The organism is Marinobacter sp. 2_MG-2023 (genome assembly GCF_030546935.1).
Classification (GTDB): Bacteria; Pseudomonadota; Gammaproteobacteria; order Pseudomonadales; family Oleiphilaceae; genus Marinobacter.
Window position 1 is genome coordinate 170954 of sequence record NZ_JAUOPH010000005.1, and the last position, 57532, is coordinate 228485.

Below are 57532 nucleotides of genomic sequence, written 5' to 3' on the forward strand. Positions count from 1 at the left end.
TGGCTCTGGGCTCGGCTCGGGCATTGGCTGAGTCGGGGCATCAGGCGTTGGTTCAGGCTGAGTCGGAGCATCAGGCGTTGGTTCAGGCTGGGGTGTGGGTTCTGGCTCCGGTTTAGGCTGCGGCGCAGGTTCGGGGGTCGGCTCGGGTTGAGGTGCCGGTTCTGGAGCGGGCTCTGGTTGGGGCGAAGTGATGTGGCCGGTCGACCCCAGCGTCTCCTCCAGGCTCGCGATTGCGTCAGCAAGAACATTGTCCCGGACACCTGCATCTGCCAGTTGCGACTGCAAATATTCAGCCTGAAGCATGCCTGCCAGCGCCAACAGTTCAACGCTCAGCTCGAGATCATCTCCGGCGCTAAGCGGTAAGTCTCCACTTGCATCGGCGCTCTCCCTGGCGGTTTCAAGCACATCACCCAGCGTGCGCCAGCGGTCACCGTCGACGAGGCTAAGAAACGCGATATTCAGCAACGCGGTCTTCAGGTCCGACGCTTGAACGCTTCCTAAATCAGATGCTGCGAGATCTACAGGCCTTCTGGACAGAGCGCCATCGTCAAGCCCGAAGCGTTCTTCCTGGTCGCTGAGCAGTTCGATAAATAGATTCAAGCCGCCATCGGAAAATTTGAGGAATTTTTCGAATGCCAGAGTTGCCAGTGGGGTCAAAGCCACAGCTCTACTGCTATCGGAAGGATCCACAAGCGACTTCAAAACCAGATTGTTGCCCGGCCAGAACCACTCGCCAAAGCCGACGGTGACGCCGGATGGCGTGTTGCATGCGGGTTGTGCGTCACAGCGCATGCGAGTTTGGGTATCTGACTGCAATATGACTTTCAGCGACCGCGCTGAATAGTCTTCAGGTACTGAAATTCGGAATCCGCCGTTCTGGTTGGTTCTGACGGTTTCCCCTATCTGCTCCCAACCGCTGTCCACGACGTCAGCCTCGTGGCGCCAGATCGATACCAGCCCGCCTTCAATGGCGCCCTTGACGGCATAGCCTTCTACCCAGAGCTTTTGGTTCTCGCTTTCTCCAGAGGAAGCGCCGTTGCCAGGAGTACTCACCGATACGTCGGGAGTCTCAGCTTTTGAAGTTGATGAATCACCCCCGCCGCAGGCTGAAAGAAGAGAGCTTAGCGCTATGGCGAAGAAACCGAGCCGTGTGCGTGTTTGGAAGGTATTCATTGCAACTCCAGAGAAAGTGGACGATGCAATGCTAGCGCTCAGAGGTGTTAAATGGTGTTAATTTTGACGCCGTTTGGTTACTTGCTGCGTCAATTTACCGTCGTATGCTGGTAGAGGGCGTGCGAGTAGCTGCTCTGTAATTTTTGCTGATGAACAACAACAGTTGTGCAACTGCTATTTATCAAGGCGGTAACGGTTTGAGTAGAGATTGTAACCAACCCTGTACGGTTGATGGGAATAGCATTAACGTTAACCCTGGGCGCTGTCAGAATTGACTGAAAGCTCGACTTGTTCGCCGATTAATTGAGAATGGCTGCTCTTTGGCATGGAGTTAGCTATGTGTTTTCTCCCGTAACTGATGGAAAAACTATGCGTTCGGGCAGCATTATATTGGTTGCGGTTTTATTGCTCGTAACATCAGGGTTTGCGCCAGCGGCAAAATCAAAAGAGCTGGTGTTCCTCAATTGGCCGAATTATATGGATCCGGGCATTCTCGCTGAGTTTGAACGGCGCACTGGTATTTCAGTAAGGCAAAGTTATTTTGACTCAGATACTGCCCGCGGCGAGTTACTCCTTGAGTCGGAAGGGAAGGGCTACGATGTAGCGCTCATCAACGGTGCTTCTATCCGTATTCTGGCCAAGCGCGGTTGGCTTGAGCGCATTGATGAATCGAGCATCCCTAATCTGAAACACATCGATCCACGTTGGCGTTCCGCGTTTGTGCAGGCTGAAGACTTTGGCGTGCCTTATTTCTGGGGCACGCTCGGTATTGTTTACCGCAAGGATCTGGTGCCCTTTAAGGTTTCAAGCTGGATGGACCTGTTGCGCCCGGCTGAGGAGCTGCATGGCAAAGTCAGCATGATTGGTGACGGTGCGGATATGATCGGCGCTGCTTTAAAGGCGCTCAGATATTCGCTCAACAGCATCGACGAGAAGGAGTTGAAAGAGGCCGAGGCGTTGTTGCAAGCGCAGGCTCCCGCGGTCAAGACCTATCGATATCTTTCCCTGGACGAGGATTCGGCACTGCTGTCCGGCCAGATTGTCATGAGCATGATGTACAACGGTGATACCCGAATGCTGCAGCAGCATAGTGATGATATTGCGTTTGTATTGCCCAAAGAAGGTGGCAATATCTGGACGGATTACTTGAGCATACTCAGTGCCTCCTCCCGCAAAACCGAGGCAAAGCTCTTCATCAATTTCCTCAATGAGCCAGAGATAGCCGCGCGGCTGGCGCGTTATGTCTACTATGCCACCCCTAACCGAGCCGCTGAAGCATTGCTGCCGGCGGAATTCAAGAGCGACCCCATTATTTATCCGACTGGCGAAGCGCTAGAGAATTCTGAAGCCTATCGGCGTTTGCCTCCTCGGGTGCAAAAAAATCGAGCTGCAATTTTCTCGCGTATTGTTTATTAGTCATCGCTCCCTTAATGGGTGGGCCTGTAACTATGACCAACCACAAAGTCTTTTCAGGCAAGTTCAGGAACCCCTGGATTGCGCTCATCCTGATTGTGCTCAGTTTGCCACTGCAAGCAGCCGAGCCAAGGGAGTTGGCACTCCTCAGTTGGCAGGGATACATGGATCCGGAGATTGTTGAGGAGTTCAGGCAGCGCACAGGCATTTCAGTGAAACAAACCTATTTCGAATCGGATGCTGCCCGGGATGAAGTGCTCCTGGAGACGGGCGGGCGAGGCTACGATATAGCGCTGATCAACGGCGCTTCGATCCGGATTCTGGCAAAACGTGGGTGGCTTGAGCCGATTAATGAAACGGACATCCCCAATTTGAAGCATGTGGATCCGCATTGGCGCGCCCTTCACGACAAAGCGGAGACGTATAGCGTGCCCTATTTCTGGGGTACCCTGGGGATTGCTTACCGCAAGGATCTGGTGCCTTTTGCTGTTTCAAGCTGGATGGATCTGTTGCGGCCGGAAAAAGAAATACAGGGCCGGGTGGCGATGATCAGTGATGCAAGGGACCTTATCACTGTTGCCTTGAAGGCTCTGGGTTATTCCATTAACAGTACTGATGCAAAGGAACTTGCGGCAGCCGAAGCACTACTACAGGCGCAGGCCCCGGCCGTCAAAACCTACAAGTACGTGTCCAGGGGCAAAAACTCTGCTCTGGTGAACGGCCAGGTTGTCATGAGTATGATATACAATGGCGGTGCCCTGGAGGTTCAGGAATATCATGATGAGATTGCGTTTGTCCTCCCGAAAGAGGGCAGCAGTATCTGGGTCGACTATCTGAGTGTGCTCAGCGCCTCTGCTAACAAGGCGGCCGCAAAACAGTTCATCAATTTTCTCAACGAGCCAGAGATTGCTGCGCAACTGGCGCAATTCGTCTGCTTTGCTACGCCGAACCTGGCCGCTGAAGCACTGTTGCCTGAAGATTTCAGAAACGACCCGGTTATCTATCCGAGTGAGGAAGCCCTGGAGAATTCGGAAACCTATCGGCGTTTGCCTGCCCGGACTGAAAAACTCCGCGCAACCATATTTTCACGCCTCGTCGACTGAGACTGATTTACTCTATGCGTCTTCATGCCAAGGTTCTGTTAGTTGTTGTGCCTTTAGCCGTGATCCCGCTATTGATCCTGGGATGGTTGGCCTATGACCAGCTGCGTTCAACGGCGATAGAGCGCAGCTCCAGCCAGATGACAACAATAATGGACCAGGTGGTGCGTAGCTTTCAGGTGCATCAGGACGTTGCCAAAGCGAATGCCAAACTGTTCGCGGACGCCTCACTCATGCGCGCTTATGCGCTGACGGAAGACGAGGAAGAGCGATACGTACTCATGCTTCCTTCTCTTCTCAAGCTGTTTTCCAGTTACCTGCGTGCCTATCCCGACTACACCGAGATCCGCTTTTTGCTGCCGGATGGTTACGAAGACGCACGTGCGACCCTGGTGCCCCTGCCAAATGCGACGGAAGAAGAAGGTGATACACCTTTTTTCCAGGAGCTGAGTGGTTTCAAAGGTGAAACATATGTCCAGGTTACGCCCGTTCCTGACAGCCACTCAATGTCGCTGCAGGTCGCGCGCCCCATTCGATTGATTGATCTGACTACCCAGGATCCGCTAAATGGCACCCCAGCGCTACGCGGCTATCTGGTAGTGACTATGGGGCTCGGTTTTCTGCAGGACCAGGTGAGCGCCAGCCGGATTGGCGAAAACGGCCATACGCTTGTGGTCGACAAAACCGGCAGGATTGTTTTCCACCGGGATTCTTCCCGGCTGGGCCAGGAGTTGCCTTCACCCTTGTTGAATAAGATTTTCAGCATAGGAACCGGTGAGCAGCTTATACCTGCGTCTTTTCAAAACGAGGACATTTTGTTGGCGACCCGGCGCCTGAACGAAGACCTGCTGTTGATCGGGGTTTTGCCCGAGGAAGAATTGCTTGCAGAAAGCCAGCGCCTGGGGGATATCGTTGTCTGGATCATATGTAGCACCGTATTTCTGATGGTTGTTGCGCTGTTGATGGCCATGAACTTTCTCATGGTTCGACCATTGAGGCAGTTAATGGGTGCCATTCGTGAGATTAGCCACGGAAACCTGGCGCCAAAGATCGCTCTGTCCACAAAAGATGAATTTGGTTTGCTGGGGCTGAGTTTTCAGGAAATGGCCGGCAATCTTGAAAAATCACGCATCAAAATCGAGCGGCTGGCCTACCACGACAGCCTTACCGGTTTGCCTAATCGTTTTCGCGCCCATGAAAACTTGCGCCACATGATTGCTTTGGCCAGCAGAGAAAGCAGCAAAATGGCTGTTCTGTTTCTTGATCTGGATAACTTCAAGCGGGTTAACGACACCTTGGGACACCAGGTGGGTGATGAGCTTCTCAAAGAAATGGCAAACCGCCTTACCTCGGTATTGCGCGCTGAGGACGTTGTTCAGTTGGAACCCTCAGAAAACACGGATGATATTCTCGCCCGCCTCGGCGGCGACGAGTTCATTATTCTGTTGCCCAGGGTCAAGGGTTCCCCGGATGCAGCCAAGGTAGCCTTGCGTATCCTCGAAATCATGACGGTGCCATTCCAGCTGGGTGAGAACGAGATCTATAGTGGAAGCAGTATTGGCATTTCTCTGTTTCCCGATGACGGAACGGACGTGGACGATTTGATAAAGCGTGCCGATGCCGCGATGTATCAGGCCAAGGAGCAAGGGCGTAACAATTTCCAGTTCTATTCGGCCTCATATAATCGTGCGGCGTTTGAGCATATCTCACTGGAAGGCAGGTTGAGACGCGCAATAGAGAACGACGAACTGGAGCTTTACTATCAACCGCTGATACAGGCCCGAACCGGTAAAATCGTCGGGCTGGAGGCGCTTCTGCGTTGGAACGACCCGCTGGAAGGGATTATTCCCCCGGACAAGTTTATTCCGATCGCCGAGGATAGCGGTCTGATTCTTCCGATTGGTGAGTGGGTTTTGCGGGAGGCCGGTTATCAGTTGAGCGTCTGGCAGGCTGCCGGTTTCACCGATGCTTGTGTTTCTGTCAATGTCTCCGCGATACAGCTTCAGCGCCAAAACCTTGGTGCGATTGTATCTAAGGTATTGAAAGATAATGGGCTCAAGCCCGCTCAGCTGGAGCTGGAAATCACCGAAACGGCTCTCATGAAAATCAAATCGGAGGTGATCAGCGACCTGGATGCAATGCGGCAAAAAGGAGTGACTATTTCACTGGATGATTTTGGTACCGGCTACTCCTCTTTGAGCCTTCTACAGGAATTGCCGATAGGAAAACTAAAAATCGATAAAAGTTTCGTGCGGGATATGCTGGTTGATCCCAAGGATGCCGCTCTGGTTTCAGCCGTGCTGTTTATAGCCAAAAGTCTTGGGCTTCGTTCAACCGCCGAGGGTGTTGAAACGCCAGAGCAGGCCGCGCATCTGGCTGGTGAAGGGTGTGATCAGCTTCAGGGATATTTGTTCTGCCGCCCATTACCGGTCGCTGACATGACCAGGTTCTTGAAGTCCCGAAAGGCCATCGGTCTGCCTGTATCGGAGGGCTATAGATAACAGTCGGCAGCACAGAAAACGCCGCCCGGCGTTTTCTGTGCGTGTCACAAAACGGTAGAGAAAGAGACACAGCGCCGTCACTTCAGACCGCTACTTTCGAGTAAAGTAGCGGGAACACGGTCTATGACTTCTGCCATCACTATTTACGCCCTGGCAACAACTATCAGCCTTTACCTGATTTACAGAATCCTGGTAAGACTACAGTTGTCGCGGGCGAAACATCCTTCTCTTCGGGGGCACAGCAACTGGTCTCGTCGTGTTGCCCGTCTGGTACCTTTCTTCAGTTACGATGAGGCTGGTTTTTTTGCCAGTGACGGCGCGCCCGCGCAGGTAATCCAGCAGCGTCGAAAGGCACTTCGGGATCTGCAAACTAGAGCAGAGCAGCAATCCCCTGAAACCCTGGCGCACTGTCGTAAAATCGAGAACAGCATTTCGGATGTGCGCTTTACCAGCCGTTACCGGGTGCCTTTTCCTTATAGCCAGCAACTGCCTGAGTGTTTCAGGTCAGGCTCAATGGCGGATGAAACCCGTGGCTCCCAGATCAAGGACCTCGACGGCAACTGGCGCTATGACTTGTCTGGCTCCTACGGCGTCAATGTGTTCGGCTACGACTTTTACAAGCAGTGTATGGCGGAGGGGATTGAACAAACCCGGGAGCTTGGGCCGGTTCTGGGCGCTTACCATCCGCTGATTACGGAAAATGTCGAGATGATTCGACAGATATCCGGGCTTGATGAAGTGTCTTTTCACATGTCCGGGACCGAAGCGGTCATGCAAGCCGTGCGCCTGGCTCGATACCACACCGGCAAGACCCACCTGGTTCGCTTTTGCGGTGCCTACCACGGTTGGTGGGACGGAGTTCAGCCAGGTATCGGCAACACGCGCAAAGCCCGGGATGTTTATACACTTGCCGATATGAGTGAGCAGACTCTGTACATACTGCGCACCCGCAATGACATCGCCTGTGTACTGATCAACCCCTTGCAGGCTTTCCACCCTAACAGTGATGCGCCTTCGGATACCGCCCTGGTTGCCAGCGACCGCAGTAATGGCTTTGATAAACAAGGTTACTCTGACTGGCTTGCCCAGGTGCGGGAGGTTTGCAGCCAGCGAGGCATTGTTTTGATTTTTGACGAGGTGTTTACCGGCTTTCGGTTGGCCTATCGCGGTGCCCAGGAATTCTATGGCATACAGGCGGATCTGGTTACCTATGGCAAAACCCTGGGCGGAGGCCTGCCGATTGGTGTGGTAGCGGGCACCCATTCACTGATGCGGCGCTTTAAAGAAGATCAGCCTGTTAATGTCTCGTTTGCCCGCGGCACCTTCAATTCGCATCCCTACGTTATGGGTGCGATGAATGTGTTTCTTAAACGAATTCAAAAAGTGGATATTCAGCTGCAATATCAGGATTCCGAAAGTCTCTGGAATGGCCGTGTCGCCAGACTTAACCAGCGCCTGGATACTGAAGCGCTGCCTCTGCGGATTACCAACATTCATTCCATATTGTCAGTGCTCTACACCAGGCCCAGCCGGTACAACTGGATGTTCCAGTTCTATTTGCGACAGGCGGGGCTGGAACTCAGTTGGACCGGAACCGGCCGGCTGATTATGAGCTACAGCTTTACCGACGAGGATTTCGACGAGGTGATCGAGAGGTTCGTTTCCGCCGCTCATCAGATGCAAGCTGGCGGCTGGTGGTGGCAAAGCCCGACACTGACGAACAAAGCGATCAAGCGCCAGTTTCTGGTTGATATGCTTGTAGCTCGGTTTCCGTTTCTGGCCGGCCGGCTATTCGGGCCACTTGTAACGCGCCAGCACGCGCCTCAGTCCGGCCCCTTGTCGGAACAGAGAGATTGCTCCGGGAAGGCGGGTTGAGTGTGAAGATGTGGTGGTTAGATGAGTAAAACAACAGCCAGTCTGAGCGCCGGCGAAAAGCTGAACTTCCTGTTGACCAACCGCATTCCCCGGCGCTGGTTAACATTGTTCATGGGATGGTTCAGCCGGATCGAAAGCCCGATACTGGCGCGCATCTCCATCGCAGTCTGGCAGTGTTTTGCCGACGACCTCAGGTTGCAGGATGCCAGAACCCCGCGTTTCCGAAGTCTGATGGAGTGTTTTACGCGTCAGCTCAAACCCGGGCTTCGCCCCCTCGACATGCACCCGGGTGTTGTTTGCAGTCCTTGTGACGCCATCGTTGGGGCCTGCGGACGCATTGAAGGCAATCGTGTGTTTCAGGCCAAGGGTTTTCCCTACTCACTGGACGAACTGATACCGGATGCAGCGCAGGCAGCGCGTTATCGCAATGGTCAGTTTGTCACTCTGCGCCTCAAATCCAGTATGTATCATCGTTTCCATGCGCCGGTGGACTGCCATGTTTCACAGGTAGATTACGTTTCTGGCGACACCTGGAACGTTAACCCGATTGCTTTGAAACGGGTGGAAAAACTCTTCTGCAAAAACGAACGGGCCGTTCTCGAGCTACGCCTGGATGACCCCAGATACAGCCTGACGCTGGTGCCGGTTGCCGCCATTCTTGTGGCGAGTATGAAGTTTCATTTTCTGGCCGAGCCACTGGATCTGAAATACCGGGGAGCTAATCGGATTACCTGTGACGCGGAATTCGTCAAAGGGCAGGAGATAGGGTACTTCCAACACGGTTCGACGATCCTTGTCTTTGCTTCAGAGCAGTACCAGCGCATCGCCGGAATCGATGAAGGCCACTGCATAAAAGTTGGAGAAGCATTGCTTACAGGGCACCCATTGCCAGGCCGGGCGTGATTCCGGTCTATCCACAAAAACCGATACAGCTTTTGATACCTGAGGAAACCGATATGACCTTTCTTGAGGAATTACAAAAACAACGATGGGATGACCACCGTTACTACCATCACAACCGGATTAACCAGTCTCTGCACTTGCTGAGTGCCTGTTGTTTTGTGGTCAGCTATGGCTTGGTATTTTTCCATCCGGCGGCTGCGGCCCTGATCGGTTGGTTGCTGGCGATGGTGCTGCGCCAGACCGGGCACTTCTTCTTCGAGCCCAAGACCTATGATGAGGTAAACCAGGCGAGCCACGACTACAAAGAAAGTGTGAAAGTCGGCTATAACCTGAGTCGAAAAGTCGTGCTGCTGTCGATCTGGGCTGCAACGCCTCTGGCGCTGTTGTTGAGCCCGGATTTGTTTGGTGTGCTTACTCCGGCAACGGATCTGGCTGGATTTATCAGTAACACCGCTTTGGTATGGCTGTTCATCGGTATAGGCGCGGTATTGTTCAGAACCCTGCACCTGTTCAGGCTGATGGGCCCCCAGTCGGGGCTGGTCTGGATGACCAAAATCCTTACGGACCCGTTTCACGATATTAAAATCTACCAGAAGGCGCCTCGCTACCTCCTCAAAGGTGAAATGTACGACAACATGGAAGACTGGTACGACGAGCTACCCATCGAAAACAACGTGTGAGTGCATGACGATATGAGAGCCACTGTACTGTGGCTCATGCTGTCGGCGATTATTTGATCTTGGGTGGCGTGTCCGAAATCTCTTTGGCTTTGGTTCGCCACTTAAGCCGTATTTCAACTTCCTGCTTGTCGCCTTCGTCGCTTGCGCGCACAGACACCTGAAGCAAGTTTTTAGGAGACAGAACCAGGTCGCCTTCGCTCTCCTGGAATTCCAGCTGCCCCTTCTTGATCGCTCGCCCCAGGGCTTCCAGCAGTTCCTTTGTAGACTGGCGATCCAGCAGTGAGTCGTGGCTGAACTTTGTTTTTGATTTCATCTATCGGGCTTCCTGGAGTCGTCCGTTGCGGCCGGGCTTGAACACTTTTGCACGAGGGTAGTCGCAGCTAATGCCGACAACGCCGCGCTTTTTGTCAATCAGGGTCGCCCCGGCGCCGAAACCGTCGAGCCCCTCTCGCTGCCTGGAGTGAGCGTCAAGGGTAATATCGGCTTCTATGTGTATTAGCCCTTTTTTGAGCGTGATTCGCTGGCCAGCGCATTGGTTTATATGCCCCTGCACCAGTACAAAAATGCCTGCCTTTGTGGTTGCTTTGGTGCCCCGTTTGGTGAGGGGGAGGTCTGCATTCCGGTATTTCGTTCTGAAGGTATTGGCAAGAGGGCTGTAGTAAAAATTAAACAGGTTCTGACTTCTCAGATTTTTCTTGAATGCCCGGTTGGCATACTTGATCCCCCGCTTGGCGAGTAGCTGGGCCATGCGGTCATCCAGGCCTGCATGCAGGAACAGAAACGAGCCGCGCTGTTTCACCAGACACATTTTTCTGAAAAACCAATTGAACTCGCCAGAGCGCTTCAGAAACAGGGAGCGACAAACCATTGCGGCGGCATAAACCTGTTGAAGTGTCAGGCCGGCTGCCGCGCAGTGTTGCTCGAACTTGTGGGTTTTGGTTTCCATCTTCGATGTTTCCCGGTCGATTCCCGCGGCGGTCAGAAACCCGGCGGCGTAGAAAGGGAAACTCTCAAACCAGTCTTCATCAGGGAATAATGCTCTGCGGCACTCATCCTCCGAGGGTACCCCTTTCTGCCATTTGGAGTTTGCGAGGTATTGCTCAAAGACTTCTTTGAACAGAGGAACGACTTTTTTCCCCATCCGGACGAAGAAATGTTGGCTTCCGACGTCATTATCACGTTCTAGCGAAAGCAAGCCCATGAGTAATCGGAGGTCATGGTTTCCTGCGAGAAGCGTGACATCTGCTTTGAGCCGGTAGAGGTGAGCGAGGCTTCGCAACAGTGCCAGGTTGCTTGGGCCCTTATCGAGACAGTCGCCGCCCACGACGATCTCTGCCGACTCACCAAACTTGGTCAGCACATATTCACAGTGGTGGTTGCCATGTCGTTTAATTACGCCAGCTGCGAGCAGTGAGGCTTCGAAAGCGTCGGCATCGGCGTGTGCATCAGAAATGAACACCACCGGTTTTTTCGGCCAGCGGAAGCTGTTTTTTTTGGAACGCTTCACGAAGGTGTTGAGAGCATTGGCATCATTGATGGAGGCCTTGTCTTCCGGCCAGGACTCCCAGTCAGACGGCAGGCGATTCAGAACATCGGTGTGATGCTTTTTGTCGCTTATTTTGGGAATGAACTTTGGGTTGGCCATGAAGTGTGCCTCTAATCAATGGGGTCTATAACCTGACGGTTTTTCCAGTTCCCATATAAGCGGGTCCAGCTTTGTTCGCGTTTGCCAATAACGACGGGTTGACCGTAAAACATACTCAGCCGCCCAATATCGCAGAGGTTTATAACATTCATATGAAAGCTGGCGTGGCGGATAGAGGCGCCGTGGCCCACAACCAACTGTATCAGGTTGTCCCCCTGGTCTAATGGAAGCGCGTTCAGGTGGGCGGCCACGCGCTCCCCGGCTTCCTTGAGGGACTCAGCCCCATCAAAAGGAAGTTTGAAATCACGGTCGGATTTCCAGCCATCAGGAAGAGGGTCGAAGCGAGGATCCAGCTTAACGATTCTCTCAATCTCACCAACACTGAGGTTGGCCACAGCGCCGACACTTCGTTCACAGAGTGCTGAAAAACTGACGACGATGGGGGGTGCCGAGAAGAAGTTTGTCAGTTCCTGTCGGTATATTTCGGCAGTTTGCCAGGCTCTCAGCGATGTTGAACAGTGAATCTCGGCCTGGAGCCGGTAACCGGCATTGGACAGCCAGTCGCCAAAACGTTGCGCCTGCTGCCGGACCTCCTCGGCACCTATATCTGTGAGAGGGTAGGGTTGAAGAGCGCTTGGCGTGTCGGCCAGTTGCTCATACTCACCGTGTCTGATCAGGGCGAGTGCAGCCATTAAAGAACGCCTTTTTCATGAAGCAGAGCAATGGCTCGCTCAAAATCGACTTTCCCAGCAAGTCGCCATATCTGCACACCCCTGAGGTTTTCCACATAAATATCTGCGGACCGACTTTGCTCAGGCGGAAAGCGGCCATCGGCTTGCTGGAAAAAGGGCCCCGGGCTTTTGCGCAGGCCTTCAAGTGCTTCGGGGTTTGCCCTGATATCCACGGTGCTCAAGGCCGTTGGCTCGGAAGCGCCAAGAGTCCAGTCCAGCAATACAAGGTTCTTCAGGCGTCCCGAAAGTGCGGCTTTATCTTCTCCGTATGCCTGGGGAATCAGCACGTCGTATTTTTGCTCGATATCCCATAGCTGGCCTTGGGGCATGCCCTCAAATCGCTTCCGTTCGCTCTCTGGCAGAATGGATTGCAAACGTTGTGAGTTGATCAGGGTGCCCGGATTTACCCGCGGGTGTTTGGCGAGTCCGAGAATGCGTACCTGGTCACCTGCTACCTTGAACAGAATGCGGTCATTGGAAAGAAAGCGTGTGTTGTCGGCTTCCAAGGCTTTAAGCATCAGCGTTGATTTTCCGCCCCCGGAACTGGCCGCAATTGCGGTAACGCTGCCATCGATATTAAAGGCTGAGGCATGGCCCAGCAGGTACCCCTGCCGCTGCTGATAATTGAGAAACTGATTGTTAATAAAGTTAATAACCTGGGATATATGTTCGCGGAGATCCCCGAAAATGATGGGATCGGTCAGCGCCTGGAACATGACCATGCCGGTACGTACTTTATGAATCCAGCGGCCACCAGGGACATCGGCATAGGCTTCTTTCAGACCTAGGGAGCTGGCTTTGATGCGTTCGACGGGCGTCCAATGAATCTTGCTGGTGTCCATGGACTTGTTGACTAGATAGACGCGCTGCTGTGTTGTGGGCGTTTCTGTCCCTGTCTCGGTCAGGCCGGAGAAGTAGTCCCTGAGTAGGTTTAAAACTCCACTGTCATCGGACAGTATCTTGAATGCCATACCATGGAAGGCCAGCGCCAGTTCTGATGTGCACCCACGCTTGGCCAGGGCAATCTGGTTGTCGTCAAAAAAATCGTTCATCTGTTTTGCTCTAACTCGTTTAAGACATGACGACACAGCTTCTGGGCCGCGTCAATGCCGCATCCTTTGAGCGCTCCACTGAACCCACCGAAGGCAGATACTTCGAAAACCACCGGGCCCTGGTCAGTCAACGCAATATCGACGGTGGTAAAGTCCAGGCTGAAACAGGACTGGGCTTTGCGGCCAAGTTCGATCAGGTCCGGCCCGGCCTCGAAGTGCTGGTATTTTCCGCCACTGTTAATGGTGGTATTCCAGGCATTGGCGTCGCCAACCCGGGCATAGGTACACAGGTACTCTCCGCCCAGGAAGACCATGCCCAGGTCCTGCCCGCCGAGGTGAACAAATTTTTGCAGGTAGAAGAGGCCATGTTCACTTTTGAAGTCATTCAGTTTTTGCGTGTTTGCCTGCGGCCCGTCTGCCGCCTCCAGAACCAGCATGCCGCGGGCTTTCGTAGAATACAGCGGTTTCAGGATAGCTTTGCCGAACTCATCGATAGCGGCCAGCGCAGCCTCAGTGCTTTCCGTCACTCGTGTCGGGGGTAAGGGAACGCCCCCATCGGCCAAGGCCGCCGTGCCCTCCAGGCGATTGATCAGGCGTCCTACCTCCCCGGGGCTACTGAAGCAGCGGACGCCATCTGCTTCCAGTGTACTGAGCATGCGTATACGGTCGTCTGCCGCCGGTGAGTAGATTTCACTTATCTTCTTGATGATTACGCCATCGAGTTCGTTCAGCACTCTATCCCGGTAGCGCAACCGCCCTGTTTCCAATTCCAGTACCACCTCGGACATGTCGACTACGCAGCGGAACCCGGTTAATTCCTCCAGGTGATCAGCCAATACTTCGGTTGACCATTTGCCGGGAGTTCCGATGACGGCAATCCGCTTATTAGTCACTAAAAATTTCCTCCAGAGGCAGTTTGTATCTTTCAAGTTTTTCGGAGTTCAGCAAGGTGACGGCTTCGAGCAGGTAAGCTGCTCGAAAGGCCAGCTTCTTTGCGAAACCTTTGTCATAAATGAATCTTGTGGATGTCGCAAATGAACGCGCTAACGCAATAGCCAACCGAACATCAAAGAACCTATCCTCATTCGCTTTCGCGAACCTGCGTGCAAATTGATAAAGCTGTTTGATCAGGCTCATCATTTCCGCTCTGGCATTGGAGTCCATGATCGGCAAGCGATAGATTGACACCATCAGGACTGAGATGTCCTGCACATAGTCAGAGTAGGACGCGCGGTGCAGGTCAATAAAGTAGATGCGGTCCTGTAGTTCATCATAGAGCAGGTTGTCCACATTGAAGTCACCATGAATCAATACGCAAAACGGGGGCGCGACCTGCTTCTCCAGGCTTTCCACCTGATCTATCAATTGCGTGAAGTCCGGCCGAGTCAGGCCACATAGTGTTTGTTCGTCGTTAAAAAGGGTCGGATGGGTTTGGCGTGTCTCGGGCATCCGTTGACTCAGTTGTCGCATATATCCAGGCTCTGCCCGCTCTCGCGTCCATGAGCTTTTCCAGATTTTCCTGAGTGTCTTGTTGAGCCTGGCCAAAAGCAGGCTGGCGCTATCCCACTGACTGTTCAGTAGAAGCGATTCCAGCGTTCTGCCGGGGAGATGCTCTATCACCATCGACCCCATTTCGTCCTCATGCTCTACATGATGGGAGATTACCGAGGGTGCGACTTTGGGATAGACTTTTTTCCACTGATCGACCCCGGATATCTCCTCAAGAACTTTGTGGGCTTGCCCTTCTTTATAAACCGCCATGACTTCGCTGGATGTGCCATATTCGGCTTTTAGCGCGGCTATGGTGCTGCCACTGCGTGTCAGTGCCAGGCGCTCAACGCCGAAGGTTGCATTGTCTGTAGTGAAGGCGTGGGCCGCATTTTTAAGCTGCTTGTAGTTTTGCAGCCGAACCGCAGGCCCGAAGTTAGCCGCGAGCAGCGCATCTGCTATTTCCGCAAGAAGATGGATCATCCGGCCAATTTGAAAGTGCACGACCTGGGTCAGCGGGTTATCGGGTGCTGAGGCGCTATCTTTCTGGCTGCTTTTCTCCTGCAAGCCAACCGTCAACTTTGACGCTCTGCGCCCCAGTTTCAAGCCTTGGCGAGTATTGGCGTCGGCGGGATTGATCATGACCAGTGCCAGGGATTTGCGAATTCGTCGAATCAGCTTCGCGTCGCTTTCGAACTGTTTTTCAGGTGTTCCTTTCAAGCCTTCGATCTGAGTGAACTCACAGCATGCCTGCCCGAGTTGGTCGAGAAGTCGGGCAAGGCGCTCAAGCGCTTTCGATTGCTGGAAGCCCCGGCTACCAATTTGGCCTCGCTGCGAACCCATGGCGCCAGCCAGCTCGACTTTTTCCTGCAATGTTTTTCTGTAACCCTTTCGGTTAATCAGCCGCTGTGCTGTGGCCTCGTTTGGCCGGGTTAAATAGACTTCGACTAACTCACAGTGATTTTCTACTTCAAATCGCAGAAAATAGAGGTGCTCAAGAATTGACGCGTTGATAGGTCGTCTCACCCTGTGTAAGAACATTTAATGGCGACGAGTTTATCAACCGCTACGCCCTTTGGATTGCACCTTTTAAGGTTCCACCGATAAGTATGGCAAAAAAACGTTTCATCAGTGTTACGCATAGCTTGCCACGAGGCCTGGCCAAGGGTCATGACCTGCGCCTGGCGCGGTACCTTAAAACGCCGGAACTTGGGCCCAAGATTCTCTTCTTCAGCGGCGGAACAGCGCTGAGGAATTTTTCCAGGGTGTTGGCAGATTACACCCACAACTCTATTCACCTTGTTACACCCTTTGACTCGGGGGGCAGTTCCGCAGAACTGCGCAAAGCCTTCTCGATGCCTTCCGTTGGCGATTTACGAGCTCGCCTTCTATCCCTGGCGGATGACTCTGTTACAGGTCACCCGGACATAGCGGCACTCTTTGTCCACCGGCTGGGGAAGGAGAAGAACAAAGTGGCACTGGAGCAGAGTCTGAAGGCTTTGGTTGATGGCAGGCACCCGTTGCTTAAGGCAATTGCAGATCCCATGCGCTCGTTGATCCAAAGCTATCTGGCAGAGTTCTATCATGAGAAGCCCGAGAACTTCGATCTTTCGGGAGCCAGTATCGGTAACTTGATACTCACTGGCGGATATCTCTTCCACAATCGTTCACTAGACCCAATCGCTTTCCTGTTCGGCCAGTTGATTAAAACACGAGGCACCGTCCGCACCACGACGGACGCGGACCTGCAATTGCAAGTCTTGCTGGAAAACGGGCGAACGATTACCGGGCAAAATCGCTTCACGGGTAAAGAAACCGCAGAGATTGATTCGCCGATCAAGTCGATAAAGTTATGGGGTGAGACGGATGATGTTGGAGCCCTGGATGCCTCCAGCGTCTGTAAAGAGACACGAAAACTGATCGACTCTGCCGAGCTTCTGGTTTTCCCTCCGGGCAGTTTTTATAGCAGCATCATTGCAAATCTTCTCCCTAAAGGGGTTTCCCGGGCTTTGAACAAAAACCCGGCACCCAGAGTTTATGTGCCCAGTCTGGGTGTAGATCTGGAAACGATTGGTATGACTCTGGTGGATCAGGTTCGGGTGCTGGCTGAACATTTGCCTAACAAGGCCTCCGTGAGCAGGTCCCAGAGGCCTTCGATAGACTTTATGTTGTTCGACTCTCAGTTAACGAGTGTTTCCAATGAACAGTTGGACGAGATAGCGCAGAAATTCGGGGTTCAGATTATCGACGTAGACCTCGCAAACGACGATTCCGACACCCATCGCTACGATGACGTCAAGCTGGCTGAGGCTTTGCTTGCACTGACGTGATTCTCGTGTCTCTTTGATTCCATTTACGGTCATGCCTGCCGCTTTTCTGATACTTTCGGGCTCAAAGCTCACCCTGTCTGTGTAACCTGATTACGGCTATAATTTTGGTTCCTCTACCATTGGATTGTTACATTCAGATATAGGGAGATGTGCGTTTGTTGCCTGGTTATTGTCGTTTGGCAAGTCAGCGCTTTGTCTTTGTTTGGCTTTTGCTGGCGACGGTTTCGGGCTGGAGTGCAGAACGACCGCTGGTGCTGGATGAGCGCATATCGCAGCCGTTGGACGGCTTCGTTTCTCTATTGCGGGATCCAGGCGGTCAGCTGACATTCGAGCAAGTGCGCAATGGCACCGAACCCTTCGGATCGATAGTGCCAGGCGGTCTTCATCACGGCTACACTGCTGATGTGTTCTGGATGCGGATTGAAGTGGAGTCCCGCTCGAGCCGACGCCTGGACCGAATGCTTGAGTTTACCTATGCCTATCTGGATGACATAACCCTCTATCGGGTGAGTGCCAATGGCACGGTTGAACAGATGCGCTCAGGCCGCACACTCGCACCAGCGGATCGCGTGGTAGCGCATCGCAAGCCTGTTTTCCCACTTTCGTTCGAGCCCGGGGAGAGGGCGACGCTTTACCTGCGGGTAGCTACACACGCCAGCATGACCCTCAATGCCCGGTTGGCGCCGACCTTTGAATTCTATGAAGACAGTGATCGGGAATATGTCTGGCTGGCCTTGTACTTCGGAATGCTGGTGGCGCTCGGGCTCTATAATTTTCTGTTGTTTCTTGGTACCCGTCAGCGCTCTTTCCTCTTGTATTCCTTGTTTGTGTTCAGCTTCGGTGTTGCCGCCTCCAGCATGAACGGTTTGGGGCCTTTGCTACTCTGGCCGGGGCTGGTCGGGGAGTGGGGTAACCGCATTCTTCCAACCGGATATACCTTGTCCGCTACCCTGGCGGTTATGTTTGCCCGGCGCTTTCTGAATATGGGCAGGATTGCCCCGCGCTGGGATCAGGGGCTGTCGATCATGGCGATCTGCTGGTGGTGCGCAACCCTGGTGACACTGCTGGTGCCGGTGCAGTATGCCCTCAAAATTATGTCCATGATGGGAGTGTTGACCACGGTGTCTTTGATTGCCACCGGGGTTGCCGGTGTACGTCACCGAATACCTGCAGCCCGGATTTTCCTGCTGGCCTGGTTGCTCCTGTTGGTGGGCGCCGCGTTGCTATCGGTGCGCAACCTGGGCTGGATACCGTCCAATTTTTTCACCGTTTATGGCCTTCAGGTCGGTTCTGCCGTTGAGATGATCCTGCTGTCTTTTGGTCTGGCAGCCCGATTTAACGAACTCAAACGCCAAAAAGAAGTGGCCCAGCGCGAGTTGGTGCTGTCGCTACAGCGGCAGGAACGGGAGCTGGAACACCGGGTGGCCCAACGTACCTCGGAGTTGGAAGCTGCCAAGGCCGAGCTAGAGCGTCAGGTAGTAAAGGATCCTCTCACCGGGCTCGACAACCGCTATGGCCTGATGACTCATCTGGAAGAGGTTTTGCAGCGAGCGCAGCGACGAGATGAGCTTCTGGCGGTAATTCTTATCGACCTGGACGGATTTAAACCGGTGAACGACCAGTACGGCCATGAAGCGGGCGACGAATTGCTGAAGGCCATTGCCCGTCTATTGCAGAAGGAGGCTAGGGAAACGGACTGTGTGGCACGCATCGGAGGCGATGAGTTTGTGGTGGTTACCGAAAATATCGCCTCAGAGGGCAGTGTGATGGAAGTCGGTGAGCGATTACGCAAAGCCATTACACAGCCAGTGGCCCTGCCTTCGGGAAAGTCCGTGTCGATTGGCGCCAGCGTGGGTATTACCATTGGTCGGGGTGGAGAGCAGGCTGGCAGTGACCTGATCCGTAGGGCAGATGATGCTATGTACCGGGTTAAAAGGGCCGGTAAGAACGATGTTTACCTGCTGGTTTGAGTGCTTTGTCGCCCTCCAGCATCCGTATCTAGATAGCGTTGTGCAGCTAGCGTTCATCTATCGCTCTGCCGGGTAGCACTTAACAAAACCCGGGTCCGGATATTGCCGGGCCTGGGTTTTTAATTGATGAGGTACAACACAAGCGCCCAGCGCGCTACAAATTGGTGCTTTGTCATAATGGAGTCACTTTGCGATTCTAGTGTATCTGGTTTTGTTTAGCTGAGGAGCGAGAGAATGCAAGAACAGTTGGTCGGGGAAGACAGCGTGCCTCTCTACATGAGAGTGCGAGATCAACTGGCGATCCGGATAGAAGAAGGATCGCTAACGCCAAATACCCGTTTGCCTTCTGAGCGGATCCTCGCTGATGAGCAGGGTACCACACGTGTAACGGCCCGGCTGGCGCTGGCCCAGCTTGAGGCGGAAGGCCGGATATTCCGTTCTAACCGGCGAGGCTGGTTTGTTTCGCCACCAAGACTGATATACAAGCCTACCCAGGATTACAGTTTCTCCGAAAACGTCATCTCACAGGGGCGCGTTCCTGCTACTGAAACCCTGGATGTTACACCCACCGAAATCAATGCCTGGCTTGCGACCAGAACCGGCCTGGCAGTCGGCGATCCAATTGTGTGGCTCCGCAGGCGACGGCAGATTGATGGTCGCCCTGTATTGGTTGAGAACATTTACCTCAACCCGAAACGCCTGCCCGCCATTGAAACCTACGATTTCAATCGCTCGCTTTGGAAACTGCTGCGAGAACAATACGATGTAGAGTTGCAGGGGAAGCATATTGAAATGTACCCGACAGCACTGGTTGGCCCGCAGGCGAGCGCGCTTGGCGTGACGATAGGCACTGCGGGGCTCTACGTCACCCGTTGCAGTCACGACGCTGAAGGTGGCTTTGTGGAATTTGACGAGGAGTTCTGGCTACACGACGCATTGAGTATTCAGGTCGAGGTTTACTGAGCACTCACCACGACGATTCCATACTGTCATCGGCCTTTCATAAAACAGTCACAGTTTCTTGTCAAACTGGTATATACCAGTAAAGCAAGGAACAATCATGTCCACAACCAACCATCCGGATGTTGTGATTATCGGTGGCGGCATCCTTGGGTGTGCCATAGCCCGGTATCTGAGCCAGACCCCCAACCTTGACATTGTCGTTGTCGAACGCCACGGGCTTGGCGAACAAACCACCAGCCATGCAGCGGCATTGCTGACCCGGGTTCGCCCCCACCGGGTGCTGACGGATATGGCGATGGAAACGTTCCGGGCGATTGACGAGCTGGGAAGCTACCTTGGCGAGCAGTTACCCCTGAAAAGAGTGGGTAGTCTGCAAGTGTCTGCAAAACCGGAAGGTCGAAGGCAGATCGAGCTAACATCGCAAAGGGCAGAGGATGCCGGAGTCTTGGCGGAACGTCTCAGCGCGAATGAAGGCATGCGGCTGGCCCCCTGGCTTGAGCTGACGCCTGACACTTCAGCTTTATGGCTGCCGGATGATGGCTACATTGACCCCTACACGCTCTGCCAGGCCTATGCTGCCGAGGCCAGGCGCAAAGGCACCCGTTTTCTTCTGAAGCGTGAGGTCAGCGAACTCCTGCAACAAGGTTCGACGGTTACCGGAGTGCGCCTCACCGATGGTGAGACGATCTCTGCCGGAACAGTCATTGACGCAGCTGGCCCCTGGAGTACGGCGCTGGCGATGCAGGCGGGGATCCACCTTGGCATGGCGCCCGTTCGCAGCCATTACTGGATATCGTCGCCGCACCCAAAAATTTCCACCCATGGCCCGATGACTATTCTGCCTGACAGTGGCGCCTACGCTCGCCCGGAAGTGGGCGGGTTGTTGTTCGGGTTGCGAGATACGCAATCGGTCGTGGTTCACCCCAAAGCGCTACCGGACAACCTCCAGGGCTTTCGTTTCGATACCGACCCGACTGGCGAGCTTGCTCTTGAAAGCGGCTATGAAGCGCTTCGATGTCAGCTTTCTGTGTTGGACGAGCTACGGCTGGCCCATTACGTCAGCAATGTGTCCAGCTACACACCGGATGGTTTTGCCCTGCTGGGCCCCATGCCGGGTATTGACGGTTTCATCGCCGCCACCGGCTGTTCCGGCGGGGGAGTCGGCATGTCCGGAGGTATCGGCCGGCTCATTGCTGAACTGGCCACCAACCAGAGCCCATTTGTGCCCCCCGAGCCGTTCCGCCTGGATCGCTTCGGCGATATCGATTCCTACAGTCCTGATTTCATCCGCCGCTGTGCCGAGGCTCGCGCCCGGAAACGCACTGGTTAATCTCAAAGGAGAGCCCCATGACCCCAAAAGAGCCCTATCTACTCACTCCTGGTCCATTGACCACCAGTCTCACAGTTAAACAGGCCATGTTGCATGATTGGGGGTCCTGGGATGGCGACTTCAATGGTGTAACAGCCGAAATTTGTGAGCGGCTGCTTGACGTATCTGGTGGCAGCACCAGCCATGTCTGCGTGCCTATGCAGGGCAGTGGAACCTTTGCTGTGGAGGCCACACTCGGAACAGTGATTCCGCCAGCCAGTACAACACTGGTGCTGATGAACGGTGCCTATGGAAAACGGATCGGCAAAATTCTCGACATGCTGGGGCGCCCATATATAGCCATTGATAAGGGCGATTACCATCCGCCTCGCGGTGACGAGGTTGCAGTTGCGTTAAAAGAGAACCCTGAAGTTGAGCAGGTGGTGGTCGTTCACTGTGAAACCAGCTCCGGCATCCTCAATCCGATCCAGGAAATCGCCGAGGTATGTCGCCACGCAGGAAAACGGCTGATCATCGACAGCATGAGTGCCTTTGGGGCGTTGCCAGTGAATGTCGCAGAGCTGCCCTGCGCAGCTTTGGTGTCCTCTGCCAACAAATGCTTTGAGGGTGTGCCGGGTTTTGGTTTCGCGATTGTCGAACGGGAGCTCTTGTCGGCTTCAGCCGGCCAGTGCCATAGCTTGTCTCTGGACCTTCATGATCAGTGGCGGTACATGGAAAAAACCGGCCAGTGGCGTTACACCCCGCCCACCCATGTGGTCGCAGCCTTTCTCCAGGCCATGCGTGAACATGAAGCCGAAGGCGGCGTGACCGGTCGCCTGGATCGCTACAGCCGCAATCGGGACCGCCTGGTTGCCGGCCTCCGTGAACTCGGTTTTGAGACTTTGCTCGCGGATGAGTGGTTGTCTCCAATCATAACTACCTTTTTAGCTCCGAACAGTCCGGAATTTGAATTTCGTCGCTTTTACGACGCGATCAAAGCCCGGGGGTTTCTCATCTACCCCGGCAAACTCACCGTTGCTGACAGTTTTCGGGTGGGCTGTATTGGCCAACTCCATGATGAACAGATGGATGCGGTCGTGACTGCCATCGCTGAGGCCTGCCGTGAACTTGGCCTTCAGGTACCTGTTCCGGCCCCAGTTGCCGCTCCTGACAACCTCGAAACCGTCTGAACCCCGAAAGGAGAGTTTTATGTATACCTACACCCGTCGTTATACCGGGCCGCTTCAGGCGGTGATTATGGATCTGGCTGGCACCTGCGTGGACTTTGGCTCACTGGCGCCTATCCAGGCGTTTCTGAAACTGTTTGAAGCTGAAGGTATCGATCTGTCTGAAGCGGAAGCCCGTGAGCCTATGGGCACAGAAAAGCGAGAACATATTTGTCGCCTTCTGGCGATGCCCCGAATACGTACACAGTGGAGCAGTGTTTTCGGAAAGACGCCGGACACGGCTGATATCGATCGACTTTACGGCGCCTTCCTGCCGCTTCAGACGGCAGCCATTGCCGAGCGCTCCCAGCTGATTCCAGGGGCTATTGAACTTCAGGATTGGTTGCGGGATCGGGGCATCAAGCTTGGTGTGAATACAGGTTATAGCCGCGAAATGGTGAATGTAATGCTGCCAGAGTTGGTTGCCCAGGGCTTCGAGCCGGAGAGTGTTGTTGTCGCTACTGAGGTGCCTCAGGGCAGGCCCGCCCCTCATATGAGCATGAAGAATGCGATTGAACTGGGTGTTCGTGCCGTGCAGGGCTGCGTAAAGGTTGATGACACCGCTACGGGCATTGAGGAGGGCTTGAACGCAGGCATGTGGACGGTGGCGGTGGTGGCGTCAGGGAATGCGGTAGGCCTCAGTGAGGAGCAGCTGTCTTCCCTCAAAGACACTGATAGAGCAGACGTCGTGGCTCGTGGGCATCGTGTTATGGCGACGTCTGGGGCTCACTATGTGATCGACTCCATAGCAGATCTACCGAACGTGCTCGTCGACATTGGTTGTCGTTTGCAAGCGGGTGAGTGTCCGTAAGCAATGTCCATGGATACGTCATATTGCTGTCACGTCTTTGCAATCAAATAGACCTATGGTGGTTGAGGACATAGAAACTGGTATAGACCAGTAAAGTGCGCTTTAACCTGAGCCTGCAAAAGGAGAGTTACGTGAAACACCTTAAGAAAGCCCTTGCCCTGACCACGTTGGCTATAGCCGTCAACGCTAATGCACAGACTGAACTGACCGTATACACCGCGGTTGAAGCAGAGGATCTTGCGAAGTACGCCGAGCGCTTCAATGAGGACCATCCGGACATCAAGATTAACTGGGTTCGCGACTCTACGGGTGTTGTTACTGCTCGCTTGCTGGCGGAAAAGCAGAATTCGCGGGCAGATGTGGTCTGGGGGTTGGCAGGCACAAGCCTGTTACTGCTGAAGAATGAGGGAATGCTGGTTCCATACGCACCGAAAGGGCTTGAGGAATTGTCTCCGAAGTTCCGTGACAGCGATGAGACACCGTCCTGGGTAGGCATGGATGCGTGGATGGCTGCGATCTGTGTGAACACCATTGAAGCAGAGAGAAATAATCTGCCAATGCCTGCCAGCTGGCAGGATCTGGCTAAGCCGGTGTATCAGGGGCACGTGGTTATGCCGAACCCTAACTCATCTGGTACCGGCTTTCTGGATGTCTCTGCCTGGCTCCAGTTGATGGGAGAAGACAAAGGCTGGACGTTCATGGATGGGCTTCACGAGAACATCAGCCGCTATACGCACTCAGGTTCCAAGCCTTGCAAGATGGCGGCCTCTGGTGAAACCACCATTGGGGTTTCATTTGCCTTCCGTGGTGCCCGCCTGAAGGAACAAGGTGCTCCTCTGGAACTGGTTTTCCCGACAGAAGGCCTGGGTTGGGAAGTAGAAGCGACGGCGATTGTGGATGGCACGGATAAAATGGAAGCGGCGCAAACGCTTGTAGATTGGTCCATCACCCGTCAGGCCATGGAAATGTATAACGAGGGCTATGCCATTGTGGGCATGCCAGGCGTAGCACAGCCGGTCGAGCATTTCCCGGAAAATGCAGGTGAGCTGATCATCGACAACGACTTTGGTTGGGCGGCCAGTAACCGCGAGGCCATTTTGTCCGAGTGGGCGCGTCGTTACGACGGTAAATCTGAAGCGAAGTGAGTTGACGGACCGGCATTGGGCCGGATAAGTCGAGGCGGTGCCCGGTTTCGGGCACCTGGCCGGATGATTCAAAAGCAGGGGGTAACATGAGCCAGAAAACCCAGGGGAGTCGTCTCGAAATTCAGGGAGTCGACAAGTTCTTCGGTGATTTTTGTGCACTGAAAAACATCGATCTCACCATCGAGCCAGGCGAACTGGTGTGTTTTCTTGGGCCATCAGGGTGTGGAAAGACCACCCTGCTTCGCATCATTGCGGGGCTTGAGTGCCAGAGTGGGGGGCTACTCCATCAAGGTGACACGGACATTTCCCTGAAACCGCCCAGAGATCGTGATTTCGGCATTGTGTTTCAGTCTTACGCGCTGTTCCCGAATATGACGGTCGCCGACAACATAGCCTATGGCCTGCGCAGCATCGGCATGCCAAAGGCCAGGGTCCGGAGTCGGGTGGACGAACTGCTGAACCTGGTTGGGCTTGAAGACCATGTCCGTAAGTATCCAGCTCAGTTGTCCGGTGGCCAGCAGCAACGTGTTGCCCTGGCGCGGGCACTGGCGCCTTCGCCGGGGTTGTTGCTGCTTGATGAGCCCTTGTCGGCACTGGACGCCAAAGTGCGCCATCATCTGCGTAGTGAGATTCGTAACCTTCAAAAGCAGCTGGGTGTCACTACGATCATGGTGACCCACGATCAGGAAGAGGCGCTGGCAATGGCTGACCGTGTTGTGGTCATGAACAACGGCGTTATCGAGCAGGTAGGAACCCCGCTGGAGATCTATCAGCAACCCGCGTCAGCGTTCGTTGCATCCTTTATCGGCGCGATGAATTTCATTGACAGCTCGCCATTAAATGGACAGCGGGTGAAGGTCGGGAATCGTGAGCTGGAACTGGTCCGGCCGTTGCCTTCCGCTGAAGGCGCGGTTCGGCTGGCTATCCGGCCGGAGGATGTTCACCTGTTGCCCTGCGGAGACGGAGAGTGGGAGGGAGAGGTCCGGGCACTGGATTATCTGGGAGCGTTCATCCGTACTCATATTCGCCTGAACGACGTTGAACTGGATCTGGTTGTGGATGTGGACCCACGTTCCGCGCGTCGTCTTGGGCTGTGCGTTGGCGGTGGTATCTGCCTCAACCTGCCTTCCGACGCCCTGCATTGTTTCGCAGCCTGAGAGCTGCGGAGTTCCGAATGCCTGAGTATGACCCTGGTAAGCATTCCATGATTGATTCTCAAGTACTTTCGACACCGGCGACACGCAACTGGCCCGCCCTGGTTGAGTTACGCCGGAAGTTTGCCGGCCGCTGGGTGTTCTCTCTGTTACTGGTAACCGGTTGTGCCATTCTGACACTGCTTGTACTTGCCCCCCTGTACACCCTGCTTTCAAAGAGTGTCGAGAACAGGGCCGGTGAGTTTGTCGGGCTGGAAAACTTTGCCCACTACCTGAGTTCCGGTGGTATCGAATCCGCGTTTTTCAATTCCTTGTGGGTGGCTGGGCTCAGTACCCTGGTTGTGGTCTTCCTGGCCTTTATGGCGGCCTGGGCATTGACCCGCACACGCTTGCCATTCACCGGGTGGATTCGGGGTGTGTTGGTGTTACCGATTCTGGCGCCATCGCTGTTGCCCGCAATCAGCCTGGTATACCTGTTTGGTAATCAGGGCGTGCTAAAAGACTGGCTCTTTGGGGCTGAGATCTATGGCCCCATTGGCATCATTATGGGCTCCTGTTTCTGGACATTTCCCCACGCCCTGATGATTCTGTTGACGGCTATGGACAATGCCGATGGGCGTCACTACGAAGCCGCTACTGCATTGAAGGCCGGCCCCTGGCGAACCTTCTGGACAGTAACGGTGCCCGGAGCCCGCTATGGACTGGTGAGCGCTGCTTTCGTTGTCTTTACGTTGGTGATCACGGATTTCGGCGTACCCAAGGTTATCGGCGGGCAGTTTGATGTACTTGCTACGGATATCTACAAGCAGGTGATCGGACAGCAGAAATTCGAGATGGGCGCTGTGGTCAGTGTGCTGTTGCTATTGCCAGCCATGCTGGCCTTCATTGCTGATCGCTATGTACAACGCAAACAGTCGGCAAGCTTCACCGCGAGATCAGTGCCTTACAAACCCAGCCAGGATCGCAAGCGCGACGCCGTTGGCGCACTGATGCTGACACCGACGCTGGTGTTCATTTTTGCCATCATCGGCATGGCCATCTATGCCTCGTTCGTTACCTTCTGGCCATACAATCTGGACTTGAGTCTGAACAACTACCAGTTCGGCCGCATGGACGGAGGTGGGTGGGGGGCCTACGGCAACAGCCTGCAGATGGCCCTGGGCACCATGGTGATTGGAACCATACTGGTCTTTTTCAACGCCTGGCTGATGGAGCGAACACCGCAGCCCCGCTTTCTGACCGGCCTATTCCAGTTCCTGTCGCTTCTACCTTTGGCCGTTCCCGGGTTGGTGCTGGGGTTATCCTACATCTTCTTCTTCAATCATCCGGACAACCCGATAAACGGGATCTATGGCACTCTGTTCATCCTGATGCTGTGTACGATCACGCACTTCTACGCGGTCTCCCATCTCACAGCCGTTACGGCGTTGAAGCAACTGGACCAGGAATTCGAGGCGGTAGGGGAGTCTCTTAATGCGTCCCGGTGGAGGGTGCTGTTCACCGTTACCTTGCCCCTGTGCCTGCCCGCGATCCTGGATGTCGCGTTGTATCTGTTCGTGAATGCGATGACCACGGTCTCAGCGGTTGTGTTCCTTTACGGCCATGACTCCCAGTTGGCGTCGGTAGCGGTGCTGAACATGGACGAGGCCGGAGACATTGCCCCGGCCGCAGCAATGGCCATCCTGATTACAGCTACCTGCGCGGTAGCAAAACTTATCCAGGGGCTACTGCGTTTCTGGGTGGACCGTTCAACGCGGCCATGGCGACAGGGCACGGAATGACCGAGCAGCCTGAAATTTAATGACTTCCACAGCTATAGTCATCGTTCTTGTGTCCGCTCTGGCACACGCCGGCTGGAACCTGTTTGGCAAGAAGGTCAGCCCCAGCGGAGCGTTCTTCTGGTATAGCACACTCTGGGGAGCGCTCCTGACCCTGCCGGTTTTGCTGTATTACTTTCCTCTGGTGCAGAAACTGGGCTCGGGTATCTGGTGGTTGGTTATTGCGACCGGCTTTTTTCAGGCTACCTACCTCAGCGCTCTAGCGGCGGCCTATCGCCATGGCGAACTGTCGGTGGTTTACCCTCTGGCACGGTCTTCGCCTCTGCTTATCCTGCTGGTCGGGACCCTTTTCTTGGGAACAGCCGAAACCATCACCATCGCGGCTGCGGTCGGTATCCTGCTGATTGTGGCTGGTTGCATTGTCCTGCCAATGCAACGGCTCCGGGATTTTCGTCTGGCCAACTATCGCAATCTTGCCACACTGTTTGCTCTCCTGGCGGCTGCCAGTACTGCCGGATATTCAATCATCGACGATACTGCGACGGAAAGAATGCGGAATTTGCTCGACGGAGCTGCGCTGGACGCTGAGGTGGCCCTGGTGTTCGTGATCCTCCAGGCATGGTCAGCACTGGTATGGCTCAGTATCGGCTTGAGTCTTCAGAAAACCGAACGTCGCCTCCTTAAACAATTGGTAGCGAACTGGCGCAGTACTATAGCGGCGGGGGTACTTATCCTGGGCACCTACGCGCTGGTTGTTTGGGCCATGGCCTATGCAGAGGATGTCAGTTACGTGGTGGCGTTCAGGCAGGTCAGCATTCCTATCGGAGTTGTGCTGGGGTGGTATTTTCTTGAGGAACCCTTGCACCCGCCCAAAATTTTAGGTGTGTTGACCATTCTCGCAGGCTTGTTGATGGTGGTGCTGGGATGATGGCTTGATCTGCCTCTTTGCGGGAAAGGCAAAGCTCTGCTCTTGCAAGGTTGAGGTGGCGAAGGGTCATGATTGCGCCACTTCATCGATAAAAATGAGCCAACCCTGTTGCAGGGCGTAGTCCTCCAGAATCGGGTCCGGATTCACTGCTACGGGATAGTCCACAGCGTTTAAAAGGGGAAGATCGTTGTGGGAGTCTGAGTAGAACCAGACTTTCTCGGGGCTGGCTTGTCGGGCTGTAATCCACTCCTCCAGAGCAGACACTTTACCGTCTCTGAAAGGGCGCCGGGATCCTATGGTGCCTTTGAGACTGTCGTTCTGCCATTCCACTTGAACACCTATGCCGTCATCAATGCCGAGGTGTCGTGCAATGGGTGATACCAGGTGCTCTCCCGTTGCGGAGATAATTAACACATCATGCCCCTGGGCCTTGTGCCAGGCCACCCGCTCCTGGCCTGTTGTTAGTATGCGTGGAGGGATCACCTCGGTGACGAACTGGTCAATAAGCTCCTGCACCTGATTGCGCTGCCAACCCCGTATCGGGGCCAGGCTGAACTCCATGTAATCCTGCAGATCCATGTGGCCATTGTTATAGGCCTGCATGAAGACTCTGCCCCTGGCTTCGGAATCGGGACTGGCATCGATATTTTCTGCGCGGAGAAACTCAGTAAACAGCTGTGAACTGTCCCCCCGAATCAGGGTTTCATCGAGGTCAAAAATGGCAAGCATGTCGCACTCCTTTGGTATACACCAGATTGTGCTACAAGCATGTTACGAGCTTATTACATGGCCTGTTCAGAGTTTTTTGGATGCAGGTCAGTGGCTATCGGGTGGACTACTACAATCGGCAGAGACCCCATGTATCAACGGAGGCGTTCCGCCTGCTGCTGAGGAAAACCTAAATGATGTCGGGGATTAGTTGACCACTACGCTCGCTCACCAAAGTGAAGAATGCGATTTATTGGTTGTTGATTGATCAGGTCGTTTTCTTTAAAGTGAACTGATTAATAATAAGTAAAAGAGGCGGGAGATGTTTAGTCAACAACTTGCAGGCGCAACTATCCTTCATGGGGCGCATCCGGAAGAAGTGTCTTCATTCGTCAATAAGCATATCGGTCACCATAAACTCGAAATGCTAGAGGAGCAGGAACAAAAGTCTCGTCTGAGTTTCCGGGAGTTTGCCGGGTTCGGTTTGTCTCAAATCAGTTATGGAAATCGCGTTCGCGTAAAGAGTCCTGAGCTCGAATCCATCTACCACTTGCAGGTCGTCACGAAAGGGGAGTGTGTCTGGCGCCAGGCAGGGGAGCAAATGAGAATTTCCAGCGGCCAGGGTCTTATGGTGAACCCTTACGAGAAAATTGATCTTGAATACTCAGAGGATTGTGAAAAGTTAATAATCAAAGTTCCTGAGCAAGCCTTGGTTAATGCTCGGGACGTTTCGCTTGGCAGGCTGCCCGACAAAGGCATTCGTTTTAACCGGGCTCCCATAGATCTCAGACTCTGTCCGCCACTTGTCAAAATCATCGAAGCAGTGTTTTCAGAGTTCGATGACGCAGAAGATGAAGACATAAGCGCAGTTGGAGCTCCTTATCGTGACATCATACTCAAAAAGTTGCTGAAAGCTTTTCCGAGCAATTGGTCGTGCCAGGACAATGCGGTGGTATGTTCTCCTTCACTAGAAAAAATGATTCGCTACATTGAAGAGAATGTGCAACGCAATATAGGTATTGAAGAGCTATCCGATGTGTCGAACATGAGTGTTCGGTCAATCTACAATGCTTTTTCTAAGGCATATTCAACCACGCCGAAGTGCTACATAAAGCAGTTGAAGCTACAGAACCTGAGGGCAGACCTTTTGCGAGGGCGGTGTCGTAACGTAACCCAGATTGCATTGGATTATGGCTTCAGTCACTTGGGTAGGTTTTCATCGGACTATCGGAAATCTTTTGGCGAGTTGCCCTCCGAAACGATGCGAATGGCCGGTTAGCCCCGGCCATCGTTTTCCCGCTGTTGCCCACAAATTTGTCGTGTGACACGGTCGCAGCATTCCCGGACCTGTTCGAATAGAACGGATCCCTCGGCGATGTCAGTGTCCCGCTCAAGGCCCAGCAAGGTGATGACTGTGATAATGCTCCCGTTGATGTCAAACACCGGGCGGCTCAGGACATTGATTTCAGGAAGATAATCGCTGAAAAATGCGCAGTAGTTGTCCCGTTTAATGGCCTCCAGGTGGGGGGGGAGTTCTTCCCTTGTAAGGGGTTTGCCCCGATATTTCGGGAGCGATTTGGAGTTCTTGTAGTATTCGTCCACTAATTCTTTTCGTCGTTTCGCCGGCAGTTGTGTGAGGTAAATCCTTCCAGCGGCTGAGTTCAGTGGTGACAATTCCGCTCCCAGTCGAACGTTGACGGAGATAGGTTGGCTTGAGTCCAGCCACTTGATGATTAGCGGTCCGTTCCCGTTCCAGACGGTGACGGATACGGTTTTGTCTGTTTCCTCCTGGAGCTTGTCAACAGCCTCGTAACTCAGCTGGATTGGGTTGATACGCCGTAACGCCGAAATGCCGAGGGTCAGACTGGAGTTACCCAAGGTATACTGAGTGTTATTGACTTGATTGATGTAGCCCTCCCGCAGCAAACTAACCAGATATTTGTGAGCACGACTGGGAGAGAGGTCAAGCGCTCCGGATAGTTCCTTTAGGGTGGGCGGCCGGGATGCTACAGAAATGTAATTGAGGATATGCAATCCGATTTCCAGTGAACCGATTCCCTGCCGCTTTGGTGTGTTTTCTGCCATGAGCGATACCGTTTTCGAATGACTGATGCTGCCGTGCAGCAGCGGAAAACAGGAGACATTTAGAAGATAGGCACCTGTTTTACGAGCTGTTGGTAAGGATACCAACTCTAAATATCTGGATCAGAATTTGTACTTGGCCATGACCTCTATTTGCTGGCCCTCTGGCAAAAGTGGCCCGAGCGCGAGGTTGTATTTGCGCCATTCTATTCCCGCTTCCAGATCCTTTGTGATGTTGTAGATCAAGTTGACGCGCTGCGCTTCGTGTTTGTGCCGGCGTTGTCATCCACTTCAACCGTGGTGTAAGTAACGTTTGCCCGCCACTCATTGTTGATTACATAGCGGGAGCCGCCCTCTACGAAGTCATCGTTTTCCACTTCTCGGTCCGATGCTGAACTGGGTGTCGTTGAACTCGCCGAGTTCGAGAACGTTAACGGTGGGCGCCGCGCTGAGACCAGATGCAATCGCTAGCGCTAGTGTTGAGTGTCGATAGTTCATTTGCCTTCTCCTTGTTGTTTGGCAAGTGAACTATCGGTTATTACTGCTTGGTCAAATATCCGGTTAATGAACATCCCTATCCGTTTTTGGTACATTTAGACACTTAGCGCTGTTTCCACTTTTTCCAGGTTTTGGTCGAGCTCTTCGGAGCTGCCATCGAAGTGAATTTGTCCTTTAACAACAACAACGTGTCGGTCACAGAGCTTCTTCAGGGCTCTGATATTCTTGTCCACGATCAGCGTTGAAATCCCCGATTCCCGAATGGTGGCAATCACATTCCAGATGTCTTGTCGGATCAACGGCGCCAAGCCTTCGGTGGCCTCGTCCAGAATCATCAGTCGGGGATTGGTAACCAGCGCCCGGCCGATCGCCAGCATCTGTTGTTCCCCGCCTGACAACTCCGTACCCAGGTTTGACAACCTTTCCTGAAGGCGCGGAAAGGTTGCCATAACCCGGTCGAAGTCCCAGGCCGATTTGCCATTACTGTCCGGGCGAGCAGCCATCTGCAGGTGCTCCTTCACTGTGAGGTTGTGAAACATACCTCGGCCTTCTGGGACATAGGCAATATCGCGGCGCATCCGCTTCCAGGTTGGCAAGTTGCTGATGTCCTGCCCGTCGAAATACACATGTCCACTACGTGGCGGTACGATGCCAAGAATTGACTTGAGTGTGGTGGTTTTGCCCATGCCATTGCGGCCCATAAGGCTCATGGATTGACCCTTTTCAAGGCGGAAGGATAGGTCATGAAGGATATGACTGCGCCCATAAAGGGTGTTGAGGCTTTTGACTTCCAACAAACTGTTGCTCATGCCGCTTCCTCCTCGTCTTCCTTGCCCAGGTAAGCTTCTTTTACTCGGGGGTCATTACGCACTTCATCGACGGTTCCGGTGATGAGGTGGGTGCCGTTATCCAGTACCGTCAGTTGGTCTGATAGCTCGAATATGGCATCCATATCATGCTCAACCAGCACAATGCTGTAGGTTTTCTTGAGCTCGTTCAGCAACGATATAATGCGCAAGGATTCTTCGTGGCCCATACCTGCCATGGGCTCGTCCAGTAGCAGGATGCAAGGATCCGTAGCCAGCACCATGGCCAGTTCGAGTTGGCGTTGTTCCCCGTAGGAAATTTCCGCAGCGACGGTGTGAATGCGATTATCCAATCCGACCTGACACAGTGCTTTCTCCGCTGCGTCACGAACCAGTTTGTTGGCGTGGCGCGATGCAAACAGGTTGAAACTGCCGGTAAACCGGCGTTGGGCGGCTACAGCACAGTTCTCTAGACAAGTCACATCGGTGTAGATATTGGTTTTCTGGAAGCTCCGACCGATCCCTCGACGCACGAATTTCCAAGGTTTCATGCCTTCGATCTGCTCCCCCTTATGGAAGATACATCCGCTCGTTGGCTTCAGAGTCCCACACAGCATATTCAGAAGCGTGCTCTTGCCTGCACCGTTGGGCCCTACCACGCCATGCAGTTGCCGGTCGTGAAACTTCAGCGAGATATCATTGAGCGCCTTGATGCCGCCCCAGTGTTTGCTGAGGGATTCAGTTTCCAGAATGATGTCGTTAGCCATGATTATTTCTCCAGCAGCTTTTCAAGGTACCCGGCCAGACCTTTGCGCAGTAGTAGTACCATCAGGATGATTGCGCCTCCCATGAACAGCATCCAGTCTTCAGTCATGTGTTCGAAGAAATACTGCAAGCCTTCATAGGTGATGGTGCCAAGGATGGCGCCGTAGATAGTGCCCATGCCGCCGAGGATGGACATCACCAGTGCGGTTCCGGACATCTCCCAGGTCATGAATTGCGGGTTTACGTATCCGTATTGCAATGCAAAGAGCAAGCCGGCGTAAGCTGCGAGGGTGCTGCCAATGACGTAGCTGATGAGCCGGAAGGCGAAGATGTTATAGCCCAGTGCTTCGGTGCGCTCAGGGTTCAGGCGGGTGGCCTCCACAATGCGGCCGAAACGTGAACGGAGGATGACCTTAATGGCTACAAGAGTAATCAGGACACCCAGCAGCGACAGGTAATAGAAGTGTGTTGGGTTATCCAGATTAAGGAAGTTCAGGCCAAATATGCTGGTCTCTGGCTTCATAAAAATAAACAGGCCGTCATTGCCACCAAACTCCAAAGAGTCGAAGAAGAAGTAATAGGCCATTTGTGATATTGCCAGGGTAATCATGATGAAATAGATGCCGGAGGTCCTTAGGACCACAATGCCGACAACCAGAGCAATCAGAGCGCTTATTCCCATGATATAGATGGCGTAAATCCAAAAATTGACCGCTTCATACTCAGGCGTAAGGATCACGAACAAATAGCCACCCAGGCCGTAGAACAACGCATGTCCCAGAGTGACCAGGCCAACACGCCCCACGAGGAAATCTAATGACATCACAAACACCGCCAGAATCATTACGGTGGTTGTTTTCCCCACGAAGAATGAGTTGTCTTCCAGGAACAGAGGAATACACAGGGCGATAACAAAGAAGACCGCCAAGAAAATACGTTCGGTGCGTTTTTCGAAAATCATGTTCGGCTCCCGCTTACTTTGCGAACAGGCCCTGGGGCTTCACCAGCAGCACCAGGATCATAAAGATGTAGATAATCATGTTGGACATCGTGGGCATCAGCACCGCTGCAAAAGTGCTGATGACGCCGACCAGCAGCGCTCCCACGAAGGCGCCTTTGATGGAGCCCATGCCGCCGATGACGACCACCACGAAACATGTAATCAGTACGCTTTCCCCCATCCCGGGAACGATTGAACTCATGGGCGCGGCGATAATGCCTGAAATAGCCGCGAGCATGACGCCAATGGCGAATACGATGGTGTAGAGGCTTTTGATATTGACGCCCAGCGCTTCAACCATTTCCCGGTTGGACTCACCCGCCCTGATCAGCATGCCCAAGCGGGTTTTGCTCACAATGAAGTACAGGGCGGTGGCAATGGCGATGCAGACCATTGCAGCGAAAATGCGATACACCGGATAGCTGGAGTTGTCTGTGAATGGCACAGAGCCACTCAGCGCCTCGGGAACGGCAACCCCATAGGGGTCGTTGCCCCAGAGAATGCTCTGCAAGGAGTTAAACACGAAGATCATGCCAATGGTCAGTAGCACCTGATCCAGGTGGTTGCGGTTATACAATCGCTGTATCAATACCCGCTCTATCAGAATGCCCAGGCCGAGTGCGATGACTGCCGACAGAATGGCGGACACTGTAAAGCTGCCGGTTACCGCAACGAAATACCACACCAGATAGGCGCCCACCATATACATGGAGCCGTGGGCCAAGTTGAGAATGCCCATCACGCCAAACACCAGAGTCAGGCCGGAAGCGATCAGAAATAAAAGCAACCCATACTGGAGGCCGTTAATAAGTTGCACGAAGAAAAGTTCGGTAGACATAGTGATACCCAACGGTTTTACGGAAAAATCAATTCAGGTGTGGGAGGAGGCTTCAGATAGGCCCCCGGCGTCAGCCGGGGGAGACAGAGCCCGTGCTTACAACTTGCAGCCACGGGCGGGGTCTTCCAGCGCTTCTGCGGCGATACTCTGCACCACATTCACGCCATCCTTTACTTCCCTCAGGTAGACGTTCTGAATCGGGTTATGTGCTTTGGAGAAGGTAAAATCTCCGCGCGGGCTGTTGATGGTCAGCTTTTCCATGGTGCTGATAACGGCTTGTTTGTCCGAAATGTCGCCCTTGAGCTGATCAATGGTGTTGGCAATGGCCTGCCCTGCGTCATACCCCTGCACGGCGTAGATGTCCGGGTAGTGGCCGTACTCGGTATTGAAGGCTTCGCGAAACTCCTGGTTTTTTGGAACATCAAGCTGTTCGGCGTAGTGCAGGCCTGTCATAACACCTTCGGCAGCGTCGCCTTGTGCTTCGAGGGTACCTTCGGTGAGGAAGCCAGATCCCAGCAGCGGAATCTTGCCTCGCAGACCCATAGCATCGTAGTCCTTCACGAACTTGATGGCGCCACCACCAGCGAAGAAGGTGAATACTGCGTCCGGATTTTTGTCTGCAATATCACTGACGTGCGACTGGAAGTTGGTGGACGGGAACGGCAGTAGAACCTTTTCAACAATCTCACCGCCACCTGCTTCGAATGATTCGGCAAAGGCGTCCAGGCTCTCGCGACCCATGCCGTAGTTCCAGCTGATGGCGTAGACCTTCTTGTAGCCTTTATCTAGTGCCACTTTGCCCATGGGGTAAGACGGCTGCCAGGATGAGAACGAGGTGCGGAATACGTTGGGAGAACACAACGGGCCAGTTGCAGCAGCAGAGCCGGCGTTGGGGATGATCATGACGGTGTCTTTCCCACGCAACATCTTAATCATGCCCATGGCAACGCCGGAGTGAACTGGGCCAATCACGAAGTCGGCCTCATGCTGGTTCAGCAGCGAGGAAGCTAGCTCCGGAGCCCGGGATGGTTTGGCTTCGGTGTCCAGTTCAATAAATTCAATGTCTGCGCCGTGAAGGTTAGAGGCGTTTTGTTTCAGTGCCAGTTTCAGTCCGTCGCGTCCAGCTTCACCCAGTTGTGCGTAGATGCCGCTGAAAGGCAGCATAACCCCGATTTTCACTGGGTCACCGGTGGCCGCCAAGGCGGAGGTTGAAAGCCCGGCGGTAAGGGTGGTTGCCAGTACAGCACCGGCAAGCGTTTTGATCTTGCTCATTTCAACACCTCAGATTGTTGTTGTGGGTTCTGTCATTAGAGGCGTGTGGGGGCTGCAGAGATATCCGTTTTCTGCATAGGCGTGTCCGGTTATTGCAGAGGTATTGCGAGAACGTTCAAATTCAGTAGCTTGGTCGGTAAAAAAGGGCCTGAAGAACCGGGCGTTCTCCAGGCCAGGGCAGATCGTTCCCAACGGGAACCGACGCTCAACGAGAAATGACAGGCGAGCTCATGGTTCAAAAAGGATACTGCATACCCTCTTTCATCACGCTCACCCATTGGCTGGTGGTGAATTCTTCAATGTTGGCTGGACCACCAAAACGGCCGCTATTACCCGAGCTGCCCATGCCGCCAAAGGGCACCTGGAACTCGTTGTTTACAGTTTGATCGTTGATATGAATCATCCCAACTTGGATTTGATTGGCGATCTTCAAGGCACGTTCTGTCGAGCCTGAATGAATCGAGGCAGCCAAACCATAGGGAGACTCATTGACCAGATCACGAGCTTCTGAGTCCGAGTCGAAGGTCATCACTGGCGCTACAGGCCCGAAGACTTCCTCGGAGAAGACTGGCATGTCCGAGGTGACGTCGGCTATAACTGTGGGCTCATAGTAGTTGCCATTACGTCCGCCGCCGACGACGATGCGTGCGCCCATTTCGACAGAGCGGTTGACGATACCCTCTACCCGCTTTGCCTGAACCTCGTTGATCAGTGGGCCTATGTGGACCTGTTCTTGCGCAGGGTTTCCGCAGGCGAGGTTTCCGGCGCGAGCGGCCAGGCGAGCAATATAAGCGCCTGCCACCGAGCTGTGGACGAGGTGTCGACCGGTCTGCATACAGATTTGCCCCTGATGCAGAAAAGAGCCCCAGGCACCACACGAACTTGCAATGTCCAGGTCGGCGTCTTCGAGAACCACCTGCGCATTGTTTCCACCTAGCTCCAGCGCGGCTTTCTTAAGCATCCGACCACAGATCTCGCCAATCTTTTTCCCAACCGCGGTGGAACCGGTAAAAGAGATCATCTTGACCAGCGGATGCTCAACGAGAGCTTGGCCTACACCGGGGCCGCCCGGCAGAACATGAAACACCCCTTCGGGCAGTCCGGCGTCTTCGAGAATTTGAGCCATCAGTGCACCGCCACAAATACTGCTTTTGGGATCTGGCTTGAGTATCACGCAGTTACCCATGGCCAGAGCCGGAAACACGGAGCGCATTGAAAGAAGGATGGGAAAGTTCCACGGTGCGATAACACCTACGGTACCAAGTGGCACCCGCTTCCAATAATTCCGTTTTCCGGGAATGCTTGACGGGAATAGCTCGCCATTGGGCTGCATTGGCATGGCTGCAGCCATCTGAGCCTGTTCGTAGGTAGCCTGCAACTCCCAATCTGCTTTTGGGCCGATTGAGCCGCACTCGCGGGTATTCCATCCGTTGATCTCTTCCGCGCGCTCCCTGAGTAGAGCTGCAGCCCTGCGCAGGATCTCGGCTTTCTGATCAAAAGGGACTTCCATCCACTTTTTTTGGGCGTCCTTGGCGATGATTGCGGCCCGGTCAACGTCACCAGGTGTCGCCGCTTTAAGTTGTGTGATCACATCTCCAGTCGCAGGTTCCACTATATCGAACTGCTTACCGTCGCCATTTTGCCATGAGCCCAGGAAAAGGTTCTGTTTCCAAACAGGGTTTACTTGAACATCCATGGTGTTTTCTCCTCAATGCTTTCGGCTGTTATCAGGTGTGCGCCCGGTTGATCTGGTCGCTTATATAGTGGGCCAGCGCGTAAACTGTTTCCGAGGGGTTGTAGCCGATAGAGGTTGGCAGCAAGCTCGCATCCACGATGTAAAGGTTCTTGACCTCATGGGTTTCGCCCGTGGGAGAGACCACTGTGGATTTCGGGTCTGCACCCATACGGCAGGTACCCTGGGGGTGAAACGAGGTGTAGCGATAGCGGGCGGGCTCATTGTCGAGCCCTTCGATGACAGCATCAATCTGATCTTCACTGTCGATGGTCAGCTTGTGGGATGTCGGAATGAACAGTTGCTTCGCACCGGCGGCAAAAAGTACCCGAGCATTGGTCTTGAGGCCGTTCTTCATGATTTCGAAATCGCCGTCGTCGACGAAGTATTTGATCTCTTTCACGCCGTCTTTCCAGTTTACCTCTCCCACGTTTTGATCGTGGATGAGGGTTATCAGACGAACAGTGTTGCGATATTTCGACATGTAGGACATGTACGGCTTACCAGTGCCTGGCTCGGCCTGAAAACTGGCCTCCACGGGTTCCTGGATAGCATCAAGCAGCAAGCAGCAAGTAGCTTCCATCCCCAGGCATTACATGTTTATCCATGTATAGGGAATGGGCGGCACCGCGGAAGTTATCAACGTTCTCCTCGAACATGCCGGTCACGGACATGGTTGGATGACACGCGAAGTTCTTACCCACCTGGCCGTTGCTGTTGGCTAGTTTGCTTTTCTGAAGCAGAATTGGCATTTGGATCGGTCCAGCCGCGCCGACGACGATCGGTGCGTTGACCTTGAGCCTGCTTTTTACCGTTTTGCTCTGCTGGTCAACAATCTCGGCCAATACGCCGGTGGCCTTGTCATTTTCTGCGAGGATCAGGGTGACACGCGTGTCAGAATAGATGGTCGCACCATAGGCCACGGCCCAAGGAAGGTAGGTGACCATCATGGATTGTTTACGGTCGGATTTGCAGCCAGCGAAGCAGAAACCAGTCATAGCACAATTGCGAATATTGCGTTTGGCATTACCTTCGGGAAGGTTCAGCTTTTTCATGCCGCCTCTGAGTAATTGGGCGCCAGGGCTGGTTTCAAAGGACTTGTTGGGTGCAATGCCGAGATTTTCTTCGACTTTCTCAAAGTAGGGCAGCATGACCTTTGGTGTGAGGTTGGTCAGCCCGAATTCCTTCCCCCATCGGTTGAGATAGTAATCCGGAGTTCGAAAACACAGGGCAGCGTTTACGACCGTGGATCCACCAACGCAGGCACCCTGCAAGATTGAGATGTCACCGGCGGAGTTGGACTGACCGCCGTGGTCCGCATACAGCTGATCCATGGAAACGGCCAACATTTCTGAGAATTTTTCGGATGGCACATAAGGGCCGGCTTCCAGAACGACCACTTTTTTGCCGGCTTTGGCCAACTCATAAGCTGCAATGGCCCCGCCGGCACCTGATCCGATTACGACAGCATCGGCGTTGAGCTCAATGTTGTCGCTGGTCACGTCTGACGCTTGGGTTACCTGCAAACCGTGGGCAGGAATTGTTTTAGCTTCGATTGTTTCTTGCATGATCTACTCCTGCCGCTCAGCTTTTTGGTAAGGGTGCATTGCCCAGAGACACCAGGTTCCATTTTTCAGTCACCGGTCCGCCGTAGCCGAGTGGCTCCCAGGTCGGGGGGTTCGCCCAATAGGCCAGCCCGATCAGCTTCTTCAGGCCCATAGCAAGTGCTCGTTGCGGTACTTCGTCCGAATCAGCCCAAGTGTCACAGAATGCTGCAGCTTGCTTGTCGGACAGTTCCACAAAAGGTTTGCCATAAAAGGCTTTGGGCCCGTCATTAAAGTAGGCGATACCGCCTTTCAGGCCTTCGAGAATATGGGGTGCCATGGTAGCCATAAGTGCGGCGTCCAATGTTTGCATGACCGGGATTTCACTTGCTCGAACTAGATCGGTTCCCTCGGTTGTCAGCTGAACCTGCATCAGGCGATTCATCACTTGGTATTCGCTGGCGGACATAACATTTATGCCTTCTGGCATTGAGGCGAAAGCGTGCGCTGCCCCCAGAAGCCCGGTGCCGACTGTCGCAGCAACCGCAAGGCCGCTTGCCGCTTTCAGGAAGCTTCGGCGGCTTAGGCTATTGATCTGGTCGATGGCTTCTTTTGTTTGATCGCTCATCTGACTCATGGTGTTCTCCGAATAATTGCCCGTGTTCGAAAGGCATGTTTATTTTCTTGGGGGTCAGAATACCTTCAATACTCTCAGATTTACGCGGGTATCTTCTTTGAATCCGTTTTCCACGCCGATGTCCTGGCCAGCCTGAAATTGCAATTGCACAGTCGGATCAACAAAAGTTGCGTAGGTTGCCTGCCAGCGATTGGTGTTCACCCTATCATCCTGCTTTTGGCCGCCAACAGTGGTTTCGCCCCCAAACGAATGGTAGTAAGAAAGTGCCACGTGGCTTTGCTTTGACAAGAGGTAACGAAGATGGCTCTGCAGGCTCTGCGCATCATCTTGTTCGCGCTTGAAGCCGAGGAAGTCGTCGTTGTCCCCGTATACTGAATACTCTGCAATCAAGTCCAGTACTACACTGGAGCTTAAGTGTTTCACGTAGGCAGCTTGAAAAATTCCTTTCCAACGATTCTCGCCAATATTTACTGGACCTTTGTCCTCATCGTATTGGCCGACCGGCATGGATGCGAAAGCGGACAGGCCCACCCATTGCTGGTCATCGGGGTTGTTGAGAACCCAAGCAGTTGCGCCGATGATCGGGTCACCGATACCACTTTCTGAGGTCGGTTGAAGCGGACCGAAGGGCTCCGTCAGTTCTACCTTTCCGAACGGAACGATGATTTGGGGATCAACAATAATGCCACCAATGTCCATGTAGTGGACGAAGCGTGCCAACCCTATGGTGGTGTCCAGCCCCGCCTTGGCGGGGACTTTGTTGCCATCGGCGTAAGCTGCGTCGCGGGTGGCATATTGGCCGTAGAGAATTCCAAGATTCACCCCTGCTGGCAGCGGTGTGTAGTCGCCGGGGTCAGTGGCAATTTCGGCAGCCTGGGTTGGAATCGAGAAAATGCTCATGGCCAGCATCAGGGTTGAGCCCAAAGCAAGTGGTTTTGATGGTGTGTACTTCGAAGTCGATCGCATGGTTGCTCTCCAAATTTCGTGTTGTTGTTGTCAACGCGAAAACGGTAAGCGACGATCATGCCAACAGTTCGTTTCTATAAAAAAGCTCTTTAAATCATTTGATTAAGGGGTTTTTGTTATCGCTAGGCGGGTCTATGAATGTTTCAATCGGGGAAACAGGGGGACACTGTCTCAGAATGAGACAGTAAGTGGCATGCCAACGAATTTGCACGCGGTCCCTACTAAAGAACGTGTTAAAGTTTCAAGGACATGACAAAAAGAGCCAATTAGGCCAAAGCGCAGGGTCGCATCAAACGACAATAATCAGTCCTGCGATAGAGGTAACTCAATGAGCGCACTTATTCCTGCCGACCAGAGGCGTGCCAAGGCACGTGAAACCTTTTTTGAGCATGGTCAGATTCCAACGGGTCTGATAGATGATGCCATTGTTCATTCCTGGCAGCGTTGTTCCGCGGCGAGAAAAAACGTGAGTGAGCGTGTTCAGTTCGACACCGTGCCCAGAAGCGGTTTAATAGAGCTGATGGAAAACAACCGAATTTTGTTGGAGGCAGCCACCCGGCCGCTGGAACAGTTGGGTCAAACCGTTAATGGCGCAGGCTATTCAGTTCTGCTTACGGATGACAAAGGGGTTGCCCTGGCAGCGAGACGTTCGGGCCGGTGCGCCAATACACTGATTAATGACGCCTTTCGACAGGGAGTCAATCTTTCCGAGGCGAATATTGGCACTTCCGCGATGTCTTGTGCTGTGTTGGAGCGTCGTCCAGTGTTAGTTGCCGGAGTCGAGCATTACTTGCATGCCAATCGAGTATTCAATTGTGCGGCCTCTCCCATTGTGGACCCCATGGGCAGGGTATTGGGGGCCATTGATATTACTCGTGGAAATCCGTTGGAGCCGGGAAGCGCGCTTTCCTTAGTGCAACAATGTTCAGCTAGGATTGAACGCCAGTTGATGGGTATGTTGTCGCCTTGGCTCATGATTAGCCTAGGGTGGGAGCAGAGTGATCCTCATGCCACGAGTGACCTGTTGGTGGCGCTTGGGCCGGACGGACAAGTGCTTGGTTTGTCGCCCCGGGTGCGCGAACTGACGGGGTTGGCCTCAACGGATGGGGCGTTGCGCTTTCAGGATTTGTTTGATTTGAGCTTTGACGAACTCGTTGATGGGTTTCGTGGCCGGAATCACCCTAAAACGGTCAGAATGCACTCTGGGCTTTCATTCTCGCTAAGACCGGTAGATGCTGGTTCGCGAAAAACCACGAGGCGTGCGGCTTCCGCGCCTTTGGCTATGCGCGTACCAGAATCCACAGATTTTGGTGATCATGCAATTAGTCGTCAGGTAAACCAAGCGAGCAGAGCAATGGAGAAGGGGCTGCCGGTGCTTATACTAGGTGAGACCGGGACCGGAAAGGAAGTGATGGCAACGTCACTGCATAACGGTAGTGCATTTTCCTCCGGTACGTTTGTTGCGATTAACTGTGCGGCTATCCCGGAGTCGCTAATTGAGGGTGAACTCTTTGGTCATGCAGATGGTGCCTACACAGGTGCGCGACGAGGCGGCGCTCCGGGTAAGATCGAGCAGGCAGATGGTGGCACCCTGTTTCTGGATGAGATTGGTGACATGCCGTTGGCGCTCCAGTCCCGTTTATTGAGAGTGTTGGAAACCCGTGAAGTGACCCGTCTTGGAAGTGCTACCCCAAAGCAGGTCCGTTTCCAGTTGATCTGCGCAACACATCGGAATCTGTCGGAAGCTGCCAAGGAAGGAGAATTTCGTGAGGATCTGCTCTACCGCATTAAAGGTATGACTGTACGCCTGCCAAGACTTTCGGAACGCTCGGATTTGCAAAGCTTCATTGTCGACCGATGCCGGGCTCTGACACAGGGTAGTCGCGAGTTGTCGCAAGAGTGTTTGGACGGTTTAATGCGGTACGACTGGCCGGGAAATGTTCGTGAGCTCGTCTATGCCCTGACTCACGCAGACGCACTTGCGGAGCCCGGCGAAGTCTTACAACTTTGCCATCTGCCGGAAGAGATAGCGGCCCCGACAACCATGGCAGTTCGAAGCAATAGGGCAGCGAGCAAACGCGGTACCTTAAAGACTCTGGAGCGCGCCGTTATCGAAGAAGCGCTGACAATTGAGGGGGGCAATGTCAGTCGCGCAGCAAAACGGCTGGGCATTGGTCGAGCGACACTGTATCGGAGGCTCAAAGTCGCCAATGCGGGCGTTCAGTGAAAACTTTGGTTGTTGGTCATCACCCGGCTAGGAGAAGCCCGTCCAAAAAAGGTCAATGCTCAGTGCTGAGATCAGTATAAAGTTGACGGGTGAGTTCATGCTGCACCTGCAAGCGTTTGGTAATGCCCTGAACCACTTCCATACGAGCGACAGCTCCGGCCTGAATGTCTTCCATTGCTTGTAAGGCTTCCCCCGACTGGCTTAGGCAGTGATCACACGACTGGCGGATTTTTTCCATACCGGTACCGGCCTCCACGGAGGTCGAATTCAGGCTGTTGGCGATTTCACGGATACTCTCACTGGATTCGTTCGCTCGGACGGCTAAGTTACGCACTTCGTCGGCCACCACCGAAAAGCCGCGACCGTATTCCCCCGCTCGCGCGGCCTCAATGGACGCGTTCAATGCCAGCAGGTTGGTCTGTTTGGCAATATCCTGAATGTTGCCGACGATGCTACCGATTTCTTCGGATTGTTTACCCAACTGAGTGAAGACGTCATCGATACGACTCATGAACTCAGTCAGTTCCCTAATCGAGGCCTCGGACCCGGAAATGCTGTTGGCGCTCTGGGCGACCTTCGCGCCGGACGCTTTGGCTAGTTTGCCAGCTTCATTCATTTCTTCGAGTATCATGTCCACGTTGTTTTGCAGGTCGTCTAGGTGACCGATCAGGACGGGGTCGGGTGATTTCGGTTCGGGAACAGGCGTTTCCGGTTCATGAGCCGGTTCGGGACGGGGCTCCACGGGTGGCACCGGTTCGCGTATCGTGACGGTGGTCGGACGCGTTCGTGCGCACAGGATAAGTGCAGTAGCTGTCAGCCCAAGAGTTATGGCTGCAAGCATGGTTTGGAATACCGTGTCTGCGTTGACGAGCATCAGTGCGGCACAGGCGAGGGTCAGGAAGAACGTTCCATAGATTGGGGCTCTGGAAGAACCGGTCTCAGAGGTTTCTTGTTCGAATGCGATAGTGTTGTCCATGGTACTGTTCCCAGCGGGCAAGGGTTGGCTCTGTAGAGCAACGCTAAGGTTTTTTTCGGAATGAACCTATCCGTGAAGTGCAGACAGCTATCCAGATTCTGAAGCCAGGGAGTGGTTGGCGGCAGACCAGGGCCGGAGTAAGCCGCGGTCTGGTCTGCGCGCTAAGTGCTCAGGTCAGGGCATCAAGAAGGATCCGGCTGAATGTATCGGGGCATTCCACCGACGGCACGTGGCCAATCTGCTCCAAAATGACTGGCTCCGCTGCACCGCTGACGTCGGCCAGCGCCCTGAGTGTGTCTCGGGGCGTGGCCACATCGTCTGACCCTCCAATCAGTCGGAGTGGCACGCGATGCTGTCCTAGCTGCTCTCGGAAGTCGACCCGCCCCAGCATCTCACACAGCAGAGCATAACTACGGTCATCACCGCGTCCCATGATCACGCCCCAGCCTTCCACCAGCGCCGGCTGCTTTTTGCACGTGTCGGGGCCGAACCAACGTGGCACGATATCCACAGCCATGGCCGACAGGCCGAGTTCCAGAACGTTGGCCGAGCGGGCATTCCAGGCATCGGTTGTGCCGATGACGGCGCCGGTGTTGGTGAGCGTGGCTGAAAGTAGTCTTTCAGAATGCTTGCTGACGAGTTGCTGGCCAATGACGCCGCCAATCGATGTCCCGACAAAGTGGAACCTGTCGGACTCTGCAACTCTCGCAAGTGCGATTGCTTCCTGGGCTAGGTCTTCCGGTGTAATTTCGTCGGACTCATCTGGCCAGGCCGCGCTGGCGCCATGCCCTGGTAAATCCCAAGTCAGTACCCGAAATTTTTCAAGCAGCGCTGGTAGCATGTCGTCCCAAACCCCCTGGGTCATGCCCAGGGGGTGAGCGAGCATCAGTAGCGGTTTGATTCTGTCACCCAGCAGTCGAAAGCAGACTGTGCGGCCGTTGTGTTTTATAAAAGCCATTTTTGCTCCTTACCTCAGACTCGTTCGATGAGTGTCGCAATACCCTGGCCGACGCCAACGCACATGGTGCAAAGTGCGTAACGGCCGCCGGTGAGCTGCAGCTGGTGGGCGGCGGTCATTAGCAGGCGGGCGCCTGACATTCCCAGTGGATGCCCCAGGGCGATGGCACCGCCATTGGGGTTCACGCGTTTGTCGTCGTCGGCGATGCCAAGCTCACGCAAAACCGCCAGGCCTTGGGCGGCGAATGCTTCGTTCAATTCAATGACGTCAATCTCGGCAATGCCGATGCCTTGTTTCTCCAGCAGCTTGCGAACCGCCGGCACAGGGCCGATGCCCATGATTCGTGGTTCCACCCCTGCTGTAGCCATGCCGAGAATGCGAGCCATGGGCTTTAGCCCGTGGGTTTTGACGGCGGTCTCACTGGCAACCAGCATCGCAGCGGCGCCATCGTTCACACCTGAGGCGTTGCCTGCGGTCACGCTGCCGTTTTCGCGGAAAGGCGTGGGCAGGGATGCGAGCTTCTCCAGCGTACTTTCGCGGGGATGCTCGTCGATATCGAACACCAGCGGGTCTTGTTTCCGGCGCGGAATGAACACAGGCACGATTTCTTCGGCAAAGCGTCCTTCCTTCTGGGCCCGGGCCGCCTTTTTCTGGGATCGGAAAGCAAACAGGTCCTGGTCTTCTCTTGATACGTCGTATTGCTCAGCGACGTTTTCCGCCGTTTCCGGCATCGAATCGATGCCGTATTGCTTTTTCATCAGCGGATTCACAAAGCGCCAGCCGATGGTGGTGTCTTCAATTTTCTGTTCCCTGGAGAAGGCTGAGTTGGCCTTGGCCATAACGTACGGCGCGCGGGACATGGACTCGACGCCGCCGGCCAGAACCAACTCCATTTCACCGGCGCGAATCGCCCGAAAAGCCGTACCCACCGCATCCATCCCGGAACCGCAAAGCCGGTTGAGGGTCGTGCCGGGTACGGAGGTGGGCAAGCCGGCGAGGAGCGCAGACATCCGTGCCACGTTGCGGTTGTCCTCACCGGCTTGGTTGGCGGAGCCCATCATCACTTCATCGATAGCGGTCGGGTCGAGTTCAGAAGCCTGCTCCAGTACCGCTTTAAAAATGTGGGCGGCGAGATCGTCAGGGCGAACGCTGGCAAGGGTGCCACCGAAGCGGCCAATCGCTGAACGGCGGGGATGGCAGAGATAAACGTCAGTCATGATATGTCTCACTGTTGACCGGCATGATGTGCATTTGTGCGTGCTTTCAGATCACGCAGAACTTCCAGCTCTTTAGCACTTGGCTCTGGCGTGGTCTCCAACGTGTCGGCAAACAGGATCTCCCACCCAGTGGCCTCGATCACTTCGTCCCGAGTCACATCGGGATGCAGAGATGTGACTACCAGTTCTTTGCTGTCAGGGTCAGGCTTGAGAATGCACAAATCGGTAATTACCACGGTGGGACCACGTCCGATGTTGGATACGTTATCCCGTGCCTTGCCGTCGCGTCCAAAGCCAACGGTGGTTACAAAGTCGACGTCCTTCACGAAGGTACGTTTGGAATGCTTGACGGTAATGAACACTTCCTTTGCGTTGGTGGCAATTTCCGGGGCGCCACCACCCCCAGGCAGGCGGACTTTAGGTTCACGGTAGTCACCGATCAACGTGGTGTTCAGATTGGCGTAGCGGTCAATCTGAGCGGTACCCAGGAACCCGACGCTGATGTGGCCGCCCTGAAGCCAGTAGCGAAACATCTCTGGTACCGCCACGGTCGTCAGTGCGGATTCACACAGCTCCCCATCACCGATGGAAAGTGGTAGAACGTCCGGTTTGGTCTGTAAGGTGCCGGATTCGTAAATCAGGGTCACGTCGGGTGCGTGGGTCAGCCGCGCCAGGTTGGCAGCCTCGCTGGGCAGGCCAATGCCAACAAAACAGGTCATGTCGCTGGTCAGTGCGCGAGCGGCAGTAACACTCATCATTTCCGAAGAGGTATATTCAAGACTCATCACGCAGCTCCTTTTTCAAACACGTTGTTTTTCAGCCAATCCTGGAAGGTCACCCGGTCACGGGCAATGCCGTCCCACTCTTTGTAGAAGGCGTTGTCGCGATCATAATAGCCCAGCGCGTAGGACGGGCTGGCCCCTTTCCGGGCTTCGGCGATGGCAGTGATGGCCCAGGAGGGCAGCACACAGGCGTTCACTGAGGCGCCAAGGTCATCCACGACTTCCTCAACGGTGACGATGCTGCGTTTGGCGGCCAACACGACTTCTTTCTGGATCCCGACAATACCCTCAATCAGCACGTTTCCTTTGCGGTCGGCACGCTGGGCATGAATCACCGCCACATCCGGGCGAACCGAGGGTACGGCAGCCAGGCGTTCACCGGTGAACGGGCATTCGATGAACTTTATCTGATCGTTCACCTTGGGCAGATCGCTGCCGATATAGCCGCGTAGAACGGCCAACGGCAAACCGGCTGCGCCGGCCTCATAGGCGCAAGCCATGGCGGCATGGCTGTGTTCCAGGATCTCGAGCTTGTTCGGCCAGCCTTTTTCAACGGCATCCCGCAGGCGATGCAGTGAACCTACACCAGGGTTGCCGCCCCAGGAGAAGATCAGCTTTTTCGCGCAGCCGGCGCCGATCATCTGGTCGTACACCAAATCTGGCGTCATGCGGATTAGGGTGAGGTCGCGTTTCTCCTGGCGGATTATTTCGTGGCCAGCGGCGAACGGTATCAGGTGGGTGAAACCTTCCATACAGACCGTGTCGCCGTTGTTGATGTGTCGGCTCACGGCCTCTTTGAGAGAGAGGAATTCAGCCATCACAGTGTCTCCATTGCAGTGATTGTAAAAGTTCGATGTACGAACATAAGTTTTATATGCGAACATAATGGCTCGAAGGTTTTGTTGTCGTCAAGTACAAACTTTCGCCAGATGCCGGAAGTGCACGGATGTTCGGATACCGAACGAGCTGTTACTATGCGCGAAAGCTGCTTAAGGAATAGAGATGGACGATCAAGTTCTCGAGCCCGGCGACCGGGACTATGTGGGCGCGCTGGCGTCAGGGTTGGAAGTGTTGCAGGCGTTTGATGCCGAGCATCCGCGGATGACACTGAGCGAGGTGGCGGCACGCACCAAGATGGACCGAGCCAAGGCGCGGCGCTTCCTGCTTACTCTGCATGCACTGGGGTTTGTGAAGCGTAGTGGGCGCCAGTTCGCGCTTACGCCCCGGGTCATGCAATTGGGTTACGCCTACCAGGCTTCGAACCAGTACCGGCCGGTGATTCAGCAGTACCTGGAAGACATTACCTGTGAATTGGGGGAGTCATCATCGCTGGCGGTACTGGATGGAGATGATGTGGTGTACGTAGTGCGCTCATCGGCGCGGCATCGGTTGATGGCCATCACCCTGTCGGTGGGCACTCGACTACCAGCGGCTTATACCTCTATGGGACGGGTACTACTTGCCCAGTTACCGGAAGCGGAGCTTCAGGCGTTTCTTGCCCGGGTAGAGCTTGCGCCCCATACGGTTTCTTCCATCACGGATAGCCATGCTCTAAACAAAGAGATCGCGAAGGTTCGTAGCCAGGGTTACTCGATCGTGGACCAAGAGCTGGATTCCGGGCTTAGGTCGGCAGCCGTACCGGTTTTTGCCGGCAATGGCGAACTGCTGGGAGCGATCAATATCAGCACCAACGCGGCGCGGGTTGATATGAAGACGTTGTTGGACGTCTATTTGTCGCGACTTCAAAAGGCGGCTGAGGCGGTGCGGCTAACGACGCACTAAGGTCAGGGGTAGCGCCCGGTTAACCTATTCTCCACAAGTTCATCCAGGATGGTATTCGTTAGCCGCATCACCGCGTTCGGGTTTTCTCCCTGTCTCCGTGATGCAATCACCGGTACGGTAATGTTGTCGTCTTCCAAAGGCATGTAATCCACCCCCTCACGATTCAGTCGTCGAACCTGCTCTGGCACCAGAGTGAACCCCATATCCGAAGCAACCAGCGACAGAGCGGTCTGCACGTCGTTAACCTGTTGCATTACATTGACACTCAAGCCGCGCCGGTGAAACAGGCCCTGAGTCAGGTCGGCGAAGTTGGGGCCGGGGCCGGATGGAAAGGTGATCATTGGCCACTCTGACAGTTCTTTCATGGATGGTGGGTGGTGGATCAGCGGATTGCCGGCTGGGATGGCGGCGATTAAGGGTTCATCGAAGAGCAGTTCCTGCTCCACGTCAGGGTCTTCAATTCGTACTCGGCCAAAGCCGATGTCGATCTTTCCTGCTTTAAGGGCATCTATCTGCTCCCTGGTTTTGAGCTCGTGCAAGATGATTTCCAGGTTTTTGTTGCGTCTTAAGCGTCGGACCATCAGCGGCAGTTGTCCATAGAACACCGAAGGCACGAAGCCAATGGAGAACACCGTTTTTCGGTGCTGGGCAATCCGTCGGGTGTCTGAGATTGTGGCGTCCACCTTATCGAGGATTTGTTGGGCCTGTTCCAGGAAATATTCGCCGCCGGTGGTGAGTTCCAGTCCACGGGGTTTGCGTGTGAACAATATGACTCCCACTTCCTCCTCCAGTTGTTTGATTGCGCGAGTCAGAGGGGGTTGGGCAATGAACAGCTTTTCAGCGGCGCGAGTGAGGTTTAGCTTTTCAGCCACCACCACGAAGTAACGTAAGTGTCTCAGCTCCATCCATACCTCCAGGGTATTGGTTAGTACTTAATCAATATTGGTTCATATCCGTGAAACTTCGTACTGTCCAAAACACAGGCATTTTTTACTTGTGATTCGGAGAACACATGTCCGCAAAAATTCAGTCCATTGAAGCCATCTTGGTTGACATTCCCACCATCCGGCCACACAAGCTATCTATGACAACCATGGGGGTTCAGACCATGGTGATTGTACGGATGAAGGATTCTGATGGACTTGAGGGGCTGGGTGAAGCCACGACCATCGGGGGGCTGGCCTACGGGCCGGAAAGCCCCGAAAGCGTAAAACTTACCATCGATACCTATTTCAAGCCACAACTGATCGGCCATCCTGTTACGGAAATCAATACCCTGAGAGTAAGGCTGAATTGTGCGGCTCGCGGAAACAACCTGGCCAAGTCCGCCATTGAGACGGCTCTGCTGGATCTGCAAGGTAAACGGCTGGGCTGCCCTGTATCCGACTTGCTCGGCGGAGCCGTGCATCGGCATATCCCGGTGCTCTGGACCTTGGCAAGTGGTGATACTGATCGGGATGTCAAAGAGGCCCTTGGTCTAATCGAAACCCGTCGCCACCGCGACTTCAAGCTCAAGATTGGATCGCGACCACTGATGGAAGACGTTCGGCATGTAGCCGCCATCAAAAATGCCCTGGGCGAGTCTGCCAGTGTTCGTGTAGACGTGAATCAGGCCTGGGACGAGTCAATGGCAGCTAAAGGAATGGCGGAACTGCAAGCGGCCGGTGTTGACTTGGTCGAGCAGCCGACACCTATGAAGGATTACGCCGCCCTGGTGCGTCTGTCTCAGAAGTTCCACCTGCCGATCCTGGCCGATGAAGCCGTTGCTGATGCCACCGACCTTTATAATTTGGCTGCCACCGGCTTCTCGGGTGCCGTCGCGCTCAAAATCGCCAAGGCCGGCGGCCCGGTGCAAGCCCTGAAGCAGGCTGCGGTAGCCCAAGCTGCAGGCATTGGCCTTTACGGAGGCACTTTGCTCGAAGGCACGATAGGCACGGTGGCCTCACTACACGCCTGGTCTACTTTGGAAACTCTTCATTGGGGCACCGAAATGTTCGGGCCGTTATTGATGAAGGATGACATCGTTGTCAAGCCGTTGGATTTTCATGACAACGGAGTAGGTCTGCCACTTGGGCCGGGCCTGGGGGTCGAGATTGATGAGGACAAGCTCACGCATTATCGCCGGAAAGATAAATAAACGGAGGAGTACGCATGCTGTTCAAAGTGGAAATGAAAGTGAATATCCCGCACGAGATGCCGGTCGATGTGGTCGCAGACATCAAAGCCCGTGAAAAGGCCTACGCCCAGGACTTGCAGTCGCAAGGCAAGTGGCGCCACTTGTGGCGGGTGGCGGGGAGCTACGCCAACGTAAGTATTTTTGACGTTAGAGATAACGCTGAGTTGCAGGACCTGATCAGCAACCTGCCGCTATTTCCCTATATGGATATCAGTGTAGCGCCCCTTTGCCGTCACCCATCCTCCGTTCATGAGGATGATCGTTAACATAGGATTCACCGTTACAGGCAATGCATAAAAGCATGTTGTTGCCAGCTGGTGGACGACTAGAAAAACAAAGAAATACATTTCTTTAGCAACAAAAACAACAGTTCGGGGAGACCGACAATGACTATTAAGACCATGCAAACAAAAGATGTGAAAGAGCTGCTGGAACAAGTAGCTGGATTTGATCAGGACGGTGGCAATGAGCGAATGAAGAAAATCGTTCATAGGGTCATGCACGATATTTTCCAGATTGTGGAAGACTTTGATGTGGCGCCGGAAGAGTTCTGGAGTGCCGTGTATTACGTCGGAGAGCTTGGTGCAAATGGAGAAGCGGCCCTTCTGGCGCCGGGCCTCGGCATGGACCGTTATCTGGACATCCGCCAGGACGCCGAAGACGAGCAAGCGGGCCTCACAGGTGGGACGCCTCGCACTATCGAAGGCCCACTTTACGTCGCGGGTGCACCCATCAGTGACGGCTTTGCCCGTATGGACGATGGTAAGGACGCAGGTGCAGAAGTGATTCTGATCAAAGGCCAGGTAACCAATGAGAGTGGCGAACCGTTGGCGAATGCGGTTGTCGACATCTGGCATGCGGATACCAAGGGTGCGTACTCATACTTCGATCAGTCTCAGAGTGAGTACAACTTACGCCGTCGCATCAAGACCGACGCAGAGGGTCGTTATGCCGCTCAAAGCGTTATGCCGTCCGGTTACGGTTGCCCACCAGAAGGGTCTACACAGCAATTGCTTAATCAGCTTGGTCGTCACGGCCAGCGCCCGGCACATATCCATTATTTTGTTTCCAGGCCTGGGCATAAACACCTCACTACTCAAATTAACATTGCTGGTGATGAGTACACCTACAGCGATTTCGCATTCGCTACCCGTGAAGAACTCGTGGTGGAAGCAAAACGTGTAGAGCGGTCTGCAGAGGGCGAAAAACACGGTGTTACTGGCCCGATTACCGAGGTCGAGTTCAATGTGACTCTCATTGCCACTGATAAGCCTGAACTTCAAGAACGTCATGCACGTCCGCGCGCTCTTGAAACAGATGTCGCATAAGCGAGAGACAAGAATAAGAGGAGTGAGATGAAATGAGTAAAAAGCTCGAGCAACTCGCCAACAAGGTTCGTAACGCAGTTGTTGCGGATCCTGAAACCGGTCGGTATCAGTGCGATCGCGGCATTTTCAATGATCGGGAACTGTTTGACCTGGAGATGAAGTACATTTTTGAGGGTAACTGGGTCTATTTGGCTCACGAGAGCCAGATCCCGGAACCGGGCGACTACTATACGGTGACCGTGGGTCGCCAGCCGGTAGTCATCACCCGTACCAAGGATGGCGATCTGAAAGCCATTCTTAACACCTGCTCCCACCGCGGCGCCACTCTGTGTCGCAAGAAGCGCGGTAACAAGACTTCCTTTACCTGCCCGTTCCACGGCTGGACTTTCCGCAACGATGGTCAGTTGCTGAAGGCTAAGGACCAGAAAAAGGGTGGTTACCCGGAGCAATTCAACACCGACGGCTCCCACGACCTGAAGCAGATGCCAAAGTTCGGCAATTACCGTGGTTTTCTGTTCGGAAGCCTGAATGCCGACGTGGTATCTCTTGAAGAGCATCTCGGTGAAACCACCAAGATTATCGACAACATCGTGGATCAGTCGGAAGACGGTCTGGAAGTCCTGCGGGGTAGCTCGACCTATACCTACGAAGGCAACTGGAAGTTGACCGCGGAGAATGGTGCCGACGGCTACCATGTGGGCAGCGTGCACTGGAACTACCTATCGACTATGGGGCAGCGTAACTACGAAAAAGGTGGTACCGAGGCAGTAGACGCCAAGAGCTGGTCGGCCGAGGGCGGATTTTATTCCTTCGAGAATGGCCACATGATGCTTTGGACTCGCTTGCTGAATCCGGAAGTACGCCCGATATATAGCCAGCTTGAGCGGCTGAAGGCGACATACGGTGAGGCCCGGGCCGACTCCATTGTCCGCACCACCAAGAATCTGTGCCTGTACCCGAACGTGTACCTTATGGATCAGTTCTCCACACAGATCCGTGTGACCCGCCCCATCGACGTCAACAAGACGGAAGTGACCATCTATGGTTTTGGTCCGAAGAACGAGCCGGCAGAACTGCGTGCTAAACGTATCCGTCAGTATGAGGATTTCTTCAACGTGACGGGCATGGGTACACCGGACGACCTGGAAGAGTTTCGTGCTTGCCAGAACGGTTATGAAGCTCGCGACATGCGCTGGAACGATATGAGTCGCGGTGCTGCTCATTGGATCGAAGGCCCTGATGAGCACGCTAACCAGATCGATATGAAGCCCATTATGAGTGGTGCGCGCCCCGACGACGAAGGCCTGTACGTTAACCACCACCAGCACTGGCAGGTGGAAATGACCCGAGCCATTGAGGCCGAGCGTGCCCGTTTCATTCCCGTGACGTCAGAGGAGGCATCGGCATGAGCATGAGCTATCACGATATCGAACAATTCATCATCCGTGAGGCCCGATTCCTGGACGACCGAAAATGGGATCAGTGGCTAGCCTGCTACCATGAGGACGTCACCTACTGGATGCCGGCCTGGGACGATGACGATGAGCTGACCGAGGACCCGCAAAGCGAGATCTCGCTCATCTATTACCCCAACAAGGAAGGCCTGGAAGACCGGATCTATCGCATCAAGACTGAGCGGTCCGGTGCCAGCTCCATGCCGGAGCCGCGCACCACGCACTTCACCAGCAACCTGGAGATCCTGTCCCAGAATGAGAGTGAAGTGACGTTGCGGTTCAACTGGTTGACCAAAGCCTATCGCTATAAAAAAACCGATGAATTCTTTGGAACCTCCTTTTATACCCTGGATATCACCGGCGAACAGCCGCTGATTCGGGAGAAGCGCTTGGTTCTGAACAACGATTGCATCAATCAGGTGCTAGACATTTACCACCTGTAATTGATGGGGAGAGCATCATCATGAGTTATAACATAGCACTCAATTTCGAGGACGGTGTTACCCGTTTTGTATCCTGCAACGAAGGCGAAACGGTTCTCGATGCCGCCTACCGCGCACAGATAAACCTCCCCATGGATTGCTCCGATGGCGTGTGCGGCACCTGCAAAGGTGCCTGCTATCAGGGCGGGTTTGACCTGGGCGATGAGTATATAGACGAGGCGCTGTCTGACGAAGAAGTCGAGCAAGGTATGGTGCTGACCTGTCAGATGGTGCCCTCCAGCGATTGCGTGGTGGAAGTGCCAGTTGCTTCCACCATGTGCAAGACCGGTAATGCCGAAGTTACTGGGACTGTGGCCGAAGTAAATCTGATTTCGCCGACGTCGATCGAACTAAAAATCACGGCGGATGACGACCTTGCCTTTTTACCCGGACAATATGTGAACATCCAGGTGCCCGGCACCGAGGAGACACGGGCCTACTCCTTTAGCTCCAAACCCGGCAGCCGTGACCTGAGCTTCCTGATCCGTAACGTTCCGGGCGGTCTTATGAGCTCATGGCTAGTTGGTAAGGCGCGTTCCGGAGATAAGGTAACTCTGACTGGCCCCATGGGAAGTTTCTATCTACGCCCGATTGAACGACCGGTGCTGATGCTGGCCGGAGGCACTGGCCTCGCGCCATTCCTGGCTAAATTAGAATACATGAAAGCCAATGGCTGTGACCTACCAACGCATCTGATCTACGGTGTCACTAACGACGATGATTTAGTGTGCCTGAATGTATTGGAACTGCTTACCAAGCAGTTGAGCAATTTTACATACAGCACCGTGGTTTCCGGAGAAAAAAGCACGCATCCGAGAAAGGGGTACGTTACTCAATATATAGATGACACCCACCTGAATAACGGGGATGTCGATGTCTATTTGTGTGGTCCCCCCCCTATGGTTGATTCCGTGCTTGGGTTCTTTCGAGAAAAGGGATTTAAACCAAATTCGTTTCATTATGAAAAGTTCGCCCCCAGCACTCCTGCAGATAAGGAGAAAGTCGCATGAGATCCCGCTTCACCGATAAGGTAATGGTGATCACTGGAGCTGCCCAGGGAATAGGTAAACGTGTTGCCAATTTGGCCGCGGCCGAGGGCGCGCGGCTTCTTCTCGTAGACATTGCTGATTATATACACGATGTTGCTGCAGAATTGCGCGAGCAGGGTGCTGATGCGATTGCTGTTCAGGCCAATCTGGAAACCTGGGCAGGCGCTGAGACAGTTATGAAGGAGGCTCATCAGCACTTCGATCGCATTGATATTCTCATAAACAACGTTGGTGGCACTATCTGGGCCCAGCCGTTTGAACATTACACGCCGGAACAGATTGAAAAGGAGATTCAGCGTTCGCTTTTTACCACTCTATGGTGCTGTCGCGCTGTTTTACCTTACATGCTTGAGCGCAAATCGGGCGTAATTGTCAACGTCTCCTCGATAGCCACGCGGGCGTTAATGAGGGTTCCATACGGAGCGGCCAAGGGTGGCGTCAATGCTCTGACTGTGAACATGGCGTACGAATATGCGCCGTACAATATCCGAGTGAATGCGGCAGCAGCTGGCGGTACCGAAGCGCCACCAAGGCTGACACCGCGAAACGCGGAAGAGCAGAGTGAACAGGAAAAGGCGTGGTATCAGACTCTGATTGACCAGACCTTAGCGAACAGCTTTATGCATCGATACGGAACCCTGGATGAACAGGCTGAGCCGATTCTGTTCTTGGCATCGGATGCAGCTAGTTACATTACAGGCACGGTGGTTCCCGTTGCAGGGGGTGATCTGGGGTAGGCCGGGTAGGCTGCGACCATAGTTAAACAGTCAGTCTTATCTTCTTTGGCCCCGGCACCCGGGGCTCGTTTCTCATACCGAATCTACAACAATCAATAACGGATTCAGGCTAATGCAAAAACTTCTAAAAGACCTTTCATTGCCAGCTATTGTGGCAGGCTTTTTGGCTGTTCTCGTGTCTTACTCGGGCCCCTTAGCCATATTTTTCCAAGCCGGAGCGAGCGCCGGAATCTCCTCCGATATGATGGTCTCGTGGGTTTGGGCGATTTCTGTCGGAGCCGGCATCTCGGGGATCGTGCTATCGGTTTGGCTGAGAGCTCCTATTGTCACTGCATGGTCCGCACCGGGTACTGCATTGCTGGTTACCTTGTTTCCTGAACTGTCTTTAAACGAGGCGATAGGAGCATACATAACTGCGGCAATCATGATCTTCGTTATTGGTGTATCAGGTACCTTTGATGTGTTTGTACGCGCGATTCCTAAAGGGATCGCTGCAGGAATGATGGCAGGCATACTATTTCAGTTCGGAGTGGGTGCTTTCACCGCAATCGAAACGACACCTTCTTTGGCTATCGGGATGCTGATTTCCTATGTTCTGTTCCGTCGCCTGTGCCCAAAATATACGTTGGTTTTATTGCTGATTTCTGGTGTTTTACTTGCGGTGGTCCTGGAGGGGGTGTCTCTTTCAGGTGTTCGGTGGAGCATTGCGGTGCCCCAGATTATCCAGCCCGAGTGGTCATTAAGTTCAACCCTCAGCTTTGCTATTCCTTTGGTGTTGGTAAGTCTAACCGGTCAATTCCTGCCGGGCATGGCGATCCTCCAAACGGCGGGTTATCCAGTTAAGGCCAGGCCAATCATTGGAATAACAAGCCTGGTTTCACTTCCTATGGCGTTTTTCGGCGGTATCACCACGGTGGTTGCTGCCATTACAGCGGCAATCTGTACTGGTAAAGACGCGCATGAAGATCCTGCTAGAAGATACATTGCAGGGGTGTCCAATGGTGTCTTCTATCTTGTGGGGGGGCTGTTTGCCGGCACTATCGTCAGCTTGTTCACATCCCTTCCCGCAGCGTTTGTGGCGGTGCTTGCCGGGTTGGCGCTACTTGGGGCCATTGCGGGGAATCTTTTTGCAGCACTGGAGGAGCCCAGTCATCGAGAGGCATCATTGATTACGTTTGTCGTCACTGCTTCGGGAATGTCTCTCTTCGAACTCTCATCCGCTTTCTGGGGCGTGGTCATTGGTTACGTTTGCTACTTCATATTGAATGGTGGTGCCGGTCAAAAATGACTTAATTGACACTGATTTCTGATGCTTTGAAGAAGTCAGTTGGAATTCTCTCT

54 protein-coding genes (1 of these 54 only partly in view) are annotated in these 57532 nt (G+C 54.0%); 27 read left to right on the forward strand and 27 right to left on the reverse strand.

Features of this window, described 5'->3' with window-relative positions:
- Positions 1 to 1173, reverse strand: the 5' portion of a protein-coding gene (locus Q4501_RS14555; protein ID WP_303596986.1) for a fibronectin type III domain-containing protein. Its footprint begins 321 nt before the window's first position; 1173 of the gene's 1494 nt are visible here — the first part of the coding sequence; it begins with the start codon at positions 1171 to 1173; its stop codon lies beyond the left edge, outside the window.
- A 369-nt stretch (positions 1174 to 1542) separates the two neighbouring features.
- On the opposite strand from Q4501_RS14555, the gene Q4501_RS14560 reads away from it, so the two are divergent.
- The 6 genes from Q4501_RS14560 to Q4501_RS14585 all read left to right on the forward strand — a co-directional run bounded on the left by Q4501_RS14560 (position 1543) and on the right by Q4501_RS14585 (position 9645).
- Entirely contained in the window at positions 1543 to 2589 is a 1047-nt protein-coding gene (locus Q4501_RS14560; RefSeq protein WP_303596987.1) for a spermidine/putrescine ABC transporter substrate-binding protein, read from the forward strand.
- Between the two features lie 32 nt (positions 2590 to 2621).
- Complete coding sequence (locus Q4501_RS14565; protein WP_303596988.1) at positions 2622 to 3689, forward strand: spermidine/putrescine ABC transporter substrate-binding protein; 1068 nt, start codon at positions 2622 to 2624, stop codon at positions 3687 to 3689.
- Positions 3690 to 3703: 14 nt separating this feature from the next.
- Complete coding sequence (locus Q4501_RS14570) at positions 3704 to 6187, forward strand: EAL domain-containing protein (RefSeq protein WP_303596989.1); 2484 nt, start codon at positions 3704 to 3706, stop codon at positions 6185 to 6187.
- Positions 6188 to 6310: 123 nt separating this feature from the next.
- Positions 6311 to 8062, forward strand: a complete 1752-nt coding sequence (locus Q4501_RS14575) for an aminotransferase class III-fold pyridoxal phosphate-dependent enzyme (RefSeq protein ID WP_303596990.1) — start codon at positions 6311 to 6313, stop codon at positions 8060 to 8062.
- 21 nt (positions 8063 to 8083) lie between these two features.
- Positions 8084 to 8965: an archaetidylserine decarboxylase gene (gene asd / locus Q4501_RS14580; protein ID WP_303596991.1), complete on the forward strand. Its 882-nt coding sequence runs from the start codon at positions 8084 to 8086 to the stop codon at positions 8963 to 8965.
- 53 nt (positions 8966 to 9018) lie between these two features.
- Positions 9019 to 9645 (forward strand): hypothetical protein, encoded by a 627-nt coding sequence (locus Q4501_RS14585; RefSeq protein WP_303596992.1) that lies wholly within the window; start codon positions 9019 to 9021, stop codon positions 9643 to 9645.
- A gap of 49 nt (positions 9646 to 9694) precedes the next feature.
- Here Q4501_RS14585 and Q4501_RS14590 read toward each other — a convergent pair whose 3' ends face one another.
- The 6 genes from Q4501_RS14590 to Q4501_RS14615 are packed head-to-tail and all read right to left on the reverse strand — an operon-like array spanning position 9695 to position 15434.
- Positions 9695 to 9958, reverse strand: coding sequence for an amphi-Trp domain-containing protein (locus Q4501_RS14590; protein ID WP_303596993.1), 264 nt, complete (start codon positions 9956 to 9958; stop codon positions 9695 to 9697).
- A complete protein-coding gene (locus tag Q4501_RS14595; protein ID WP_303596994.1) occupies positions 9959 to 11290 on the reverse strand; it encodes a metallophosphoesterase in 1332 nt (443 codons plus the stop codon).
- Positions 11291 to 11301: 11 nt separating this feature from the next.
- Positions 11302 to 11982 (reverse strand): histidine phosphatase family protein, encoded by a 681-nt coding sequence (locus Q4501_RS14600; protein ID WP_303596995.1) that lies wholly within the window; start codon positions 11980 to 11982, stop codon positions 11302 to 11304.
- Positions 11982 to 13073: an HprK-related kinase B gene (locus Q4501_RS14605; RefSeq protein ID WP_303596996.1), complete on the reverse strand. Its 1092-nt coding sequence runs from the start codon at positions 13071 to 13073 to the stop codon at positions 11982 to 11984. The genes Q4501_RS14600 and Q4501_RS14605 overlap by 1 nt, the downstream gene beginning before the upstream one ends.
- Positions 13070 to 13966, reverse strand: coding sequence for a GAK system ATP-grasp enzyme (locus Q4501_RS14610; RefSeq protein WP_303596997.1), 897 nt, complete (start codon positions 13964 to 13966; stop codon positions 13070 to 13072). Before Q4501_RS14610 ends, Q4501_RS14605 begins: the two co-directional genes overlap by 4 nt.
- The gene (locus Q4501_RS14615) at positions 13959 to 15434 is read right to left on the reverse strand and encodes a phosphotransferase family protein (protein ID WP_303596998.1); all 1476 of its coding nucleotides are present in this window, start codon (positions 15432 to 15434) and stop codon (positions 13959 to 13961) included. The genes Q4501_RS14610 and Q4501_RS14615 overlap by 8 nt, the downstream gene beginning before the upstream one ends.
- A gap of 236 nt (positions 15435 to 15670) precedes the next feature.
- Between Q4501_RS14615 and Q4501_RS14620 the strand changes: the two genes are divergently transcribed.
- The 10 genes from Q4501_RS14620 (at position 15671) to Q4501_RS14665 (ending at position 28175) form a co-directional block, all read left to right on the forward strand.
- The gene (locus Q4501_RS14620) at positions 15671 to 16891 is read left to right on the forward strand and encodes a GAK system CofD-like protein (protein WP_303596999.1); all 1221 of its coding nucleotides are present in this window, start codon (positions 15671 to 15673) and stop codon (positions 16889 to 16891) included.
- 155 nt (positions 16892 to 17046) lie between these two features.
- A complete protein-coding gene (locus Q4501_RS14625; protein ID WP_303597000.1) occupies positions 17047 to 18861 on the forward strand; it encodes a 7TM diverse intracellular signaling domain-containing protein in 1815 nt (604 codons plus the stop codon).
- Positions 18862 to 19095: 234 nt separating this feature from the next.
- A complete protein-coding gene (locus tag Q4501_RS14630) occupies positions 19096 to 19824 on the forward strand; it encodes a UTRA domain-containing protein (protein WP_303597001.1) in 729 nt (242 codons plus the stop codon).
- Positions 19825 to 19921: 97 nt separating this feature from the next.
- Positions 19922 to 21154 carry an FAD-binding oxidoreductase gene (locus Q4501_RS14635; RefSeq protein WP_303597002.1) on the forward strand — a complete coding sequence of 411 codons (1233 nt, stop codon included), beginning with the start codon at positions 19922 to 19924 and terminating at the stop codon, positions 21152 to 21154.
- Between the two features lie 17 nt (positions 21155 to 21171).
- The gene (locus tag Q4501_RS14640) at positions 21172 to 22323 is read left to right on the forward strand and encodes a 2-aminoethylphosphonate--pyruvate transaminase (RefSeq protein ID WP_303597003.1); all 1152 of its coding nucleotides are present in this window, start codon (positions 21172 to 21174) and stop codon (positions 22321 to 22323) included.
- A 19-nt stretch (positions 22324 to 22342) separates the two neighbouring features.
- Positions 22343 to 23170 (forward strand): phosphonoacetaldehyde hydrolase, encoded by an 828-nt coding sequence (phnX, locus tag Q4501_RS14645; RefSeq protein WP_303597004.1) that lies wholly within the window; start codon positions 22343 to 22345, stop codon positions 23168 to 23170.
- Positions 23171 to 23301: 131 nt separating this feature from the next.
- Complete coding sequence (locus tag Q4501_RS14650) at positions 23302 to 24315, forward strand: putative 2-aminoethylphosphonate ABC transporter substrate-binding protein (RefSeq protein ID WP_303597005.1); 1014 nt, start codon at positions 23302 to 23304, stop codon at positions 24313 to 24315.
- Between the two features lie 86 nt (positions 24316 to 24401).
- Positions 24402 to 25472, forward strand: coding sequence for a putative 2-aminoethylphosphonate ABC transporter ATP-binding protein (locus tag Q4501_RS14655; RefSeq protein ID WP_303597006.1), 1071 nt, complete (start codon positions 24402 to 24404; stop codon positions 25470 to 25472).
- 17 nt (positions 25473 to 25489) lie between these two features.
- Positions 25490 to 27250: a putative 2-aminoethylphosphonate ABC transporter permease subunit gene (locus tag Q4501_RS14660; RefSeq protein WP_303597007.1), complete on the forward strand. Its 1761-nt coding sequence runs from the start codon at positions 25490 to 25492 to the stop codon at positions 27248 to 27250.
- 19 nt (positions 27251 to 27269) lie between these two features.
- Positions 27270 to 28175 carry an EamA family transporter gene (locus Q4501_RS14665; protein ID WP_303597008.1) on the forward strand — a complete coding sequence of 302 codons (906 nt, stop codon included), beginning with the start codon at positions 27270 to 27272 and terminating at the stop codon, positions 28173 to 28175.
- 66 nt (positions 28176 to 28241) lie between these two features.
- Here the strand turns inward: Q4501_RS14665 and Q4501_RS14670 are convergent, their stop codons facing one another.
- Positions 28242 to 28904 carry an HAD family phosphatase gene (locus tag Q4501_RS14670; protein ID WP_303597009.1) on the reverse strand — a complete coding sequence of 221 codons (663 nt, stop codon included), beginning with the start codon at positions 28902 to 28904 and terminating at the stop codon, positions 28242 to 28244.
- Positions 28905 to 29205: 301 nt separating this feature from the next.
- Between Q4501_RS14670 and Q4501_RS14675 the strand changes: the two genes are divergently transcribed.
- Complete coding sequence (locus Q4501_RS14675) at positions 29206 to 30162, forward strand: AraC family transcriptional regulator (RefSeq protein ID WP_303597010.1); 957 nt, start codon at positions 29206 to 29208, stop codon at positions 30160 to 30162.
- Here Q4501_RS14675 and Q4501_RS14680 read toward each other — a convergent pair.
- From Q4501_RS14680 to Q4501_RS14740, 13 genes are all read right to left on the reverse strand, one after another.
- Positions 30159 to 30968, reverse strand: a complete 810-nt coding sequence (locus Q4501_RS14680) for an IclR family transcriptional regulator (RefSeq protein ID WP_303597011.1) — start codon at positions 30966 to 30968, stop codon at positions 30159 to 30161. The genes Q4501_RS14675 and Q4501_RS14680 overlap by 4 nt on opposite strands.
- A gap of 239 nt (positions 30969 to 31207) precedes the next feature.
- A complete protein-coding gene (locus Q4501_RS14685) occupies positions 31208 to 31342 on the reverse strand; it encodes a hypothetical protein (protein ID WP_303597012.1) in 135 nt (44 codons plus the stop codon).
- Entirely contained in the window at positions 31329 to 31463 is a 135-nt protein-coding gene (locus Q4501_RS14690; protein WP_303597013.1) for a hypothetical protein, read from the reverse strand. Before Q4501_RS14690 ends, Q4501_RS14685 begins: the two co-directional genes overlap by 14 nt.
- 95 nt (positions 31464 to 31558) lie before the next feature.
- The gene (locus Q4501_RS14695; RefSeq protein WP_303597014.1) at positions 31559 to 32272 is read right to left on the reverse strand and encodes an ABC transporter ATP-binding protein; all 714 of its coding nucleotides are present in this window, start codon (positions 32270 to 32272) and stop codon (positions 31559 to 31561) included.
- Positions 32269 to 33036, reverse strand: coding sequence for an ABC transporter ATP-binding protein (locus Q4501_RS14700; RefSeq protein ID WP_303597015.1), 768 nt, complete (start codon positions 33034 to 33036; stop codon positions 32269 to 32271). Before Q4501_RS14700 ends, Q4501_RS14695 begins: the two co-directional genes overlap by 4 nt.
- 2 nt (positions 33037 to 33038) lie before the next feature.
- Positions 33039 to 33995 carry a branched-chain amino acid ABC transporter permease gene (locus Q4501_RS14705; protein WP_303597016.1) on the reverse strand — a complete coding sequence of 319 codons (957 nt, stop codon included), beginning with the start codon at positions 33993 to 33995 and terminating at the stop codon, positions 33039 to 33041.
- 13 nt (positions 33996 to 34008) lie between these two features.
- Complete coding sequence (locus Q4501_RS14710; protein ID WP_303597017.1) at positions 34009 to 34872, reverse strand: branched-chain amino acid ABC transporter permease; 864 nt, start codon at positions 34870 to 34872, stop codon at positions 34009 to 34011.
- A gap of 96 nt (positions 34873 to 34968) precedes the next feature.
- A complete protein-coding gene (locus Q4501_RS14715; protein ID WP_303597018.1) occupies positions 34969 to 36144 on the reverse strand; it encodes an ABC transporter substrate-binding protein in 1176 nt (391 codons plus the stop codon).
- A 235-nt stretch (positions 36145 to 36379) separates the two neighbouring features.
- Positions 36380 to 37840 carry a benzaldehyde dehydrogenase gene (locus Q4501_RS14720; RefSeq protein WP_303597019.1) on the reverse strand — a complete coding sequence of 487 codons (1461 nt, stop codon included), beginning with the start codon at positions 37838 to 37840 and terminating at the stop codon, positions 36380 to 36382.
- 31 nt (positions 37841 to 37871) lie between these two features.
- Complete coding sequence (locus tag Q4501_RS14725) at positions 37872 to 38441, reverse strand: GMC family oxidoreductase (RefSeq protein WP_303597020.1); 570 nt, start codon at positions 38439 to 38441, stop codon at positions 37872 to 37874.
- Positions 38431 to 39444: an FAD-dependent oxidoreductase gene (locus Q4501_RS14730; protein ID WP_303597021.1), complete on the reverse strand. Its 1014-nt coding sequence runs from the start codon at positions 39442 to 39444 to the stop codon at positions 38431 to 38433. Before Q4501_RS14730 ends, Q4501_RS14725 begins: the two co-directional genes overlap by 11 nt.
- 16 nt (positions 39445 to 39460) lie before the next feature.
- A complete protein-coding gene (locus Q4501_RS14735; protein ID WP_303597022.1) occupies positions 39461 to 40057 on the reverse strand; it encodes a gluconate 2-dehydrogenase subunit 3 family protein in 597 nt (198 codons plus the stop codon).
- A gap of 54 nt (positions 40058 to 40111) precedes the next feature.
- Positions 40112 to 41023, reverse strand: coding sequence for a transporter (locus Q4501_RS14740; protein WP_303597023.1), 912 nt, complete (start codon positions 41021 to 41023; stop codon positions 40112 to 40114).
- Between the two features lie 328 nt (positions 41024 to 41351).
- Between Q4501_RS14740 and Q4501_RS14745 the strand changes: the two genes are divergently transcribed.
- A complete protein-coding gene (locus Q4501_RS14745; protein WP_303597024.1) occupies positions 41352 to 43250 on the forward strand; it encodes a sigma-54-dependent Fis family transcriptional regulator in 1899 nt (632 codons plus the stop codon).
- A 52-nt stretch (positions 43251 to 43302) separates the two neighbouring features.
- On the opposite strand, the gene Q4501_RS14750 is transcribed toward Q4501_RS14745, so the two are convergent.
- The 5 genes from Q4501_RS14750 to Q4501_RS14770 all read right to left on the reverse strand — a co-directional run bounded on the left by Q4501_RS14750 (position 43303) and on the right by Q4501_RS14770 (position 48001).
- Positions 43303 to 44226, reverse strand: a complete 924-nt coding sequence (locus Q4501_RS14750) for a methyl-accepting chemotaxis protein (RefSeq protein WP_303597025.1) — start codon at positions 44224 to 44226, stop codon at positions 43303 to 43305.
- 169 nt (positions 44227 to 44395) lie between these two features.
- Complete coding sequence (locus tag Q4501_RS14755) at positions 44396 to 45184, reverse strand: alpha/beta fold hydrolase (protein WP_303597026.1); 789 nt, start codon at positions 45182 to 45184, stop codon at positions 44396 to 44398.
- Between the two features lie 14 nt (positions 45185 to 45198).
- Positions 45199 to 46404 carry a 3-oxoadipyl-CoA thiolase gene (gene pcaF, locus Q4501_RS14760; RefSeq protein WP_303597172.1) on the reverse strand — a complete coding sequence of 402 codons (1206 nt, stop codon included), beginning with the start codon at positions 46402 to 46404 and terminating at the stop codon, positions 45199 to 45201.
- A gap of 5 nt (positions 46405 to 46409) precedes the next feature.
- Positions 46410 to 47186: a CoA-transferase subunit beta gene (locus Q4501_RS14765; RefSeq protein WP_303597027.1), complete on the reverse strand. Its 777-nt coding sequence runs from the start codon at positions 47184 to 47186 to the stop codon at positions 46410 to 46412.
- On the reverse strand, positions 47186 to 48001 hold the full coding sequence (locus Q4501_RS14770; RefSeq protein WP_303597028.1) for a CoA transferase subunit A: 816 nt from the start codon (positions 47999 to 48001) through the stop codon (positions 47186 to 47188). The genes Q4501_RS14765 and Q4501_RS14770 overlap by 1 nt, the downstream gene beginning before the upstream one ends.
- Before the next feature lie 184 nt (positions 48002 to 48185).
- Here Q4501_RS14770 and Q4501_RS14775 point away from each other — a divergent pair, with 184 nt between their 5' ends.
- Complete coding sequence (locus Q4501_RS14775) at positions 48186 to 48965, forward strand: IclR family transcriptional regulator C-terminal domain-containing protein (protein WP_303597029.1); 780 nt, start codon at positions 48186 to 48188, stop codon at positions 48963 to 48965.
- Between the two features lie 2 nt (positions 48966 to 48967).
- Here Q4501_RS14775 and Q4501_RS14780 read toward each other — a convergent pair whose 3' ends face one another.
- Positions 48968 to 49870, reverse strand: a complete 903-nt coding sequence (locus Q4501_RS14780) for a LysR family transcriptional regulator (RefSeq protein ID WP_303597030.1) — start codon at positions 49868 to 49870, stop codon at positions 48968 to 48970.
- Between the two features lie 107 nt (positions 49871 to 49977).
- Here Q4501_RS14780 and Q4501_RS14785 point away from each other — a divergent pair, with 107 nt between their 5' ends.
- The 8 genes from Q4501_RS14785 (at position 49978) to Q4501_RS14820 (ending at position 57479) form a co-directional block, all read left to right on the forward strand.
- Positions 49978 to 51102, forward strand: coding sequence for a muconate/chloromuconate family cycloisomerase (locus Q4501_RS14785; RefSeq protein WP_303597031.1), 1125 nt, complete (start codon positions 49978 to 49980; stop codon positions 51100 to 51102).
- Between the two features lie 14 nt (positions 51103 to 51116).
- Complete coding sequence (catC, locus tag Q4501_RS14790; RefSeq protein WP_303597032.1) at positions 51117 to 51407, forward strand: muconolactone Delta-isomerase; 291 nt, start codon at positions 51117 to 51119, stop codon at positions 51405 to 51407.
- 120 nt (positions 51408 to 51527) lie between these two features.
- Positions 51528 to 52469, forward strand: a complete 942-nt coding sequence (catA, locus tag Q4501_RS14795; protein ID WP_303597033.1) for a catechol 1,2-dioxygenase — start codon at positions 51528 to 51530, stop codon at positions 52467 to 52469.
- Between the two features lie 32 nt (positions 52470 to 52501).
- The gene (locus Q4501_RS14800) at positions 52502 to 53878 is read left to right on the forward strand and encodes a Rieske 2Fe-2S domain-containing protein (protein WP_303597034.1); all 1377 of its coding nucleotides are present in this window, start codon (positions 52502 to 52504) and stop codon (positions 53876 to 53878) included.
- Entirely contained in the window at positions 53875 to 54366 is a 492-nt protein-coding gene (gene benB, locus Q4501_RS14805) for a benzoate 1,2-dioxygenase small subunit (RefSeq protein WP_303597035.1), read from the forward strand. The genes Q4501_RS14800 and benB overlap by 4 nt, the downstream gene beginning before the upstream one ends.
- 20 nt (positions 54367 to 54386) lie before the next feature.
- Entirely contained in the window at positions 54387 to 55415 is a 1029-nt protein-coding gene (gene benC / locus Q4501_RS14810) for a benzoate 1,2-dioxygenase electron transfer component BenC (protein WP_303597036.1), read from the forward strand.
- Positions 55412 to 56191: a benzoate diol dehydrogenase BenD gene (gene benD / locus Q4501_RS14815; RefSeq protein ID WP_303597037.1), complete on the forward strand. Its 780-nt coding sequence runs from the start codon at positions 55412 to 55414 to the stop codon at positions 56189 to 56191. Before benC ends, benD begins: the two co-directional genes overlap by 4 nt.
- 112 nt (positions 56192 to 56303) lie before the next feature.
- A complete protein-coding gene (locus Q4501_RS14820) occupies positions 56304 to 57479 on the forward strand; it encodes a benzoate/H(+) symporter BenE family transporter (RefSeq protein WP_303597038.1) in 1176 nt (391 codons plus the stop codon).
- Positions 57480 to 57532: the final 53 nt, after the last annotated feature.

What these genes read in the sequence shown, in the direction of transcription:
- Q4501_RS14675 (WP_303597010.1), top strand. Translation starts at nt 29,206, where the DNA reads ATGTTTAGTCAACAACTTGCAGGCGCAACTATCCTTCATGGGGCGCAT.
- Q4501_RS14785 (WP_303597031.1), top strand. Translation starts at nt 49,978, where the DNA reads ATGTCCGCAAAAATTCAGTCCATTGAAGCCATCTTGGTTGACATTCCC.
- Q4501_RS14605 (WP_303596996.1), bottom strand. Translation starts at nt 13,073, where the DNA reads ATGAACGATTTTTTTGACGACAACCAGATTGCCCTGGCCAAGCGTGGG.
- Q4501_RS14720 (WP_303597019.1), bottom strand. Translation starts at nt 37,840, where the DNA reads ATGGATGTTCAAGTAAACCCTGTTTGGAAACAGAACCTTTTCCTGGGC.
- Q4501_RS14745 (WP_303597024.1), top strand. Translation starts at nt 41,352, where the DNA reads ATGAGCGCACTTATTCCTGCCGACCAGAGGCGTGCCAAGGCACGTGAA.
- catC (WP_303597032.1), top strand. Translation starts at nt 51,117, where the DNA reads ATGCTGTTCAAAGTGGAAATGAAAGTGAATATCCCGCACGAGATGCCG.
- Q4501_RS14640 (WP_303597003.1), top strand. Translation starts at nt 21,172, where the DNA reads ATGACCCCAAAAGAGCCCTATCTACTCACTCCTGGTCCATTGACCACC.
- Q4501_RS14740 (WP_303597023.1), bottom strand. Translation starts at nt 41,023, where the DNA reads ATGCGATCGACTTCGAAGTACACACCATCAAAACCACTTGCTTTGGGC.
- Q4501_RS14765 (WP_303597027.1), bottom strand. Translation starts at nt 47,186, where the DNA reads ATGAGTCTTGAATATACCTCTTCGGAAATGATGAGTGTTACTGCCGCT.
- Q4501_RS14715 (WP_303597018.1), bottom strand. Translation starts at nt 36,144, where the DNA reads ATGAGCAAGATCAAAACGCTTGCCGGTGCTGTACTGGCAACCACCCTT.
- Q4501_RS14585 (WP_303596992.1), top strand. Translation starts at nt 9,019, where the DNA reads ATGACCTTTCTTGAGGAATTACAAAAACAACGATGGGATGACCACCGT.
- catA (WP_303597033.1), top strand. Translation starts at nt 51,528, where the DNA reads ATGACTATTAAGACCATGCAAACAAAAGATGTGAAAGAGCTGCTGGAA.
- Q4501_RS14690 (WP_303597013.1), bottom strand. Translation starts at nt 31,463, where the DNA reads ATGAACTATCGACACTCAACACTAGCGCTAGCGATTGCATCTGGTCTC.
- Q4501_RS14635 (WP_303597002.1), top strand. Translation starts at nt 19,922, where the DNA reads ATGTCCACAACCAACCATCCGGATGTTGTGATTATCGGTGGCGGCATC.
- Q4501_RS14710 (WP_303597017.1), bottom strand. Translation starts at nt 34,872, where the DNA reads ATGTCTACCGAACTTTTCTTCGTGCAACTTATTAACGGCCTCCAGTAT.
- Q4501_RS14730 (WP_303597021.1), bottom strand. Translation starts at nt 39,444, where the DNA reads ATGCAAGAAACAATCGAAGCTAAAACAATTCCTGCCCACGGTTTGCAG.
- Q4501_RS14705 (WP_303597016.1), bottom strand. Translation starts at nt 33,995, where the DNA reads ATGATTTTCGAAAAACGCACCGAACGTATTTTCTTGGCGGTCTTCTTT.
- Q4501_RS14620 (WP_303596999.1), top strand. Translation starts at nt 15,671, where the DNA reads ATGGCAAAAAAACGTTTCATCAGTGTTACGCATAGCTTGCCACGAGGC.
- Q4501_RS14630 (WP_303597001.1), top strand. Translation starts at nt 19,096, where the DNA reads ATGCAAGAACAGTTGGTCGGGGAAGACAGCGTGCCTCTCTACATGAGA.
- Q4501_RS14755 (WP_303597026.1), bottom strand. Translation starts at nt 45,184, where the DNA reads ATGGCTTTTATAAAACACAACGGCCGCACAGTCTGCTTTCGACTGCTG.
- Q4501_RS14700 (WP_303597015.1), bottom strand. Translation starts at nt 33,036, where the DNA reads ATGGCTAACGACATCATTCTGGAAACTGAATCCCTCAGCAAACACTGG.
- Q4501_RS14570 (WP_303596989.1), top strand. Translation starts at nt 3,704, where the DNA reads ATGCGTCTTCATGCCAAGGTTCTGTTAGTTGTTGTGCCTTTAGCCGTG.
- Q4501_RS14600 (WP_303596995.1), bottom strand. Translation starts at nt 11,982, where the DNA reads ATGGCTGCACTCGCCCTGATCAGACACGGTGAGTATGAGCAACTGGCC.
- Q4501_RS14660 (WP_303597007.1), top strand. Translation starts at nt 25,490, where the DNA reads ATGCCTGAGTATGACCCTGGTAAGCATTCCATGATTGATTCTCAAGTA.
- Q4501_RS14820 (WP_303597038.1), top strand. Translation starts at nt 56,304, where the DNA reads ATGCAAAAACTTCTAAAAGACCTTTCATTGCCAGCTATTGTGGCAGGC.
- Q4501_RS14665 (WP_303597008.1), top strand. Translation starts at nt 27,270, where the DNA reads ATGACTTCCACAGCTATAGTCATCGTTCTTGTGTCCGCTCTGGCACAC.
- Q4501_RS14800 (WP_303597034.1), top strand. Translation starts at nt 52,502, where the DNA reads ATGAGTAAAAAGCTCGAGCAACTCGCCAACAAGGTTCGTAACGCAGTT.
- Q4501_RS14680 (WP_303597011.1), bottom strand. Translation starts at nt 30,968, where the DNA reads ATGGCAGAAAACACACCAAAGCGGCAGGGAATCGGTTCACTGGAAATC.
- Q4501_RS14560 (WP_303596987.1), top strand. Translation starts at nt 1,543, where the DNA reads ATGCGTTCGGGCAGCATTATATTGGTTGCGGTTTTATTGCTCGTAACA.
- Q4501_RS14575 (WP_303596990.1), top strand. Translation starts at nt 6,311, where the DNA reads ATGACTTCTGCCATCACTATTTACGCCCTGGCAACAACTATCAGCCTT.
- benC (WP_303597036.1), top strand. Translation starts at nt 54,387, where the DNA reads ATGAGTTATAACATAGCACTCAATTTCGAGGACGGTGTTACCCGTTTT.
- Q4501_RS14695 (WP_303597014.1), bottom strand. Translation starts at nt 32,272, where the DNA reads ATGAGCAACAGTTTGTTGGAAGTCAAAAGCCTCAACACCCTTTATGGG.
- Q4501_RS14655 (WP_303597006.1), top strand. Translation starts at nt 24,402, where the DNA reads ATGAGCCAGAAAACCCAGGGGAGTCGTCTCGAAATTCAGGGAGTCGAC.
- asd (WP_303596991.1), top strand. Translation starts at nt 8,084, where the DNA reads ATGAGTAAAACAACAGCCAGTCTGAGCGCCGGCGAAAAGCTGAACTTC.
- Q4501_RS14770 (WP_303597028.1), bottom strand. Translation starts at nt 48,001, where the DNA reads ATGGCTGAATTCCTCTCTCTCAAAGAGGCCGTGAGCCGACACATCAAC.
- Q4501_RS14735 (WP_303597022.1), bottom strand. Translation starts at nt 40,057, where the DNA reads ATGAGTCAGATGAGCGATCAAACAAAAGAAGCCATCGACCAGATCAAT.
- phnX (WP_303597004.1), top strand. Translation starts at nt 22,343, where the DNA reads ATGTATACCTACACCCGTCGTTATACCGGGCCGCTTCAGGCGGTGATT.
- Q4501_RS14670 (WP_303597009.1), bottom strand. Translation starts at nt 28,904, where the DNA reads ATGCTTGCCATTTTTGACCTCGATGAAACCCTGATTCGGGGGGACAGT.
- Q4501_RS14590 (WP_303596993.1), bottom strand. Translation starts at nt 9,958, where the DNA reads ATGAAATCAAAAACAAAGTTCAGCCACGACTCACTGCTGGATCGCCAG.
- Q4501_RS14750 (WP_303597025.1), bottom strand. Translation starts at nt 44,226, where the DNA reads ATGGACAACACTATCGCATTCGAACAAGAAACCTCTGAGACCGGTTCT.
- Q4501_RS14780 (WP_303597030.1), bottom strand. Translation starts at nt 49,870, where the DNA reads ATGGAGCTGAGACACTTACGTTACTTCGTGGTGGTGGCTGAAAAGCTA.
- Q4501_RS14595 (WP_303596994.1), bottom strand. Translation starts at nt 11,290, where the DNA reads ATGGCCAACCCAAAGTTCATTCCCAAAATAAGCGACAAAAAGCATCAC.
- Q4501_RS14775 (WP_303597029.1), top strand. Translation starts at nt 48,186, where the DNA reads ATGGACGATCAAGTTCTCGAGCCCGGCGACCGGGACTATGTGGGCGCG.
- benB (WP_303597035.1), top strand. Translation starts at nt 53,875, where the DNA reads ATGAGCATGAGCTATCACGATATCGAACAATTCATCATCCGTGAGGCC.
- Q4501_RS14565 (WP_303596988.1), top strand. Translation starts at nt 2,622, where the DNA reads ATGACCAACCACAAAGTCTTTTCAGGCAAGTTCAGGAACCCCTGGATT.
- benD (WP_303597037.1), top strand. Translation starts at nt 55,412, where the DNA reads ATGAGATCCCGCTTCACCGATAAGGTAATGGTGATCACTGGAGCTGCC.